The organism is Paenarthrobacter sp. NPDC089988, assembly GCF_044748465.1.
In the GTDB taxonomy this organism is placed as follows: domain Bacteria; phylum Actinomycetota; class Actinomycetes; order Actinomycetales; family Micrococcaceae; genus Arthrobacter.
This window is the reverse complement of the sequence record NZ_JBIVGD010000003.1, coordinates 1-57,384: the sequence shown is the minus strand read 5'-3', so window position 1 is coordinate 57,384 and position 57,384 is coordinate 1. Positions and strand designations below refer to the sequence as shown.

The following is a 57,384-nucleotide window of genomic DNA, read 5'->3' as shown; positions in this document are numbered from 1 at the left end:
GATCAGGCTCGCGGTCAGCACGCCGGAGGAGAGCACCAGTGCCACGGCCATGGTTTCGCCGAGCGCACGGCCCAGGCCCAGCATGATCGCGCTGATGATGCCCGGACGGCCGAAGGGCAGCACGGCCATCTTGATCATTTCCCAGCGGGTGGCTCCCAGTGCCAAGGCGGCTTCCTCGTGCAGCTTGGGGGTCTGCAGGAAGATTTCGCGGGAGAGGGAGGTGATGATCGGCAGGACCATGACGGACAGGACGATGCCTGCGGTCAGGATTGTCTTGCCCGTAGCGGAGGCGGGGCCCTGGAAGAGCGGGATCCAGCCCAGGTTGTTGGCCAGCCAGTCGTAGGCCGGGGAGATTTCCTTGGCCAGGAACGCCGCACCCCACGCGCCGTAGACAACGGAGGGGATCGCCGCGAGGAGGTCCACTACGTAGCCGAGCCCCGAAGCGAGGCGGCGGGGGGCGTAGTGGGAGATGAACAGGGCCACGCCGATTGCTACGGGGGTGGCGATGACGAGGGCGATGACGGCGGCAATCAGAGTGCCGACGACGATCGGGGCGATGTAGGCAAAGAAGCCGTTCCCGCCTTGGATGTCCTCCGCCGGAGCGACGAGCGCAGGGATGGCCTGAACCACAAGGAACAGCGCGACTCCGAAGAGGACCGCGAGAATCAGGCACCCTGCGGCCAAGGCGGCCCCGGAGAAAACCTTGTCCCCGGCGCGTCCGGCGCCTTGGGAGGTTGTCAGGGAGTTGGTGGTCACTTCACGATCCTTCAGGTCTCAGTGAACTGGTCTTACATGGCTAAGTTCCCTGCCCCGCCCCAGCGGCGCTTCGGCCACCGGCACGCGGGACAGGAAACTTCGATGTTCAGCCGGGTTCGGTCAAAACCCGCCGGGAAACCTTAGGACTTGGCCTTGATGGTCTCGATGGCGGACTTGGCCTTGTCCTGCAGCGTCTTGGAGAGCGGCGCGGACTTTGCGGCGTCAGCAGCGGTCTTCTGGCCCTCGTCGGAAACGACGTAGGATTCGAAGGCCTTGACCAGATCGGCAACTTCCTTGGTCTCGTAGGTGGTGCAGACCACGTGGTAGGAGACGAGGACAACCGGGTAGGCACCGGCAGCGGTGGTCTTGCGGTCCAGCTTGATGGCGACGTCGTTGGCGGCGCGGCCTTCAACAGCGGCGCCGGCCTCGACGGCCTTGGCAGCAGCTTCAGCAGAGATCTTTACGAACTCTTCGCCGACCTTGATGGAGGCGGTGCCCAGCTTGCCGGAGACAGCGGAGTCGTCTGCGTAGGTCACGGCACCGGGGGTGTCGGTGACGGTCTTGACCACGCCGGAGGTGCCCTTGGCGTTCTCGCCCTGGAGGCTGGCCGGCCAGACGCCTGCAGCCTTGTCCGTCCAGACCTCGGGAGCAGCGGCTGCGAGGTAGTCGGTGAAGTTGGTGGTGGTGCCGGAATCGTCGGAGCGGTTGACCGGGGTGACCTTGAGGTCCGGCAGGGTGACGCCGGCGTTCAGGGCTGCGATGGCGGGATCGTTCCAGTTGGTGATCTGGCCGCGGAAGATCTTGGCAACCGTGGTGGCGTCCAGCTTCAGGTCGGTGATGCCCGGAACGTTGAAGGCAACGGCGATCGGGGAGATGTAGACCGGGATGTTGATGGCACCCTCAGGACCGCACTTGGCCTTGGAAGCCTCAAGCTCGTCGTCCTTGAGGTAGGCGTCGGAACCGGCGAACTGTGCCGAGCCGTCGATGATGGCCTTGCGGCCTGCGCCGGAACCATCCGGGGAGTACTGAACGGTGGCGCCCTGGTTGGCGGTAGCGAAGCCGGCCTTCCAGGAATCCATTGCAGCGCCGGTGGAGGAGGCGCCGATGCCGGTGAGCGTGCCGGTGACCTTGGTGCCGGAGGCACCGGTCTGGGTGCTGGCCGGCGTGTTGGTTGCGTTGTCCGAACCACAAGCGGTGAGCGCCAGGGCCCCAGCTGCGATGACCGCGATTGCCGCGTTGCGGCCGAAGTGAGTTACCTTCACTTGAATGTGCCCCTTCCAGGGATTTTCAGATGCTGCCGAACGGAGTTTCCGGCGTGAGTGATCTATCGGACCTTTTGTGCCTTTACTGACGGTAAGGAGCGCAGGTAACGGGACCTGTGGTGAAAAGTGAACGGGAAGTGAACGACGGCGGACCATTGGGTTATGTGGCGCGCGCCACCTTGAGCGGTGCTTGCCTTCCCGTCCGGCGTTCGTGGCGACTGTGCGCCTGTCAGGTTCGAGGGCTGGTGCGGTCCGGCAAATAGACTGGAAGGCATGGCCGCCACGAAGGGACTTTCCGCAAGCAAGAGGTTTGTCCGCACCCGCCTGCGGACGGGCCTGGTCCGGAGCCGGACCTCCTTGGTGCCGGCCATCCAGATGACGGTCTGCGCGGTGGGTGCCTACGCTTTCGCCGAGTACGTCCTGGGACATCAGGGCCCCCTGTTCGCTGCCACTTCGTCCTTGATTGCCTTGGGGTTCTCCCGCGATCCCCGCTTGCGCCGCGTGATCGAGGTGGGACTGGGCTGCACCCTGGGCATCGTGGTTGGCGACCTCCTGCTTCACTGGCTGGGAGCCGGAATCTGGCAGGCCGCCGTCGTCCTTCTTTTCTCCATCCTGCTGGCCAGGTTCCTGGACAGCGGCACGATTTTCACCACGCAGCTGGGGTTGCAGTCGTTGCTGGTGGTGCTGCTGCCGGCACCTGCCGGCGGACCGTTCACGCGCAGCCTGGACGCCGTGGTGGGTGGGGTTTTCGCGCTCCTGGTGACCATCCTGGTGCCGAAAGATCCGCGCCAGGAGCCCCGCAAGGACATCCAGAAGATCATGCATGAACTGGCCGAGATCCTGCGGGAATGTGCCAAGGCCATGCTGGACAGCGATTCGACCGCTGCGTGGCACGCCCTGATCCGCGGCCGCAATTGCCAGCCGTTGGTGGATCGCATGCGGCAGACCCTGCGGGCTTCCGGCGAAGTGGCCACGCTCGCCCCTGCCCACCGCCGGCACCGCGACGAACTCGCCAGCCTGGAACATTCGCTGGAGTACATCGACCTCGCACTGCGTAACAGCCGCGTCTTCGCCCGCCGGCTGACCAGCGCCATCAACCACGCCGCGTTGTCCGACGAAGCGACCGACAGCATCTCCGAAGTCCTCATGGAAACCGCCGCGGCCGTGGACGAGCTGACCATAGGACTCTCCGAGCAGAGCGAAGGAACCCGCCGGGCCCACTTGCGCCGTGCCCGGTCCGACCTCACCATGATCGCCTCACGGCTCCACCCCAAGATGCTTGACGTGCACCGGCTCGAAGGCGAAACCGTGGTGATGCTGTTCCGGCCGCTCATGGTGGACCTGCTGGAAGCGAGCGGATTGGAACCCGAGGAAGCCCGCGCGGTTCTCCCGCCGTTGTAGGAAGCCCGCCGAGATGGCATTTAATGCCAATCCGGCACCCAAACATTGGCATTAAATGCCATCTCGCGGGTCCTCACAGCGAAGGCCCAGACGGTCCGGGGATAATGGGCCGATGCTTCCTGCTACCCCAGTGCGCCCCTCCCTGCGCTTCAGGCCGGCGCCAGCCTTGCGGTTGCGCCAGCGGCTGCTGTTCCTGTGGGCCGGATCGCTGTTCGTTGCCGGGGACGTGGTGTTCTGGCTGATGTTCGCCGCCGTCCTGTCCTCCAGTGGCCTGGCAACCCTTGACGGGGCCGTCCACACGTTCGTGGTGGACTCCCGCAGCCCCCTTTCCACCGCCTTCCTTGGCGCGGTTTCCGGGGTCACCTCGCCCACCGTGATGTCGGTTGTTGGCGGCATGGTTGCCATCGCGTGGGCCGTCTGGAAGCGCGAACTCTGGCGCCCCGCGGTGCTGATGGGAGCCATGGTCCTCTCGGTGGTGTTGGCCACTGTCATCAAGTTGGACGTCTCGCGCTCCCGCCCGCCGTCGTCGGACTTCCTCCTGGGTCCCGACGACGCCCTGTCCTTCCCCTCCGGCCACACGCTCGGGGCCGCGGTTTTCGCGTCGGTCCTCGCCTATTTGCTCGTCTCGCGTTCCGGTACGCGTACGACGGCGGTGCTCGCCTACGCCGGCGCCGCCCTCCTCACGCTGGTGGTCGCCTACAGCCGGCTCTACCTGGGGTACCACTGGCTCACGGACGTGGTGGCGTCGCTTGGGGTGGCGTTGGGCGTGCTGGGCCTGGCGGTTTTCGTGGACTCGGCGAGGCACGGAAGGTCCGCCTAGCATTGGCCGCTGGGCCGCCTAAATTCCTCTCCCATTCTTATTGTTGCGAGGGCAACTACTCGGTAGCCTATGCATCATCGTGAGCACAATCACGGGTTCGCATGTAATCATCTGGGGAGACATACATGAAACGTTCCTTGCTTGCTTTAACGGGTGCTTTGGCTGTTGCACTTGCCGGGCCCATAGCGCCGGCCGCAGCCGCCACAACACCAGCACAAGTAGCCACCGGGTTCTCCGGTTCGGCTTACGGTTCCTACATTTTCAACGCAGACAAAACGCTGACTTCGGGTCCAACAGCGAATTCGGGCGTCAGCTGCACGGGTGCTACCGGAAGGACTTCCACCGCCACAGCCGCAGGATTGAACCTTCCCGCCGTGGGAACTGTCGGCGCCGCGTCCACGAGCGTGAAAACCCTGTTGACCGCCACAGGAAAACGCATCGAAGCGCAGTCAACTGTCGCCGGCACCAACCTGCTTGGCGGACTCATCACCGCGGGGACAATCACCTCGGCCAGCTCCGCTGACAAGAACACCAGTGGTGCTTTCACTGGCACCAATGCCACAACCATCGCCAACCTCAAGGTCCTGGGCCTTCCGGTCAGCGCCAATCCGGCACCCAACACGGTCCTCGACCTGAACGTTCCGCTGGTGGGATCGGTGGGCAAGGTGACCCTCAACGGCCAGGAGAAACGAGCCGTCACCGGCGGCTACATCGTCACGACTACGGCGCTGCGGGTTGAAATCCTCAAGACAGGACTCGCCGGGATCAAGGTGGGAACGGACATCCGCGTCGGCGTCAGCACCGCGGGCCTGGGTCCGGCACAGACCGGTTACCTGGCCGGAACGGGCTTCAGCACGCGGGCTGTCCTGGCCAATGGTTTGCTGGGGTCCAACCCCACGGCCCTGGCCTACGCCAAGTGCGGTGGCGGAACGAACAATGCCAACCTGGCTTCCACCAACATCCTTGGGCTGGCAACTGCCGGGGCTTCTTCAACGGCAACCACCGGGGTCCTGACACCACAGCCAAAGGTCACGGTCACCAATACGATTGCGGGGCTCAACCTCCTCAATGGGGCAATCCAGGCCGACGGCATCAAGGCGGAGACCAGCGCAACCAGGACGGCGACGGGTACAACGGTGACGTTGACTGATACGTCCACGTTCACCAACCTGAGGGTTGCGGGCTTGCCGGCCATCAATGCATCGGTTGCACCGAACACGGTGGTCAATGTGGCAGGTTTGGGCACGGTCACCCTGCACAAGGTCAGCAAGTCGTCCACCAGCATCATCGTCACCATGATTGATGTAGTCATCAGCCAGCCGATTGGCTCGCTGCCAACGGGCTCGAGGATCCAGATTGGTTACTCGAGCACGGGCGTCGTCCAGTAAGCATTCCAGGCTGGAACAGGACGGCCCGTCAGCCCTTCGGGGTTGGCGGGCCGTCCTATTCTGTCAGTGCTCCGCACTAACCTTGGATCCATGGCTTCAAAGACCTCCCGCGCTTCCAAGACCCCTGCGTACAAATGTGCCGAATGCGGCTGGACCGCCATCAAATGGGTGGGTCGTTGCGGCGAGTGCCAGGCGTGGGGAACCGTTGAGGAGTACGGTGCCACGGTTGCCCGGACGACGGCGGCTGCCACCGTTTTGGAGCCTGCCCGCCGCATAGCCGAAGTGGATGGGACGACGGCGGCCTTCCTGCCCACCGGGGTGGACGAACTGGACCGGGTCCTGGGTGGCGGGCTCGTCCCGGGTGCCGTGATCCTTCTTGCCGGGGAACCCGGTGTCGGGAAGTCCACGCTCCTGCTGGATGTAGCCGCGAAGTTCGCCCGCACCGGGCAGGACGTCCTGTACGTCACGGGCGAGGAGTCGGCGGCGCAGGTGAAGCTGCGCGCTGAGCGGATCGACGCCGTCGCCCACACCCTGTATCTGTCGGCCGAAACAGACCTCGGCCAGGCACTGGGGCAGGTGGAGAAACTCGAACCGAAGCTCCTGATCGTGGACTCCGTGCAAACACTTAGCAGTGCGGACGTCGAGGGCAGCGCCGGCGGAGTATCGCAGGTCCGCGAGGTGGCGGCTTCCATCATTGCTGCTGCCAAACGGCGCAACATGACCACGCTGCTGGTGGGCCACGTGACCAAGGAGGGGACCATCGCCGGTCCGCGCCTGCTGGAGCACTTGGTTGATGTGGTGTGCCAATTCGAAGGCGAGCGCCATTCCCGGTTGAGGCTGCTCCGCGCCGTCAAGAACCGCTACGGCGCCACGGACGACGTCGGATGCTTCGACCTGAACGAGGCCGGCATCGAAGGCCTTGCCGATCCCAGCGGGCTCTTCGTGTCGCGGACGCGCGAACCCGTCTCGGGCACCTGCATCACGGTGACCATGGAGGGCCGCCGGCCGCTGCTGGCCGAGGTGCAGTCCCTCCTGGCAGAAAGCGCGAATGCGCAGCCTCGGCGTGCCACCAGTGGCCTTGAGAGTTCCAGAGTGGCCATGCTCCTCGCCGTCCTGCAACAACGGGCCGGCTGCATGCTCCATAAGGACGACTCCTACGTTGCCACCGTTGGCGGCGTTAAGCTCACTGAACCGGCCACGGACCTTGCCGTAGCGTTGGCCGTCGCTTCCGCCAAGTCCCGGAAGGCACTCCCCCAGCGGCTCATTGCTTTTGGCGAGGTTGGCCTGGCCGGCGAGGTGCGTCCTGTCCCGGGGATCAACCAACGGATCCAGGAGGCCCACCGCCTGGGCTTCACCCACGCGATTGTTCCGGCTAGTCCGGCGGGTGCCGGGGTGATCCCTGATGGCTTCTCGGTCCGCGAAGTAGGGCATCTGGCGGAAGCATTGGAGCTGCTCATCACGTAGCCGATGCGGGGTGTCGAATCCCCGTCGGCACCGGCGTGGGCAAGGATGAGACCCATGACCAAGAGAACTGTGCTTATCGGGGGACGCTTTTTCTTTGGCCTTCTGACCCTGGTTGCCGTGGCGACGCAACTGGTGGTCCACATAGGGCTGGGTTACGACGTCGGAAACTTTTTCAGCTATTTCACCAACCTGTCCAACATCTTCGCTGCCGTCGTCCTGCTGATCAGCGGTTACCGGGTGCTGATCCGGAAACGGCCCAGTGAGGCGGACGACGTCAGCCGCGGAACGGCGACGATCGCCATGGCCGTGGTCGGTATTGTCTTCGGCGCCCTGCTGGCCGGCGAGGACCTGGGCTCCATGGTGCCGTGGGTCAACTTCGTGGTGCACTACCTGATGCCCGTGGTGATGGTGGCCGACTGGCTCTTCCAGCCGCCCCGGGCAAAGCTGGAACTCCGGCACATCCCGTACTGGCTGATCTATCCCATTGCGTACCTGGTCTACAGCCTTGTCCGGGGATCGATCGTGAACTGGTATCCGTACTGGTTCATCAACCCGGACCGCGCCGGTGGATGGGGTGGCGTGGTGGTCTATGCGATTGCCATCGCCGTGGGCTTCCTCATTGTGAGCCTCGCGATGCTGTGGCTGGGGAACAAGCTGAAGCGCCAAGTGGATTACTAGGCCGAAAGCCGCCAGCACACCATGCTGTCCAAGAGCATTTCCTGGGCCACTCTGAACATAACAAAATGGCCCACTTTGGGGCTTGCTGGTGCGGTTAACGGTGCTCGGAAGCCATATCATGGTGCTTGTCGTCATCAGGGCATTTTCACGGGTGCCTCCCGATGCCGGATTCAGCTTGTCTGTGAGCCGAGGCTTGCACCTTCGAAGGGAAACCCCATGGCCCGGAGCCCGGAAGAATCGCTCAAGGCGACTCTGGCCAGAGTCGCGCCCGGAACTCCGTTGCGTGACGGACTGGAACGGATCCTTCGTGGCCGCACCGGCGCACTGATCGTGCTGGGCTCGGACCGCACCATCGACTCCATCTGTTCGGGTGGTTTCGAGATCGGCATCGAGTTCTCCCCCACGCGCCTTCGCGAGCTGGCCAAGATGGACGGCGCCATCGTCTGCGACAAGGACGCCAGCAACATCATCAAGGCCGCGGTCCAGCTGGTTCCGGATTCAAGCATCGAAACCCAGGAATCCGGCACCCGTCACCGCACGGCCGAACGGGTGGCCATCCAGACCGGTGTTCCGGTGATCTCGGTGAGCCAGTCCATGCAGATCATCGCCCTTTACGTGAACGGCCTCCGCCATGTGCTGGAAGGCTCCGAGAAGGTGCTGGCCCGCGCAAACCAGGCCCTCGCAACCCTGGAACGGTACAGTGCAAGGCTGGACCAAGTCACCAGCTCGCTCTCGGCTCTGGAAATCGAGGCGCTGGTCACCGTCAGGGATGTTGCCGTGACCTTGCAGCGGCAGGAAATGGTCCGCCGCATCTCGGAGGAAATCGCCCAGTACGTCCTGGAACTTGGCGAGGATGGCCGCCTGCTGTCGCTGCAGCTTGAGGAACTCACCACGGGACGCGGTCCGGGCAGCGACGTCATCATCCGCGACTACTCGGACCCGGACGCCACACCTGAGGAGATCGAAGAGGCCGTCCAGGCCCTGCTGAACCTGGGTCCCACAGAGCTGATCGACCTCAGCAAGATTGCCCACATCATCGGCTTTGCCGGTGGCGTGGAACAACTGGACGCAGTAGTCCAGCCGCGCGGTTACCGCCTCTTGTCCGGGCTCAAATCCGTCCCGAAGGCAGTGTCCGACCGTCTGGTGGACTACTTCGGCGGACTCCAGAACCTCATGGCGGCAACCATCGACGATCTCATGACGGTGGACGGCATCGGCGACCAGCGCGCCCGTACGGTCCGCGAGGGGCTCAGCCGGATGGCAGAAGCCAGCCTCCTGGACCGCTTCCTCTAAGGCAACTGCCGCTGTTAAGGCGATTGCCGCCGTCGTACGTCACGCTCAAGCCGCGCTAGTTCAGCTGGAAGACGGCCTTCGGGCTCGCCTTGTTACCCAGCCGCGCCTCGAACGTGTAATACGCGCCGCCGGCACCCGGCTTGGCAGTGATGGCGCCGCAGCCTTCCAAAGTGCGGTTGCGCTGCCACGGGAAGTTGGCGGTCTCGCTCTTTCCGGGCTGGATGGTCTGGATGAGGTCCACGCCACCGGTCTGGCAGTCCTTGGAGGAGAAAATCCGGTCCGCGCCGCTCATGATCAGGTACTCCATTTGTGAAGTGCCCACGTTCACCTCGCACGGCGCCGATCCGCCGTTGGTGATGGTCATGGTGAGCATCGGAAGCTCTTCGGCGGCGTAAGCGGGTTTGTCCGTTTTGGCCGCGACGGTCATGAGGTTGAAGTCGCACACCGGAGTGGGCGAGGCCGATGGCGTTGCTGCCCCTGCGGAGGGGGTGCTTGCCTGTGTTGGAGCGGTGGTTGCAACCGGGGTATTCACGGGCTCCGGCTCGGTACCGCCCGCGAGCGCCCGGCTGATCGCGGAGATACCGGCCACCATGAGGGCGATCACTACCAGCAAGCCGATGAGCACCACCAGGCGACGACGGCGGTACACGGCAGGGCTCGGGCGTCGCTTTCGCGTCGGCGCGGCTGAGCGCGCGGACGTCTGCTGCTTACCCTGGGTGGCCATGTTTCTAGGCTAGGTGGCGCGCCCTCCATGCACCCCACCACCACGCCGCCAGCCGGCAATGTGACGTCCACCATGGGCACGTGCAAAGCCTGGGCGCGCCTCGGATTCCACTAGAGTAGAGGCAGCATGGCACTCCCAGACACCGATGAACTGACGCAGCTCCACGAGGCTTTGGACCTGTGGTTTGCCCGGACCGCCCGCGACCTTCCGTGGCGCGAACCGGACTGCAGCCCGTGGGGGATCCTGGTCAGCGAAGTCATGCTCCAACAAACGCCCGTGGTCCGGGTCCTTCCCGTGTGGCTCGATTGGATGGAGCGCTGGCCCACACCGTCGCATCTGGCCCGAGAGCCCTCGGGCGAAGCCGTCCGGCATTGGGGCAGGCTGGGATACCCGCGCCGGGCCCTCAGGCTGCACGCGGCCGCTGTCGCCATCCGGGATGACCACGGCGGCGAGGTGCCGGACAACTATCCCAAGTTGTTGGACCTGCCGGGCGTCGGCAATTACACGGCCGCCGCCGTCGCCGCTTTTGCTTTTGGCCGACGCGAGACCGTGGTGGATACCAACATCCGGCGCGTGCACGCCCGGCTCATTTCCGGCCACGCCCTGCCGGCCCCCACGCTCACGGCCGCCGAAATGCGCATGGCCGACGCCCTCCTCCCCGAGGACCGCAAGCTCTCGGTTCGCTGGAACGCCTCCGTCATGGAACTCGGTGCCATGGTTTGCACGGCACGCAGCCCCAAGTGCGCTGACTGTCCCGTCCGCGAAAGCTGCGCCTGGCTCGCCGCGGGTGAGCCGCCGCCGTCGTACGTTCCCAAGGGCCAGGCATGGCACGGCACCGACAGGCAGGTGCGCGGGGCCGTGATGGCGGTGCTGCGCGAAGCGGCCTCGCCGGTGCCCCGGGACATGTTCGAGCAGGCGCCCGCGGACCTCGGGTTCGCGCCGTCGGGTGTCGGGATACCGCTGGCTGCGCTTCACCGCCTCAATTCGGCGCCGGAACAGCTGGAGCGGGCCTTGGACGGACTGCTGCGGGACGGCTTGGCGGAAATGCACGACGGCGGCCTCCGGCTTCCCGCGTAGGGCGGCCGGGGCCGATTGCGGTTCCGCATCGGACGCCTCCCCAGTGTAACGATGCAGGGCCATTGGAGCGGCCTGAACTGCCCCAGACTCCCCCTGGACCTAGGCTGAAGCCATGGGGAAAATTGGGGTTGCCTTGGCCATTGCCGGCGGAGCTGTGTTGCTTGGCGGCTGCTCTCTTGGGCCCGTCGCGTGTCCGGCGGTGGGACAGGTGACGGGGGTATCTGTGACGGTGGCGGGCTCGTATTCATCGTCCGTCGGCACCCTGCATCTCAAGGTGTGCCAGGACAGTGCGTGCCATGAGGGCGACCTGGCGTTGTACCCGGGTACGGTGGCGGTCGACCAGGGATGCAACGAGGCAGGGGTGTGCTCGGCGACGCCCACTTTTGACGGGACAGTCCGTGGGCTCCTGGAATTGCCCGCACTGTCCGAGACTCCCATGGACGCCACCATGACCGGGACTTCGCCATCGGGCACTGCTCTGCCCGTACGGACCCTGACCTTCACGCCCAAGGGCAGTTATCCGTTCGACGAGCAATGCCAGAGGTTCATCACGGCCAGCCTGGTTTTGGACGCGGAAGGTTTGCGCCAGGAATAGTTGCATTGCTATGGCTAATTAATCTTCCTGCGGGTAATCTCACGTGTGCCCGGGTGATGAACGTAGGGGAGGCGTCGTGCACGTTTCGGAGAGTTCTGTCGATGTGCACTCCAAACAACGGGTGGCGGCAATGGAGTTGACCGCCAGAATCCAACGAACCCACGGCCCGGAGCTGCGGGGCTTCCTGGCCATGTTGACCTCCGGGTCGGGTCAGTTGAATCCCGGGCGAAGGCAACACCGGATGGGTCCCACACCAGCCATGGAAGACCACACCATCAAACTGACCCTGGTGGCCGAGTCTGCCGAGTTTGGGTGGTTTACCGCCGGACCGGCACCAAAGGGCAGTTGTATTACTTTGTCCCTCGCAGCCCACCACGAAGAGAGCGGCTTGCCGGCAACACTCCCGCGGGCTGAGTGCGAGGCGTGGATGCGCGCCCTCTTCGGAAATACCTGGATGCCCTACGTCTACATTTGTGAATGCTCCACGGGGTCCCGCGTTGTGTCCTACCGTGTGCATCTCGATGCCTTGCAGAAGCCGGTGGCCAAGCCAGTGGAAGTGCTGGCGGAGGGGTGCAGGCCGTTGGGCAACTCGTAGTTTTTCGGTGTCTTGAGGACCCCGGTGGAACGGGCGGCCCTGTGCCCCATGGCCGCCCGTTCCGGCTCAGTCGATCCGCTGGCGGCCCAGGCGGGCGTAGATGTCGGGGCGCTTGGTCCGCAGGAAGAAGGCATAGACGATGCCGCCGAAGAAAAGCGCGAAGGTGAACGTCATGAAGATGAGGGTCAGGACTGCCGAACCGCCGATCAGTTCGGGGTAGTTGGCGATGGCCAGGTACGTGATGGCTCCAAGGAACAAAACACTGATGATGGGTGCGACGATGGTCTTCCACACCGATTCCGGCGCGAAGCCACGGTGGCGGATGAAGTAGACCAGGACGGCGAAGCTCGTGATGAACATCAGGAGCAGCACAGCGAAGGTTCCGCTGCCGCTGGCGATCGGATAGAGCACCTCAGGGGCAACGCCGAGGACCGTGAACACCACGATTGCGGCCGCCCACACGAGGCCCACGGCCAATGCCGAGACGTACGGCGACTTGTGCTTCGGGTGGACCCGGCCCAGTAACCGGGGAAGAGCGTGGTCCGAGGCAAGCGCAAAGCTGTACCTGACGGCGATGTTCTGGATGGACAGCATGCAGGCCAGGACTGACGTGATGAGCAGGATGACGGCGACGTCCGCGAAGATTCGTCCCACGAGGCCCACGAGCGCGTCATTGAAGAGGTTCACGGTGTTACTCGAGGCCTCGGCCTGGATTTTGTCCGCACCAAAGAATGCGATGAAGGCCCACGCTGCCACTGCGTAGAAGATGCCGATGCCCACGACGGCCAGATAGGTGGCCCGGGAGATGGTCTTGTCCGGGTTCTTGACCTCGTCCCGGTAGATCACGGTTGCCTCGAAACCGAAGAAGTTGCCTACTGCGAAAAGGAGTGCCAGGCCCAGCGTTGCGTCGGTAATCGACGGCAGCGCAAGTCCTGCGCCCTGCACTGCTTCCAGTCCGTTGGTGGCGAAGGACACCACATCGAACACAACGATCACCGCCACTTCCAGCAGCATGACAATGGTCAGCAGCTTGGCCGAAAGATCAATGCGGTTGTAGGCCAGCAGCGTAGTGACAGCCGTAATGGCCAGCGCGTACCAATACCAGGGGATGTCAGGCCCGCCCAGGGTGTTGACCACGAAGCCCTGGAGCGTCACACCAAAGAAGGACGGCGCGAAGAAGCCGATGAAAATATAGCCGAACAGCGCAAGGAAGGCAATATAGCCGAACAGCGCAAGGAAGGCACCTCCCAGTCCGGCGGGCTTGCCGAGCCCTGCGGTGACAAAGGAGTAGAAGCCACCAGGGCCTTGGACGCTGCGGCTCATCTTGACGAATCCCACGGAGAAGATCAGCAGCATGAGCGTGACCAGCAGGTAGATGGCCGGCGCTGTCTGCCCACTGAACATCAGCAGGACCGGAAGGGTTCCCGCTACCGTTGCCAAGGGTGAGGAGAAGGCGAGCACGTTCATCACGAGCTCTCCGACTCCCATGTTGCCGCTAAGCCGGTTCTCCTGGGTGCGACGCGACACCTTTGGTGCGTCAAGGGTGGTGTTATTCATGTAATCCTCATCACTGAATATTGAGTTCCACATCACAGTAGCGACGGGTTGGGGAGGGGCTGTGTGCCATGTTGGGACAGCGCCATGTTGGGACAGCGCCGGCTACGTACCGACGCGGCTTCCGGTACTGACTTCGAGCAGGGAACGGGACAAGGCCACCCCGTGGTCCGCCAGGCTTTCCAGCTGGGCAGCCGTGCCGTCCCAGGCGGACCAGTGGGCAGCGCCGTCAAGCAGCGTGAAAATGGCCTGGATGGTTTGGTGGGATACCGCCAGCCCCGTCTCCTCCGCCGCGGCCGCATACATCTGCTCGTGCAGGCTCTGCCAAAGGGACAACTCATGACGCAGGCCTTCCCCCAGGAAACCCGCCACCCTGTCCGAGGCAACCAGCAGGTTCCAGAGCTCCGCCTCGGGCCTGCTCACCTGCTGGACCACATGGAAGCGGACAAGGGCCGCCCAAGCGTCACCCGCGCAGGGAATGTGCTGAACGGCTTCCAGAAGCTCGCGGGCGAATCCATGGGTAAACCAAAGGAGCGACTCCGCCACAATCTGGTCCTTGCCCTGGGGAAAAGTCGAGTAGAGGCTCGGCGCTTTGAGTCCCAACTCGCGGCCGAGCGTACGCATGCTCACCGAGTTGTAACCGTTCGTGGCAGCCAGCCGAAGGAAAGCCAGAAGAATCCGTTTCCGGGCGGGCGTCTGCGACGACCAGTCACGTTTCGACAGGAACTCCTGGACAGCAGCGTTCGCCTGCTCACGCGGAGATGGACTCATTTCATCCTCAAAGGGTGGTAACAGAATGAGTCTAACTAACAGTCGTTAGCTTGAGAAGACCGCAGCCACACCGAGTCGCCCCGCCCAATGAGGCAGTCGGCAAAACGCTTCCCTACCCGGCCCACTACGAGCTCGTCCGTGTATCCATCGCAGCTTGTGAGGGTGACGCCAAGGGCCGAGAGCGTGAGGGAACCCTGGGGCACTGTCTTGACGCGCCTCCCCGCATAGCCCATCTGGTGCCAGTCGCTCCCCCACGGCACTTCGATCAGGGCGGAGGCCGCAGGGGCCGAAAACCACCTGACCGTGTGCTTGGAACGGCAAAGGCGCCTGATCAACGTTCGCGGTGGCATGTCCAGAAGCAGGCACGCCGTCGCCAGGTCCGGCCCCGCCGAACCGCCGAAGTCGACGGGAATGACGAGGGTTGAAGGCGGGTCATCCCCCGGCGCCAAGCCTGCCGGGGACGCGGCTGCCATCCCTCCGGATTCATGCCTGGCCATCTCTGCCTCCTGGAATGAAGAAGCGGCCGCAGCGCCTGAACACAGTGCCAGGGAACAAGCGCTACGGACCGCAGATTATGGGTGTCAGGACCCAGGCGTTGGCCAGGGCGAGGCGTCGCTGGTGTCGCGGCCTTCTGCCATGTCCTGAAGGAGACGGTGAACGAGTTTCCCGGAGCGCTTCAGTTGAAGGTCGGTCCGTTCGCCGAGATCGGTTTCGTTGAAGTGTGCCGATGCCCGCAGCCACTCGACGTGCCGTCCGTGTGCGAGCTTCTTGTTCATCATCGAGATCAACTCTCAAAATAGGTGGGTTATTGGGCTACTTCCAGCATCCGTCCCGGCGTCCCGGCCCAACCGTGTCAGTTTGGGACACGGTTGGGACACCCTCCAAACGCGGTCTGCATCGGCCGAATTCAGCCAAGGCTGATGCCCGCAGCGACGATGAAAACACCGCTCGCAGCAACCAGGAAGGCCGCGGCTCCCAGGGGAACCGCATGGACGCCCCGAAAGCTGGCCGTGGCCCGGGCTTCACGGGACGATCCCGCGAAATGCCCGCCCGCCAAGCGCAATCCGGCCGCTACGAGGATGAGAAAAATGCCGACGTACACCACTTAGTCCTCCGTCCATCGGGCACTCAGCGGGTCCAAGGCAATCGCCATGTGCTTGCTGGAGCGATCGGGGTCAATCTGCGAGACCTGCATGGCACAGCTGAACCCGTCGGTGAGCACGAGCCCGTCACCGCTGTCCAGCGCCGGCACCATGGAATGCTCGGCCACCTTCATGGACATGTCGAAGTGCTCCGCCTCAAAGCCAAAGTTTCCGGCCACTCCACAGCACGACGACGATTCCACGACGTTCGGCACTCCCCACGCCTCCAGGACCCGTTTCTGGGCACCTGACCCGAAGATTGCGTGTTCGTGGCAGTGGGTTTGCAGGACAGCGGTTTCGGGCGGAACCGCGGACGGCTTCCAGCCACGCTTGATCGCTTCGTCGATGGCCACGGAGAACGAGCGGACCCGGGAGGCCACGCGCGCGGCAGCCGCTCCGCCCACCATCTTGGGCCCCTCGTCGCGGATGGCCGCCGCGCAGCTGGGCTCCAGCACCACAATGTCCCGGTTCGTGCCGTCGTCGAGCCTGCTGATCAACCTGGCCAAGCGGCGCCGGGCACCGTCGCGCTGACCGGTGGAAATCCACGTCAGTCCGCAGCAGGCGTCCGGCGTGCACCCTACAGAACGACCAGAGTCGCGCAGCACCCGGGCTGCGGCGGGGACCACCTCGGGACGGAAGGCTCGGGTGAAGCTGTCAATGAACAGGAGAATGTCCGCGTTGTCCGCGAACTGGGCTTCCCGGACCCGCCGCCGTATGCGAGCCGACGGCGCGAAATCCGGGAGCCGCCGTCGTGCGCTGACGCCCAACTTTTCGCCCACCCAACGGAAGGGACCGAAGCCGGTCCCCGCGTTGGCGACGGGTGCGATACGCGTCAACAGCGGCAGCCACCGCGGCAGCCAACCGATCGAATAGTGGGTGAAGGGCCGGATCTTGCCGCGGTAGTGCTCGTCCACCAGCTCCGACTTGGCCTCCGCGATATCCACCCCCGTGGGGCAGTCAGCCGAGCAGGCCTTGCAGGAAAGGCAGAGATCCAGTGCTTCCCTGACCTCCGGACTGGACCAGCCGCCGTGGCTTGTGCCTTTGGTCCGGGTAAGTTCCTGCAGGACCCTCGCCCGGCCCCGCGTCGAGTCCTTCTCGTCCTTCGTGGCGCGGTAGCTGGGACACATGAAACCACCAGTCGTTGCCCTGCAGCGCCCAACACCGATGCACGCGTGGGTGTTGCCGACGAACGGGCTCGCCACCGGGAGCAGGCTCCGGTTTCCGGAGGAAGGCGCGACGGCGGCACCCGCCACCGGGAGCAGGCTGCGGTTTCCGGAGGAAGGCACGACGGCGGCACCCGCCACCGCGACCGGCTCACCGTGCGCCGGGCCCGGCAGGGGCACGCCCTCAAGAGCCAGGGAGGCAGCGAAGGGCTCGGGATCCACGATGATTCCCGGGTTCAGGATTCCGGCAGGATCCCAGAGGTGTTTGAACGCCCTGAAGATGCCCACCATGGCGGGCGAATACATCACGTCCAGCAGTTCGCTGCGTGCCCGGCCGTCCCCGTGTTCCCCCGAAAGCGAGCCGCCGTGGGCCACCACGAGGGCCGCTGCTTCGCGGGTGAAGTTCTCAAAGGACTCCCGGCCAGTACCGCTTCGGAGGTCGTAGTCCAGGCGCATGTGCACGCAGCCCGCACCAAAATGCCCGTACATGAAGGCGGTGTAGCCGTACTTCTCCACGAGGGGCAGCAGTTCCGCGAGGTAGTCCGCCAAGCGCTCGGGAGCGACAGCGGAATCCTCCCAGCCGGGCCATGTCTGGACACCGTCGATCCTGCGTGAGGAAAGCCCCGCGCCGTCTTCGCGGACCCGCCACAGTTTGGCCCGTTCTGCCGGCTCGGTGACGATCGCGTGGTCCACCACGCGGCCGTCAGCTTTGAGTTTCTCCAGCAGCTGGTCACAGTCGGCGGCGGCTTGTTCCATGGTGTCCGCCGGGAACTCGACCATCAGGAACGCCTTGCCCTGCGGGAGGGAGTCCACGCTGGCGGCACCCCGGCGGTGGCGCATGATGTCCACAATCGAGGCGTCCAGGCCCTCGATGGCGCTTGGCTTGGCCGCAAGGATGGTCATCACATCACGGGCCGAATCGACTGTGTTCGCGTAGCCGAGGCACAGGAGCGCCGTGGTCCGGGGCTTGGGCACCAATCCCACTTTGGCCCGGACCACCAGGGCGCACGTTCCTTCGCTGCCTGCCAGGGCAGCCGCCACATCCAGGCCGTTCTCGGGCAGGAGGTGTCCCAAGTGGTACCCGGAGACCTGCCGGGGAATATTTCCCAGCTCAACCCGGAGCGGGGCCAGGTTGGCTTGGGCCAACTCCTTCAGGGCCGCCAACAGTTCCGCGGCCCGGGCAACGGAGTGCTGGTCACCCGCGTCCACGGCCCGGAGGAAGTCGCGTCCCGCATGCAGGTGGGCTCCGTCTGCCGTAACCAGTTCTACTTCCTGCACATGCTGGGTCATTCGCCCGTAGGCCACCGAGTGGTTTCCGCAGGCGTCGTTGCCGATGGAGCCGCCAATGGTGGCCCGGGTCATGGACGAAGGATCCGGGGCGAAGGTCAACTCCCCGCCGCTCGCCTTCTCGACGTAGGAGCGCAGTTCGCCGAGGACGACGCCGGCGTCCGCCCAGACCGCCGCCGCACCGCCGTCGAGAGTTTCAATGCTGGTCAAGCGGCGCGAAAGGTCGATCACCAAGGACTGGCCGATTGCGTTGCCCGCCATGGACGTTCCGCCGCCACGCGCGGTAACCGGGACGCCTAGCGTGGAACAGGCACGCAACACCTTCCTGACGTCCTTGACGCTCGCGGGGAAGGCGACGGCGGCGGGCCGGACACGGTAGTTGGAAGCATCGTAGGAGTACTCGGAGAGCCGTCGCGGGGAGTCATCCACCTCGATGCCTTGCCCGCGCAGGGCGGCAAGCAACTGCTCTACTTTCGTGTCTCCGTCGTCACTATGGGGCATGTTGGCCGTCTCCAATTCGTAGTGGTCCGCTGGAAGTTTAGGCAGGCCCGCACCCTGCTGGAATGTGCCAAAACAGAACGGGCACAGCGGAGGGATCCGCTGTGCCCGTGCTTTTATTCGAAAGAGGCTACTTCAGGAACTCGGACAGGTTGTCCTTGGTGATGAGCGTGAACGGCAGCGTGTAGCGGTTGTCCACGTTTCCACCGTTCAGGAAGTCGGTGACCACCTCAACTGCCTTGACGCCCTGGCCCGCTGAGTCCTGGCGGACGGTAGCGGACATGGTGCCACCCTTGATGTCCTGCAGCGCCGGCTCGGTGCCGTCGACGCCCACCACGGCCTTGAACTCGGCAGTGCGGCCAGCGTCGGCAATGGCGGAGGCCGCACCAATGGCCATCTCGTCATTGTTGGCGACAACGGCGTCGATCTGGCCGGACGGGAAGCGCTGCAGGGTGTCCTCCATGTTGCGCTTGGCGTCATCGCGGCTGCCCTTGGCCTGGAACTCGGCCACGATCTTGAAGTTCTTGTTGATGGTCTTGTCGAAGCCGTTCTTACGGCGATCGGTCCACGAGGCGCCGTAGATGCCGGCTGCGAACACGAGGTTGCCGCCGTTGGGCATCAGCTTGTTGAGGTATTCGGCCTGCATCTGGCCGGCCACAGTGTCATCCACGCCGATGTAGCTCTTGTAGCCAACATCCGAGCCCTCGGCGAACTCGGTGGACAGGATGAACAGGGGGATGTTGGCTGCTATGACCCGCTTGGCCGCGTTCTGGCTGGCATCGCCATCCAGGGGCTGCATGATCACGGCATCCACTTGGCGGGTCAGGAGGTCCTCAACCTGGTTCAGTTCGCTGCCAACGTCCTTCTTGGAGTCGGTGATGTTGAGCTTTACGCCCTTTTCATCAGCCGTCTTCTTCATGGCGTCGGTCATGTGGGCCAGGTCCGGGTCCTGCAGGTCAAGGACCACAACGCCGATGTTGTAGGTCTTGGCCGCTCCGCCGCTGCTGGTCGCGTTGCTGCTTCCCGCGCAGCCGGTGAGGGTGAGTGCCCCCGCTGCCATCATGGCGACCGCCGCGGCGATCTTACGTCGCATACCCATGGTTGTTCCTTTCAGTGGTTTTTTGTCTGTGCGTTGGGAGATTGTTGTTGCCTATGTTTTGGTTAGTCCGACTTCCAGCGGTTCAGCAGGACGGCGAGCACCAGGATCACGCCCTGGACGCCTTGCTGGAAGTAGGAGGAAACGCCCATCAGGTTCATGCCGTTCATCACCACGCCCAGGAGGAGTACGCCGATGACGGTTCCGCGGATGGTGCCGACGCCGCCGAAGAGGCTCGTTCCGCCAATCACGACGGCGGCAATCACCTGGAGTTCGTAACCGGTACCTGCCACCGGTGCGGCGCCGTCGAGACGGGCAGTGAGTACCAGGCCACCGAGTGCGGCAGTGACGCCGCCGATGAGGTAGACCATGAAGAGCACCCGGCCTGTTGAGATGCCGACCTTCTTGGCTGATTCCTCGTTGCCGCCCACGGCGTAGACGTGGGAACCGAACTTGGTGCGGCTCAGCACGAACTCGCAGATGATGGCAGCCACCAGGAAGATGATCACGGGAACCGGGATGGGGCCCAGGAAGCCGGATCCGAGCCACTCGGCCGGACCGCTGAGACCGGAGACAACCTGGCCGTCGGTGATCACGAGCGCCGCCGTGCGGGCTATGGCCATGGTGGCCAACGTTGCCAGGAAGGGAAGGATGGCTCCCCAAACCACCATCGCTGCGCTGAGGAAGCCCACCAGGAGGCCGACGCCCAGGCCGGCGATCAGCGGCAGCCAGAAGGCGCCACCACTGGCGGGGGCAAGCAGGGCGAAGGTCATGCCGGCCAGGCCCACCACCGATCCCACGGACAGGTCGATTCCTGCCGTGATCATGATGAAGGTCATTCCCAGCGCTATCAGCCCGATGATGGAGGACTGCCTGACCACGTTCACGATGTTGTTCAGGGTGAGGAAGTTCGGGGCCGCTGCGGCGAGGAAGACCAGGATCACCACGAACAGGATGATGATTCCGTAGTCCCCAATGAACCGCTTGACCTTGGTGGCGGTGAGGCCTTCCTTAAGGTCGGCGGGACCCAGCTTGGTCTTGAGGTTGTCCATGGTGATGCTCATGAGTCGCTCCCGTTGGTGGTACCGCGTGCGGAGAAGGCATCAACGGTTTCCATGGATGAAGTGCTTCCGATCTTGCGGCGGTCCTCGGGAATGCCGCTGCCGTGGTCGACGTAGTCGTCCAAGGTGCCGTGGGAAATCAGGTGGGCCACCTGGGCCTCGGAGACCTCGCCCACGCGGAAGCGTCCCACTACCTGCCCTTGACGCATGACGGCGAAGCGGTCCGCCACTGCGAAGGCTTCGTCGAGGCGGTGCGTAATGATGATGACCGCGATGCCCAGGTCCTTGAGCCGCTGGGTGACCTCGATGAGCTTGTCCACCTTGGCCACCGACAGGTTCGCGGTGGGCTCGTCCATGATGATCAAGCGGGCGTCGAAGGCCAGTGCGCGTCCGATCGCCACAGCCTGCCGCTGGCCGCCGGAGAGTCGCTTCACCTTGAGCCGCGGGTTGATGGGAATGTCCAGGCGCTCCAGCACGCGCTTGGTCTCGGATTCCATCTTCTTCCTGTCGATGATCCTCAACAGCGGACCCAGGATGTTCTTCTGGGGCTCGCGGCCCAGGAAGATGTTGGTCCGGACATCCAGGTTGTCGGCCAGGGCGAAGTCCTGGTAGACCATCTCGACGCCCTGGTCCCGGGATGCCGATGGGGTGGGGAACGCAGCGGCCTTCCCGTCCAGCTCGATCGAGCCCCGATCGGGCTGGTAGACGCCCGTCAGAACTTTCATGAGCGTTGATTTGCCGGCGGCGTTGTCTCCAAGAAGAGCGAAGGTTTCGCCGGGCATGACATCGATGCTGACTCCGCGCAGAGCGGACACCGCCCCGAATGTCTTGTGTATGTCCTTTAGGGCGACCAATGGAGTTGTCGCCGGTGGTGCGTCGGTCATCTCATCCTCGTTTGATAGGGCCATGCAAATGAACCGGTGAAACACCTTTGGCGATGGACCATCAAACAACGTTGTTCGACTTTGCAGGTTCCGGGGTAATTCAAGAAAGCCCCATAACTGCGTGACCTTCGCCACACTGTTTCACTTACTTGAACTTTGACGGATTGGATAACCGGGCATGTGTGCCACTTTGGAACACGGACCTGCCGGAATTGTTGCTGCGGGAAACAATTCTTGGCTGTTGAGTCTTTAAAAGGACAAAGCCCGGCCCAGGCACGGATTGTTGCGAAAGAATCCGTGCCCGAACCGGGCAGTCAAGGGGCTACGCTGACAGCTCCACGGCTATGGCGGCGCCTGTCCGGGCGGACTTCTCCGCCGCGTCGGCCAGGATCAAGGCAGCACGGCCGTCCTCGAAGCCGGGGCTCCGGGAAGGAAGGCCACGGACCGCGCGGAGGAACTCGGCGACCTCAAGCCGGTACGCCTCCGCGTAGCGCTCCAGGAAGAAGTTCTGGTACGGGCCCATGCCCTCGACGGACCGGGCACCCCAGTGCCGCACCAGGCTGTCGTTCTTGTTGGCCACATGGAGCAAGCCGGTGGATCCAAAGGCCTCAATGCGCTGGTCGTAGCCATACGCGGAATGCCTGGAGTTGAAGATGGTCACGAGTTCATCCTTGGAACCCCGGAGGGTGACCACGGTGGAATCGAAGTCGCCCGCCTGCCGGATGCCGTCGCTGAAGACGTTGGCACCCCGGGCCGAGACCTCCACGATGTCAGGGAGGAAGTAGCGGGCCATATCCAGGTCATGGATGGTCATGTCCCGGAAGATTCCGCCGGACTGGGGCAGGTAGGCCGCCGGGGGCTCCCCTGGATCCCGGCTGGTGATGATCAGCTGCTCCAGGGCACCGATCTCACCCGCCCCCACACGCCGCCTGAGCTCCACGAAGTGCCTGTCGAAGCGTTTGTTGAAGCCCAGGGCGATCGGTACATCCGTGGCTGCCGCCTTGGCCCGGAGGGCGTCGACCCGTCCGATCTCCAGGTCGATGGGCTTCTCGCACAGCACCGGGATGCCGGCGTCGATCGATTGTCCGATCAAGTCCACGTGGGTGGCCGTTGGCGAGGCGACAATAACGGCATCGACTTCCCCGGAGGCAAACACTTCCTCCGGATCGTCGCTTACGCGGCCTCCGAACTCGGCGGCCGTGCGCTTGGCGCCCTCAATGAAGGGGTCGCACACCCAGGCCAACGTTGCTTCTTCGAGTGTCGCAAGGCTCATGGCGTGCACTTGACCGATCCTGCCGGTCCCGAACAGGCCAACCCTGATCTGTTGCGTCATTGCAGGTCTCCAGATATTGAGGTGGTTTATTGCTCGATCTTTTGCCGGCCCAGGCGCGCATAAACATCCGGACGCTTCGAGCGCAGGAAATAGGCGTAGATTATTCCGCCAACGAACAAGGCGAAAGTGAAGGTCATGAAAATGGCCGTCATGACCATGGAGCCGCCGATCAGCTCAGGGTAATTCGCGATTGCCAGGTAGGTGATCAGGCCAAGGAAGATCACGCTGACTATCGGCGCCACAATGGTCTTCCATACGGATTTCGGAGCGAAACTGCGGCGGCGGACAAAATACACCAGCACGGCAAAGCTCGTGATGAACATCAGGAGCAGGACGGAGAACGTGCCACTGCCGCTCGCGATCGGGTAAAGGGCTTCAGGAGCCACCCCTACCAAGGTGAACACCACCGTGGCCACGGCCCAGAGCAAACCAACGCCTACGGCTGAAACGTAGGGGGACTTGTGCCGGGGATGCACCCGGCCCAGGGCCTTCGGAAGCGCACCGTCGGCAGCCAGCGAGAAGCTGTACCGCGCAGCGATGTTCTGGATGGACAGCATGGAAGCCAGGATGGAAGTGATAAGCAGGACCACCCCGATGTCCGCAAAGATCTTGCCTACCAACGCAATGGCGCCGTCGTTGAACAGGTTCACAGTGTTGGCCTTGGCTTCTTCCTGGACGTTGTCCGCTCCCAGGAAGGCCGTGTACGCCCAGGCAGCAACCGCGTAGAACAGACCGATTCCCACTACCGCCAGATAAGTTGCGCGGGGAATGGTCCGGTCCGGGTTCTTGACCTCGTCACGGTAGATGACCGTTGCCTCGAAACCGAAGAAGTTGCCAACTGCGAAGAGCAGCGCCAGGCCCAAACCGGCGTCGGTAATCCACGGCATGGAGAACCCGACGCCCTGTGACACGTCACCGGAAGCGAACGCCGCGACGTCGAAAATGATGACCACGGCAGACTCCAGCAGCATGACCACCGTAAGCACCTTCGCGGACAGATCGATGCGGTTGTAGGCCAGCAAAGTAGTTATGACAATGATGCCAAGCCCGTACCAGTACCAGGGAATGTCCGGACCGCCGAGGGTATTCACCACGAAGCTCTGCAGCGTGAGGGCGAACAGGGACGGCGCAAAGAAGCCGATAAAGATGTAGCCCACCAGCGCCAGGAGTGCACCACCCAGGCCAGCCGGCTTTCCAAGACCCGCTGTGACGAAGGAGTAGAAGCCGCCCGGCGCCTCAACGCTCCGGCTCATCTTGACGAAACCTACCGAGAAGATCAGCAGCATCAACGTCACCAGGAGGTAGATTCCGGGAGCGGTGTGGCCGCTGAAGAGGAGCATCACGGGCAAGGTGCCGGCAACGGTGGTCAGCGGGGAGGAGAACGCGAGCACGTTCATCACGAGCTCGCCCACCCCCATGTTGCCGCTGAGCTTGTGTTCCTGGGTCTGGGTAGGCGTTATCGGCTTCCCTTTTGTTGAGCTAGACATGTAATCCTCGTCACGAAATTAGAGTGCTGAATCACACTACCGACGCGGATTGTGGGAGCACTGTACCAGCTTGGGACACCGGATTTGGAGCGGTTCCGCCGAGCTTTTTCAGGTCCACCACGTCATTGAGAGGCTGGCCCGATTTCCACTGCTGGAGGTTCTTCGCGAAGCAGTCCACAACCTTCCCGCGCCATCCGATCAGGTCCCCTGAAGCATGGGGTGACACCAGGATGTTGTTGCGGCTCCACAGCGGGTTTTCGGCCGCCAAGGGCTCGTTCTCGAAGACATCCAATGCCGCAGCGCCCAGGTGCCCCGCATCGATCGCATCAAGCAGGTCCTGCTCCACCACCACGGCTCCACGGCCCACGTTGACCAGGCGGGCACCCGGACGCATCTTGTCGAAGCGGGCCGCGTTGAACAGCCCGCGGGTCTCCTCGGTGAGCGGGACCGTGAGCACCACGTCCTGGGCCTCGCCGAGGAGCACATCCAGCTCGTCGAAAGAAGCAATCGCTCCGAGCTGGGCGTCGTCCCGGGCAGACCGCCCTACGACGGTCACATCCATTCCCGCGGCACGCAGCAGCAGCACAGTTTCGCGTCCCACCGGACCCGGTCCTACCACCAGCACCTTGCGGTCCAGCAGCGGCTCGGTTTCGCGGTGCTGCCAGGTCCGCGCCTGCTGCAGCTCGATGGTACGGCGCAGGTCCTTGGTGAACATCAACAGAACGCCCAGGACCCACTCAGCGATGGGGCGTTCACAGACGCCCCGCGAGTTGCTGACCACGATGTCGCTGTGGATGATCTCCTGGGTCATGAGGCTGTCCACGCCAATACTGGACGTATGTATCCAGCGGAGGCCACCCGGACCCACTTCGCGCAGCAGCTTGGTCCGGAAGTCGTTGAGGAACAGGATCTCCGTTCCAGGCAGCGCGGCACGGAACTCGTCGGCCGTCCGGACCACCACCACGTCGGCTTCGTCCTTCAAACGCTCCACGGGAGGCACCGGACGGCCTTCCTGGACGATGACAATCACTTTAGGTCGTGACACATTTTCTCCTTTCAAGGGGCGCTCCCGCAGAAGCGCCCCTAAGACTCGTGCTTAGTACGGGCCGCGGCCTACCAGCCGCCCTGCCATCCACTCATCAGGCCGTACGGCAACCGCTGGGGCTCCTCATCCGGCAGGCCCTTGAGGAAGTCGAAGTCGCAACCTTCATGCGCCTGGTTGACGTGGTCGATAAAGAGACGCCCGTAGCCGCGGCGGTACTTCGGCTCAGGCAGTTTGAGTTCCGCAAGCCTGGCTTCGATCTCTTCCTCAGGGAGGTCCAGGTCCAGCCGCTGGTTCTCGACATCCAGCACGATCGGGTCCCCATCGCGGACAATCGCCAACGGACCACCCACCGCAGCTTCGGGCGAGACATGTAGCACGGTTGTGCCAAATGCGGTGCCGCTCATGCGGGCGTCGGAGATGCGCACAATGTCCCGGATGCCGCGGCGCAGCAACTTCTGCGGGATGGGCAGCATGCCCCACTCCGGCATGCCGGGCGCGCCGACGGGACCGCTGTTGCGCAGCACCAGGACCGAGTCCTCGGTGATGTCCAGGTCAGGATCGTCGATCCGCCGTCCGAGATCGTAAATGTCGTCAAAGACAATCGCCGAGCCTTTGTGCTGCAGCAGGTCCTTGGAGGCGGCGCTGCGCTTGATCACGGCACCGTTGGGGGCCAGGGAACCACGCACGACGGCGATGCCTCCTGAGGCGTCAAAGGGCGTCTCGAGTGTGCTCACGACGACCCCGTCCGGCTCGGGTGCGTTGATGTAGCCCTTTTCGAGGGACTCGCCCGTGACGGTCAGGGCGTCCCGGTTCAGCAGCGGGTCCAGCGCCTTCAGCACGGTGGAGATGCCGCCCACCTGGAACAATTGCTGCACCAGGTACTCACCGGACGGGCGGACATTGACGATCCGAGGGGTCCGCTGGGAAATCTCGTGGAAGCGGTCCAACTGCAGTTCGTAGCCGACCCTGCGGGCCAGGGCCAAAAGGTGAACCACTGCGTTGGTGGAGCCGCCCACGGCCATGAGCAAGGTGATGGCGTTGTCGAACGCTTCCTTGGTCAGGATCTCGCTGGGCTTCGGGCCCGACAAGGCCATTTCCACCGCCCGGCGGCCTGTGGCTTCCGCTGCCTGCCCGCGGCGTGAATCGACGGCGGGAATGGACGCAGTGCCGGGAAGGCACATGCCCAGCGCTTCAACGAGCGACGTCATGGTGGAGGCCGTGCCCATTTCGCTGCAGTGACCGGCGGAGGGCTTGGCAGAGGACTCGAGTTCATCGAAGTCCGCCTCGGTGATCTTGCCCGCGCGCAGTTCGTCCGCGTACTTCCACGTGTCCGTGCCAACGCCCAGCTGCTTGCCGCGGAAGTACGCCGGTTCCTGCGGGCCGCCCGTCAGCATGATCGTGGGAATGTCCGCGCTGGCCGCTCCCATGAGCTGTGCCGGAACCGTCTTGTCACAACCACCCAGCAGCACGATGGCATCCAGCGGGTAGGCACGGATGGATTCCTCAACGTCCATGGCCATCAGGTTGCGGAACTGCATGGCCGAGGGCTTCATCAGGCTTTCGCCCAAGGAGATGGTGGGGAACTCCAGTGGCAAACCGCCGGCCATGAGAACACCACGTTTTACGGCATCGGCAAGCAGCTTGAAGTGGATGTTGCAGTTGACCAGCTCCGACCAGGAGTTTGCGATGCCAATGACCGGCCGGTCCTTGATGGCGAAGCGCGAGAAGCCTTCGGCCTGGATGGCAGTACGGTGCACGAATCCCGTGAGGTCGTGCGGCGCGAACCAGTGCGCACTGCGGAGATCGTTGTAGTTCGACTCAGGCATATCTTTCGGAACTCCTTGGTTTGTTCGTGTTGTGAAGTCTTGGGTGAGGCTGCTACGCGGCGGACGTGCCGCCGTCGAACGCCATGCTGGTGCCAGTGGCGAAGGTGCCGTCCACCGCCAGGAAGTAGATGGCCGCCGCTACTTCTTCCGGGGCAGCGAGGCGGTTCAGCGGCACGGTGCTTTCCTTCTCCTGCAGGGCCAGGACGGGGTCCGCCTCGGATTCCAGACCTGACCGCAACATGGGGGTATCGATGGGCCCCGGGCACACGGCGTTGACCCGGACATGGGGCGCCAGTTCCAAGGCGAGCGCTTTGGTGAGGCCTACGACGCCGGCCTTGGCTGCGCAGTAGTGGGCCAGCCCGGCCACGCCCATCGTTGCGAGGTCCGAGGCGACGTTGACGATTGCCCCTCCCCCGGACCTGCGCAGGTGGAGGCCCGCCTCCCGGGCGACGTAGAAGGTACCGGAGAGGTTGGTGTCCAGCACTTCACGCCAGCGGTGCTCGCCCAGGTCTTCGAGTGCCGCGTAGCCGGCAACCCCCGCGGCGTTGACTGCAACGTCGAGCCCACCCAGGGCGTGGATGGCTCCCCTGACTCCGTTCCGGACCGATTCGGCGTCGGCGACATCCGTGACCACCTGGTGCGCACCGCCGTCGATCTCCTCCGCGACGCGCTGCAGTTCGCCCGCGCGGCGCCCCAAAAGGGCCACCCGCGCACCCCGCGCTGCGAAGAGTTTTGCGGTCGCTTCGCCGACGCCGGACGTCGCGCCTGTGACGAGCACCCGCAAGGGTTCCGTCCGATTCCACGTGCTGCGCTCCATCATCGTCGACGGGCTCCTCTTTCTTGGCGTTACTGGACTAGTACGTTCTACTCAAACAGCCGGAGGCCTTCGCCGGATGTCTCAGATTGAGACACAGCGCACACTCCTGGCGTTCATAGGCTGATCCGCAGATGCCGCCTTTCGGCGCGGCACAGCACCGCCGGAGAGCGGCACAAATTAAGGAGTCCACTTTGGAAGACCAGAACCGCATTGGCGTTGGCCTCATCTCGGTGGGGTGGATGGGGCGCCTGCATTCCCGCGCCTACCTCGCCACCAAGCAGTTCTTCCCGGAACTGCCGCGGCACCCCGAGCTGGTGATCGCCGCAGACCCGGACGACGCCGGCCGTCACCACGCCGAGGACGCGCTCGGCTACAAGGAAACGGCTACCGACTACCGGAAGGTGCTGGAGAACCCGGACGTCGAAGTCGTCTCGATCTGTTCCCCTAACTTCCTGCACCACGAGATCGCGCTGGCCACCATCGAGGCAGGCAAGCATTTCTGGATCGAGAAGCCCATGGGCCGCAGTGCCCAGGAATCCCGGGAGATCGCCCAGGGCGCCGAGGCCGCCGGGCTGATTACCTCGGTGGGCTTCAACTACCGGCACACCCCAGCCATCGCCGAGGCCCGACGGTTGATCCGTTCCGGGGCGCTGGGCAAGGTGACCAACGTGCAGATCCGCCTGCTGACCAGCTATGCCTCGGACCCGACGCAGGTGTTCACGTGGCGCTACGAGCAGGCGCGCGCTGGTTCCGGCGTCCTGGGCGACATCCTGAGCCACGGTTTCGACCTGGCACAGTTCCTGGTAGGCCGCATCACCTCGGTCAACGCGGTGACGGAAACCTTCATCAAGGAACGTCCGCTGCCAGCCGGAACGTCGTCGAATTCCTTCAACAAGGGTGAGGCCTCGGATGTGACCCGCGAGGTGGAGAACGAGGACTACACGGCCATGCTTGCCCGGTTCGAGGGCGGTGCAGTGGGCATGTTCGAGACAACCCGCGTCGCGATTGGCCCGCACGCCGAATACATCGTGGAGGTTTACGGCACCGAAGGATCCATCCGCTGGAACTTCGAGCGCATGAACCAGCTGGAAGTCGCAACGGACCGCAGTGGATACCGGACCATCATGACCCCGCCCTCCTTCGGCGAATTCGGGCGCTTCCAGCCCAACGCCGGCCCCGGCATCGGCTTCAACGACCTCAAGACCATCGAGGCCGCGCTGTTCCTGCGTTCGGTGGCCGAAGGCAAGCAGCTTGGACCCTCTGTGGCCGACGGTTGGTCGGCATCGGAACTGGTGGATGCCTCCCTGCGCAGCGCAGAGTCTTCCGCATGGGTGGAGGTCCCGGAAGTCACAGCGAAGACGACGTACGGAGCCTAGTCTTCCAGGGCAAAGAAGGAGGCCGGATCAGCGTGATCCGGCCTCCTTCTCGTATCAGGACTTACTTCGCGAAGCGGAACAGCTTCTTGTTGGCGAATTCCAGCATGCCCACCTTGCCCAGTTCGCGGCCGTAACCGGACTTCTTGACGCCGCCGAACGGCACGTCCGCACCGCTGAGGTCGTAGGCACCCACGAAGACCATGCCGACGTCGAGCTGGTTGCCGACGCGCTCGGCGCGTTCAACATCGTCGCAAATCACCACGGAGCCCAGGCCGTACGGCGAGGAATTGGCGAGCTTGATGGCTTCCTCGTCGCTGCTGACCTTGTACAGCTGCGCAACAGGGCCGAAGAGTTCCTCGCTGTAGACGTCCATGGCCGGCGTGATGTTGGTGATCACTGTCGGGGTGAACACGTTGCCCTGAGGCTCGTTGTTGCCCACCAGGATCTCGGCGCCCTGGTCCAGCGCGCCCTGCACCTGGGAAGCCAGGAACTTGGTCGCCGAGTCCGAGGACATCGGTCCGAAATCGCCGTTCTCGTAGGACTGTCCGGCGATGGCAGCGTTGAACTTCTCCGAGAACTCGTCGAAGTACTTGTCCAACACCACGATCCTCTTGGAACCGTTGCAGGACTGGCCCGTGTTGCCCATGCGGCCCATCACGGCTTTCTTCACAGCGAGGTCTACGTCATTGGTATCGAGCACCAGGAACACGTCGGCGCCACCAAGCTCCAGCACGCACTTCTTCAGGGCACGTCCGGCCTGCTCCGCAACAATCGCACCCACCTGCTCGGAGCCGGTGAGCGAGACACCCTGGACGCGGTCGTCCGCGATCATGGTGGAGATCTGCTGGTGGGTGGCGAACATGTTGACGTAGGCGCCCTCCGGGAAGCCTGCATCGCGGAAGAGTTCCTCCAACGCCAGCGCCGACTCCGGGCACTGGCTCGCGTGCCGGACGATCACCGTGTTGCCCAGAATGATGTTGGGAATCGCGAACCGAGCCACCTGGTAATACGGGTAGTTCCACGGCATGATGCCCAGGATCACGCCGAGGCCCTGGTAGCGGAAGAAGCTCCGCAAACCATCGGCCACCTCCAGTTGCTCATCGGCAAGCCATTCTTCGGCGTGCTCAGCGAAGGCGGCAGCGATGGAGCCGGAGAACTCGGCCTCGCCAGCGGCCTGCTGCAGCGGCTTGCCCATCTCGCGGTTGATGATGGCGGCCAGCTTGTCCTTGCGCTCAACAAAGAGATCCGCAAGGCGTTTGGCCAAGGCAGCGCGCTCGGCCACCGTGGTGGTGCGGGACCACTCCTGGTAGGTCTGCTGGGCGGCGCTGAGCCCGGCTTCCACCTCTGCGTCAGTGGCGGCGGGGTACTCGGCGTGGATGGTTCCGGTAGCCGGATCAGTAACGGCAAATGCGCTCATAATGATTGCTCCTTGGTCAGTAAATCCCGTAAAAGAAACGGGCGGGACCGCTGGATGGAGCGGTCCCGCCCGGTGCGCCTAGCGTGCGTCAGGTGCGGTGGTGGCAGCGTAGAAACGTTGCCGCTCACGGCCCTTGAGGTGCTTGGCAGCACCCTCCAGGGTGGCGGGCCGCTCCGAGGTCATCGGAGCTCCAACGTCCCAGAAGGCGCCGTTGCCGGAGAGGTAGCGCCACGGCTCCACGCGGGCGACGATCACCGCAGGCCCCTCGGCTTGCTGCGCCTCGGTGAGGGCGGCAGAGAACTCCTCGACCGTCGTCGTCGACCATGCCGCACAGCCCATGCTGGCCGCGTTGGCGGCGATGTCGAACTCGAGTACCGCCCCGTCCAAACGGCCGGACTCCTTGCTGCGTTCCCGGTACTGTGTGCCGAATTCGCGGCCCGGACCGCCCTTGGCAACCTGCAGCGGCCAAATGCACTGGTGGCCGCGGTTGTCGATGACGATCGTGATGATCTTCTTGCGTTCCTGGACGGCCGTGACCAGTTCCGTGGGCTGCATGAAGTAGGTGCCGTCTCCGATCAGGACATACACCTCGCCGGGTGCCTCGGGACGGGCCAGACGGTAGCCCAGGCCTGCAGGGATCTCGTGGCCCATGCAGGAGTTGGCGTATTCGAAGTGGATCTCGGTGCCGTTGGACGGATCCCAGGCCTTATGGATGCCCTCAACCACGCCGCCGGAACCAAGGATCAGGGCGTCATCGCTGGTGGTGCGCTTGTTTAGGACGTCGATCACTTGGGCCTGGCTCATGATTTCGCCGGGGAAGGCCTGGAGGTCGTGCTTGCGCACTTCCAGCGTGGCCTTGCGTGCGTCCGCGATGTCGCTGCGGAACTCGTCCGACGTCGAGTACCCGACGGCGGTGAGCCGCTCCCGCAGGCCGGCCAGGTTGAGCCTGGCGTCGCCGATGACGGGGAACGAGCCCATCTTGTGGGCGTCGAACGAACCCACGTTGAGGTTCACGAACTTCACGTCCGGGTTCTGGAACAGCGAATGCGAGGCGGTGATGAAGTCCTGCAGGCGCGAGCCCACGGTAATGACGCAGTCCGCGCCGTCGGCGATCTCATTGGCACCCACGGTTCCGGTCACGCCCAGCGCACCGAGGTTGAGGTCGGTGATGGGTCCGCTTCCCTTGCCGGCATAGGTCTCGGAGACCGGGATGCCGAACTCGGAACTGAAGCGTGCCAGTTCTTCCTGCGCCTTGGAGTAGCGGACGCCGCCACCGGCGATCAGCAGCGGACGCTTAGCGTTGCGGATGATTTCCGCGGCGTCGCGAAGCTCGTCCCCAACAGCCGGACGACGGCGGATGTGCCAGACGCGCGGGGTGAAGAAGGACTCCGGGAAGTCGAACTCCGCACCCTGGATGTCCTGCGGCAGGCAAACCACCACGGCACCGGTTTCCACGGGATCGGTGAGGACGCGCATTGCCTCCGGGAGCGTGGACAGCAACTGGGCGGGGTGCGTGATCCGGTCGAAGTAGCGGCTGACCGGACGGAAGCAGTCGTTGGCGGACACGTCGCGTTCCACCGGGTGCTCGATCTGCTGCAGCACGGGATCGCCGAAGCGGTTGTTGATGATGTCCGCGGGGAACAGCAACACGGGCAGGCGGTTGGTGGTGGCTGTGGCGGCGCCGGAAACCATATTGGTGGATCCCGGACCGGCGGAAGCGGTGCAGGCCAGGGTGGCGGCACGGTTGGACGCCTTCGCGAAGCCGATGGCCGCATGGACCATCGACTGTTCGTTCTTGCCCTGGAAGTGCGGGAAGTCCACACCGTACTCGTCGATGCCCTGGGCCAGGCCCACGGAGTTGCCATGCCCGAAGATGCCGTACATGCCGGCGATCAGGCGGCGCTGTTCGCCATCGAGTTCGCTGTACTGGACCTGCAAATACTCGATGATCGCTTGTGCGACAGTGCGGCGGCGGACGGCCTTTTTATCGGCTGCGATATTGACCTCGGTGCCGATATCAGCAGCGGCTGTGCTAGTCATGCGTTCTCCTAAATTCGTAGGTGCGTCGGCATTTGCAAACCGATTCGCCCGAACATCAGGTTTTCACCGTGGGGAAGCAAAGTTGTGTCCCAGTTTGGGACGCGGACCACCTGCCGGGACACGCAAAAACAGCAGCCGACGGCGGTACGTGCGTACCGCCGTCGGCTGCTGTTTGTTTTCGCTTGTCTTAGTCGAAGCGGTAAGGCTCCTGCGGTCCCACGGAGGGCAGCGGCCGGGGCCGCTCGCAGGTGCTTTCGATCGCGATGTGCTTGCCCTGCTCCGAGGAGGCCTCGAAGGCGAGGAGGACTTCCAGCACGTGGTAGGCGAAGTCGCCGCCGGTCCGGGGTTCCAGGCCGTTGCGGATGGCGTAGCCGAACTCGGCCAGGCCGATGCCGCGGTAGGCGTCGTCGCGGTGGGTGATGGGCGTTTCGCGCCAGTCCCCGCCGCCGGGAGGCGTCATGTCCAGCGCGAGGTCACCGGGCTCACCGCGCCGCAGCACGGGAGCGCCGGAGAAGTGGTCCGGGTTCGGTGCTGCCAACGATCCACCCGTGCCGTAGATCTCCAGATGCGGCAGGTTGTGGTTCCAGATATCCCAGCTGACGATCACGGTGGCAGAAGCGCCGGACTCGAAGTCGAGGGTGCCCGTGACATGCGTGGGGGTCTGGATCTGGATGACTTCGCCGTCCTTGCCGGGGCGGGGACGGGTCTCGGACGAACGCGGCGTGGTTGCGGAGACGCGGGAAACGGGGCCGAAGAAGTTCACCAGGTTGGTGATGAGGTACGGTCCGATGTCCAGCATGGGGCCTGCGCCGGGGCTGTAGAACGGGTCCACGTTCGGGTGCCAGTGCTCGTAGCCCCTGCACGCGAAGGAAGCGAAAGCTGCAACGGGCTCACCGATCCAGCCGTCGTCGATGAGCTTGCGGCTGGTCTGCATGCCGGAACCCAGGAAGGTGGTGGGCGCGGAGCCAACCTTGACGCCGGCTTCCCGCGCCGCGTCCAGGATCTGCTTCGCTTCCTCAAGGGACGTGGCGAAGGGCTTCTCCGAAAGGACGTGCTTGCCGGCCGCGATCGCCTGCAGCGTGACCGGCGCGTGGAGCTTGGGCGGTGTGAGGTTCAGGACCAGCTCCACGTCCTCGTCCGCCAACAACTCGTCCGGGGTGAGTGCTTTGGGAACGTCGTACTCGGCGGCGCGCTTCCGCACGGCCTCGGGGTTCACATCCGCGAGCGCCACGATGTCGACGTCGGGGTGGACGCCGATCTTGTCCAGGTATTGGTTGAGGACGTTTCCGACGCCGATAATGCCGACTCGAATGGGTTCCATGTGAATCTCCGTTTAATGATTGTTGGAACATCCCGGGGCGAGGACTATACCCCGCCCCGGGATGGGTTGCGATAGCTGCGGTTTAGCCGGCCAGGCGTTCCTCGCGGGTCTTCGCCGTGGCTGCCTCGTCGATGGCACCGTCGGTGATGACCACGCCGTAGTGTGCGGCCGCGGCTTTGAGGGTCACGCGGGACTCGCGGTAGTCGTCGAGTACAGCCAGGACGTCGCGTTCCAGCGGGTCGCCGTAGCCGCCACCGCCGGGGGTGATGGAGACAACCTTCTCGCCCGACTGCAAGTCGTAACGGCCCACCACGGGAATTTCGCGGCGTTCGCCGGTCTTGAGGTCTTCCACCCAGGCGGACGGTTCCGCACCGTCGTGGCCGCCGCGGACACCCTTCGGCGAGTTGATCTTGCCTTCGATGCCGTAGGTAAGGGTGACGCTCTCGCCGCGGGGCTCCATGGTGACGCGTGTTGCGAGTCCGCCGCGCTGGCGGCCGGCTCCGCCGGAGTCGGCAACCAAGGTGCGCTCGTGGACCAGGATCGGGTAGCGCTGCTCGTCCACTTCCACGCTGTCGTGGTACAGCAGGGCGCCGCACACGGGACGTTGGTAGGTGGGCCAGCCGTCAACGTACGGTGTTGCCGGACCGCCGACGCCACCTATCAGGATCTGGTTGACGTAGGGGTTGCCGTTGCGTTCGTCCGTCCCGGAGATGACCGACTTGGCAGGTGCCTGGCCGGCTGCGCCCTCGGCCGTTCCGTAGCCGTCGTCGATCTGGGAGAAAGCGGCCTGCACGATGTTGACCACGCGGTCAGCAAGGTTGGTGGTGCCGGACGAGCAAGAGTACGGGTGCTTGGGAACACCGACGGCGCAGCCGTCCCGCAGCAGCACCTCGACGCGGCGGAAGGTTCCGGCGTTGCTCGGCAGGTTCTCCGGGATACCGGAGAGGATGCCGGCCAATGCTGCGCCGGTAGCCGTTGCCTTGGTGAGGTTCAGGCCGTTGGGCAGGTTGTCCGGGTTGTCGCGCAGATCGATCACCACCTTGCCCTGCTTGGGCTTCACCTCGAGGGTTGCCTGCAGCTGCACGCCCTCCGGGCCGGTTCCGGGGAACGGATCGTGGGCGGAGGTGCCGTGGAGGACGTACTCCGGCAGCTTCTCGATCGCGCTGGCGGTGAGGCGCTCGGAGTAGTCGAACCAGGCGTCCACGAAGTCCACCAGGTCATCCACGCCGAACTTCTCGGCGAGTTCGTGGATGCGGCGCTCGGCGATGCGCGAGGCGCCGACGGAGGCCAGGTAGTCGCCGTACCACTGGTCCGGAACACGGATACGGGACCGGCACATGCGGATAATGTCGTCGATGTCCGTGTAGTCGCGCTGGATCCGCACGCAGGGGAAGATCAATGCGCCTTCCTCGTACACGTCCCGCGCGGTGGCGAAGAACGTGGTGGGAAGCGAGTTGCCGCAGTCGGCCTGGTGGGCCTTGGTCACGGCGGTGAAGAGGTGGCGGCCCTGGATGAAGATGGGCACCAGGATCACGTGGTCCGCTGCGTGTGAATTACCCATGTAAGGGTCGTTGTGCAGGAACGCGTCGCCTTCGCGGATGTCCTTGTGGAGTTCCACCATGTCCTCGCCCAGCGGGCCGGCACCGAAGACGTGCACCGGAACACCTTCAGCCGCGGCAAGCAACTGGTTGTCCGCGGTCAGCACGGCGCAGGAGAAGTCGCGGGCCGTGTTGATCACGGAAGAGCGGGCGGAGCGGAGCAGGCCGCTGGTCATCTCGCGGACAATGCCGTCGAATGCGTTGGCGAGGACCGAGAGCTTTACGGGATCGAATTCGCGGGTCACGGTTACGCCTCCTTACGGGTGAGGTAGATGTTGGATCGTTCATCGAGCGTCGCGTCCCATTCCGGCGGTACGACGATGGTGGTGGTGGGCTGGTCGATGACGGCCGGGCCCACGATCTTGTCGCGCGGAGCGAGCGTCACGCCGCGGTAGCGCTGGGTGCTGAAGGGTTCGCCGCCAAAGACGATGCTGTCCGTGCGGTGGATTTCCGCGGTGCGGCTGAGTTCGCTTTCGGACTTGGTGTGCTCCGGACGCGGGATTTCCACGCGGACGCCCCAGGTGATGATCTCCACGCGGCTGTCCGGATCGTGGGTGCCGTTGCGGCGGTCGTGCTCTTCGTGGAAGGCGCGTTCGATGATGCCTGCCGCATCACCGGAGGTGTCCGGGGCGGCGTCGAGGTAGACGCGGAGGTCCCAGGCCTGGCCGGGGTACCGGGCATCCACGAAGGAGGTGACCTTGGGCGCTTCGCCTACGCCGTCGAAGCGCTTCACGAAGAGCTCAGCCTTGGCTGTCAGGTCCTCCACAGCGCGGGAGGCCGAACCGGCGTCGAAACTGCGGGTGTCGTTGTGCAGCGGGGAGAGGAACTCGGTTGCGATCGGGGCGCGGTGGGCGCCGTAGGCGGCCAGGACGCCGGCGGTCGCCGGGATCAGGACGGTGTCGGCTTCCAAGAGCTTGCCAATGATCGCTGCGACCATAGCGCCTGCGCCACCGCCGGCAACAATGAGCGCACCCCGCGGGTCAACGCCCTGTTCCAGGGCAGACTGGCGGATGGCGGTGGCCATGTGGTTGGCGGAGACATCCAGGATGGCCTGGGCAGCCTGCAGGGTGTCCATCTTCAACGGCCCGGCAATGCGGGTGTCAATGGCCTTGATGGCGGCCTCGCGGTTCAAGGTAAACCCGCCTTCGAAGCCCTCCGTGTCGAGGTAGCCAAGCGCCACGCAGGCGTCGGTGACGGTTGGTTCTTCGCCGCCGCGGCCGTACGCTGCCGGACCGGGAGTGCTGCGCGCACTCTGCGGGCCCACGCGAAGGAGGCCACCGCCGTCGATCCATGCGATGCTGCCGCCACCGGCGCCGATGCTGGAAACCGCAACGGAAGACAAGCCGGTGAGGTGACCGACGAACGGCTCCCCCAGCCAGGCTTCGCGGGTGTGGCGGACCACGCCGTTCTCCACCAGGGACACGTCGAAGGTGGTGCCGCCCATGTCGCAGACAACCACGGTCTCGTGGTCCGGAGCCGCAGCCGCACCCACCAGCGGTGCCATGGACGGGCCGGAGTTCAGCAGCAGGACGGGACGGTCAAGGACATCGGCGACGTCGAGCACGGCACCTTCGGAGGTGACCACCAGAAGGTCGCCGGCGAAGCCGTACTCCTGGAGGTCCGAGCGGAGCTTGCCCAGGTGGTCGGCCATGAGCGGCTTCAGGGAAGCGTCGATCGAGGCTGCCGAGGAGCGTCGGTATTCGCGGATGGTGGGGTTGGCCGCGTTGGAGAGCGTGTACGGAACGCCGGGGAGGATTTCCTTGATCAGCTCGGCAACCCGCTTCTCGTGGGCGTCGTTGATGATGGACCACAGGAAGGACACGGCAACGGCTTCGATGCCCTGTTCCTTGAAGGAACCGAGGACTTCGCGGACCTGCTCTTCGTCCAGTTCCACCAGGATGTCGCCCTCGGCCGAGATGCGCTCGGTGATTTCGAAGGTCAGCTGGCGGGGAATGTACGGCGGCGGGTAGGCAGCCTTGGAATCGAAGGCGTCGCGGCGGCCACCTTCGCGGAGCAGCAGGGTGTCGGCAAAACCGTCCGTGGTCAGCAGCGCTGTTTTAGCGACCTTGCCGGTGAGCACTGCGTTGGTGGCGTGGGTGGTGCCGTAGACAATGACGTCAGCGTTGCGCAGGACGTCGTCGCCGCTCCAGCCAACGGACTCGGCCGCGCGGCGAACCGAGGCTTCGAAGCCGGTGAACACGCGGTCGTAGGTGGTCAGCGCCTTGCCGACTGCCATGTCACCGCTGTTGGAACCGACCACGACGTCGGTAAAGGTACCGCCGGTGTCGACGGCGATGCGGTACCGGGCCTCGCCTGGTTGTGTTTGTACATCACTCATGGTCTTCATTACTTTCGTAGAGCTTGCAGGGGGTTAGAGCTGGGGCTTGCCCACGGTGTTGCGGAGCAGGCCTACCTTGTCGATTTCGATTTCCACGGTGTCTCCCGGTTCCAGCCAGACAGGCGGGTTCCGCTTGGCACCGATGCCCTGCGGGGTTCCTGTGGCAATGACGTCGCCGGGTTCCAGGGTGAGGAAGCTTGAGAGGTAGGAGACGATCCGCGCGATCGGGAAGATCTGGTAGCTGGTGTTGGAGCGCTGCACTTCGATGCCGTTCACGCGGGTTGCGAGGTCCAGGTTCTGGGGATCGCCCACTTCGTCCAGGGTGACCAGGGCAGGGCCCCACGGGGTTGACCCGTCCACGGCCTTGCCTGCCAACCACTGGGTACCGCGGTACTGCAGGTCGCGGGCGGTGACATCGTTCAGCGGGGCAAGTGCCGCCACATAGGTCAGTGCTTCTTCTTCCGTGACTTCACTGGCCTTGCGCCCGATGACTACTGCCAGTTCGCCCTCGAAGTCGAGGTTTTCGCTGACCTTCGCACCGCCGATTTCGTCCTCGGGCCCAACCATGGTGGAGGCGAACTTGGCGAAGACGTCAGGGTATTCCGGGAACGCGCGGCCGGTCTCGGCAACATGGTCCTTGTAGTTCAGGCCAATGCAGAGCACCTTGGAGGGGTTGGGCACCGGAGTGGTCAGGCGGACATCGGCCCGGGCACCAACGTGCGCTTCCGGATCCTGGCCGGCCAGGGAGCTGACCTCGGCGGAAATGCCCTCCAGCCTGTCGCCGTAGAGTTCCAGGAATTCCCGGACGGACGTGGTGGCTCCGTGCACTGCCACTTTTGAGCTTTGAAGGAGCAGTTCCAGGTCATAGACGGTGTCCTCGATCAGGACGCCGCCGCGGATCCCGGATTCGTGTTCGTAGGAAACGATCTTCATGGTTACTTGTCACCTTCCGTAGTGGGAGCCTCCGAGGCGACTGCCAGGACAGCGTCGGCCAGGCGGTCGGTAATGTCGGCCACCACCTTTTCGTCCATGGGCGTGGACAGGGAGAGCAGGTTGGCCGGGGAGCCGAGCAGTCCGCGCTCGTAGGAGGCCCACCACAGCTTGTGCTGGGTGTGCTCGTCCACTTTCTCCGCACCGGCAGGAACCGCACGGAGGAGCGAGCCGTGGCCCCGGATCTCCCAGCCGGCGTCGGCAATCCTTGCGTTGACCGTTTCGCGGGCGGTGTCGCCCAACTGGTTCAAGCGCGTGACCTCTGCTTCGGTGTAGAGACGCAGGGCCACGGAACCGGCGGCCATGCTCACCGGGTTGCCGGAGAACGTGCCGCCATGCGGCAGGCTTCCCGGGCGGGTGGGGTCCACTTCGGCCATGAGCTCGGCCTTGCCGCAGACCGCCCCGACGGGGAAGCCACCGCCGATGAGCTTGCCCGTGGTCAGCAGGTCCGGGGAAACCCCGTACTCACCGCTGAAGCCGCTGTAGCCAAGACGGAGGCTGATGACCTCGTCGATGATCAGCACAATGCCGTATCGCGTTGCCAGCTCGCGGGCGGTCCGGACGAATTCCTCGTTGATGGTGAGCAGGCCGGCACGGTTGGGCAGCAGGTCCAGGATGATGGCGGCGTACGCGTCCGGAGCCGCTTCGACCGCCTGGCGCAGGAATTCGACGTCGTTCAGCGGCACCGCTGTGACGTCGTCGATCACGCCGCGGGTGACGCCGCGCTGGTAGGACGGTCCGCCCGGGACCAGGGCAACCTCGGACGTTCCGTGGTAACCGCCCTTGGTGACAATGACGCGCTCCCGCCCCGTCGACGCACGGGCGATGCGGATCGCGGACATGACGGCCTCAGTGCCGGAGTTCGCGAAGCGGACCTGGTCCAACTCCGGGAGGCGGCCCAGCAGGAGTTCGGCCAATTCCCATTCGTAAAGATTCGGGATGCCCCAGCTCGCCCCGGTGGTGAGCGCCTTGGTGGCCGCTTCGGTGATTTCCGGGTGGGCGTTTCCGTGGATCAGGGAGGTGAAGTTGTTGTTCGCGTCGATCAGTTCACGGCCGCGGTCATCCCACACCCGGTAGCCCTCGCCCTTGATGGCGTAGGGGCTCGGAGCTCCGGTGTAGTACGTCGACCGGCCGTAGCCGCCCGGCAGCAGCGGGAAACCACGTGGTCCACGGCGCAGGTGCGGATCTTCCACGGGGTTCTGCAAAGCAGCGAGGTCTTCAAGATGATTGGTGGTTGCCAAGTCGGGTTTCTCCAGTCTCTTCAATTCACAAGTCGTTTCAGTTCACGAGGTCGATGAGTGGCTGGCCGGTCAGCGCGAGGCGGACCCGCTCCACAGCGCCGTCCTGCAGGGCGCCCGTCGACCGGTTGGAACGCCAGGCAATGTGCGGGGTGAGGATGGCGTTCGGCGCCGTGCGCAGGGGGTGGTCAGCGGCGAGAGGTTCCTGTGCGAAGGTGTCGATGCCGGCGCCTGCGATGTGACCTGAGGTCAGGGCCTCGGCGAGCGCGGCCTCGTCGATGAGCCCGCCGCGGGATACGTTGACGATCACGGTGCCCTTGCGCATCCTGGCGAGGACATCGGTGGAGATGAGGTTCGCCGTCTCGTCGTTCAGCGGCAGGTGGAGGGAAACGACGTCGGAATTCTCCAGGATGTCTTCCAGCCCGGCCATCTCCACGAAGCTGTCCGTCACGAAGGGATCGTAGGCGCGGACCCGGGCGCCGACGGCCGAGTACATGCGGGCTACGTGCTGGCCGATGCGTCCCATGCCCAGGACGCCGACTTCCAATTCGGAGAGGACTGGGGTGTCGTAGCCGATGGTTCCGGCCCAGCCGAGGTTGTTGATCGCTGCGTTGCCGGCGGGCAGGCGGCGGGCCAGCGCCAGGCCCATCGCGAAGGCGTGGGAGGCGACTTCCTCCGATGCCGTGCCGGGAACGATCGAGACCGGGATGCCCGCGTCGGTGGCCGCGGCGACGTCGATGTTGTCGTAGCCGATTCCGTACCGGATGACTGCACGGCACTTGGCCATCAGCGGGAAGTCCGCGGCAGTGAGCTTGGCGTAGGGGGTGATCATCACAATGTCGGCTTCGGCCAGCCCGTCGCGGAAGGCGTCAGTGTCCGCCGCGGGGTTGAGTGTGTAACCGAACTCCTCCGCGAGCGCGTGCTCACGGTCCAGGTCCGGGAAATGGTGAGGGGCCACAAGAATGGTTCCCTGGGCATCGCGGGTCATAGTCAGTCGTCCTGTTCGTGTTGGTACCCTCGGTCCTGCCGGACACTCCTTGGGACGGGTGCCGGTATCGGGTGATTTCCAGTACAACGCGATATCGGGGCGGCCATCCGTGCCAGATCGAGACACCTCGGTGGGACACTGTCCCACCGCCTGGGTGTCGGGGCCCCGGACGCGCGAAGCGGCCACCCGCCGTCGGGCCTTCCGACGCCGGAGGGCAGCCTGGCAGCGCAAGCGGCCACCCGCCGTCGGGCCTTTTCGATGGGCAGCGCGCAGCAGCCGCCCCCCTTGGGAGGTCGGCTGCTGCTGCGTGGAATCAGAGGTCGAAGCCGCGGCTGCGGAAGTAGTCCATACGCCGGTACAGGGTGGAGCGCCCGATCTGCAGGGTTTCGGCCGCAAGGCTGCGGTTGCCGCCCGCTTCCTGGAGCGCCGTACGCAGTTCGCTGAGTTCCGCGTCCTCCAGGCGGGACAGCCTGCCCTTGGTCAGGACGCGGTGGAAACCCTGCGGCAGGTCGTCCAGGGTGACCTCCGCACCTTCTGCACGTTCGACGGCGTTGGAGACCACCGCGCGCAACTGGTCGATGTTTCGGGGCCAGTCGGCGTGGGTCAGGGTGGTGATGAGCCGCCGGGACAGCTTCCGCTCCCCCAACTCTTCCGCGATGGCGTTGGCCAGTTGGGGGATATCCTCGCGCCTGTTGCGCAAGGGCGCCACGGAAACTTCAAGGACATCGAAGGCCTCCGAAAGCAGGAGGGTGGCATCCGTGGGGCGCGTGATGGTGAAGATCAGCCTGGTGGCGGCGTTGCCCCGAAGGTTGCGGGCGATCTCACTGGCTTCATTCTGGGAGAGCTCATCGGCGTGCTCCACGATCAATGTTGGGGGAAGCTCGATGGCCACCCTGTGCAGGACGTCCCGGAGCGAGGCGTTCCTGAGGTCTCCGTTGCGGGCGTCCACCACCATCTGCCCACCCCGCAGGGCGGCGATGGCACCGGCCAACCGCAGCTTTCCGCTGCCGACTTCACCGATCATCACCACGGACCTGTCCTGGTCAACGGCTTTCCTGGCCAGGTTGAGGGTGCGCTTGAACTCCGTACTGGTGCCGTCAACATGCTTGAGCAGCCGTTCTGCCGTCCCTTGCGGAGCCGAGGCCAACTGGAGCGGCGCGCTTGTGGGGGTGACGGCCCGGTCCTTGGCCGGCGCATGGGGCCGGACCACGACGATCGCCCCGACGTTTGCCGCGGACAGCGTCACAGGGGAAATTTCCAACGTGGACAAGCCTGGCCCTTGGAGCATGACTTCGCAGTTCATCTCTCGACCGGAGGACATTACTGCCTTGGCGTAGCCGGAGACGATCGAGAAATCGCTGTCCACCAGCGTGGCTGTCGCCGAGGCGTTCTGGAGCGAGTTCTTGCCGTCGACGGCGATCACGGCCCGGTTGCCCCGGCGGCGCGAAATCCTGAGGTACTCGCTGAGGAGTGCCCGCTCCTTGGATGACGTACGGACCTCGATGTCCCGCTCGATCCGCGAAGCAACGCCTTCCAGCATGAGCAGGGTGGACGAAGGTTCCAGCGTGCTGACCCGGTTGGCCGGAAGAGTCAGCCCGATGACGGCACGTACCCGGTTATGGAACGGATCCCGCACCAAGGAAGCGAAGCACCAGTTGCCGCGCATGTCTTCACGGAAGTGTTCCTCGGGGGCCAGCCACACTCCCCGCCCCTCTTCCAGGGCGAGGCCTTCGCCGTTGCTCCCACAGCTTTCCTCCAGCAAGGAGTACCCAGCGGGGAACCCGTCATCCCGCAGGAAGTTGGCCTTGACCAACACTCCGTTCGGGGCGGTGATGTTAACGTAGCCACCCAGGTCTGCGGCTACTTCGTCCAGCTTCTGCAGGTGTGGGCCTGCTGCCGCGATGGTGTAGTCGTCTACCCGTCCTTCGTCGTAGAACCCCCTGTCGGCGAAGGCATCCACACCGGCCGCGCGGCTCCTGTACCAGGAACGGGCCACCATGGGACGGATGCCGCTGAGGTCGGCATGGGGTTGCATCAGGAAGAGCTCGCGGACGCGGTTGGTTTCGCGCGGGGTCTCATTCGGCCACGGAGACAGTACTTCTGCTGACATTGGAGTTCTCTCTGGGTTGGCGGTTCAGGATGCCAAGGCCGGGCCAGGTCCGCCCGAGGTGGTCTTTCTGTGGCGCAGCCGCCGGGAGGGCTTGGGATGGAACGCGTGCTGCGCTTGCCAGGCCTCATCCTGCGCGGCGTTGTCTTCCAGCGCCCTCGCGCCGATGTAGGCGGCCACCATGCCGGAAAGGCCGCTTCCCATGATGGTGTTGCTGTTCCGAGTGGCCCCCAGGCTCGTTTTTTCGGTGACCATTGCTTTTCTCTTCCCGCTCAAACGCTTTGAGATGCACCGGCAGCGGTACTGCCTGATGCCATTTCCAGAGTACCTAACTAACAGACGTTAGGGAAGAGTTTTCGTGCTTCCAAGCGGACAAAAGCTAACGACTGTTACGATGGCCCATTATGAGCGACAGGTCCTACGAATCCGCCTCCCGCGCCTTCGAATCGCAACTTAAGGAATGGAACTGGACGGGCCAAAGGGCGGGCCGGCAGAACATCCTGGAAGCCTTCCTGGAACTCGCAATAGCCAACGGCTTCAACTCCGTTTCCATGCGGACCATCGCCAACGCCGTCAACATCAAGCCGCCCAGCCTCTACTCGCACTTCCCGGACGGCCGGGACGAAATTGTTGCCGAATCCCTGCGCTGGCACTTCCACCGCTTTGGTGTCGCCCTGCTCGAGGCCGTTGCTCCGGCGGGAAATGCGGAAGAGTTCTGGGATGCCATGGTGAAACTCCACTTCACCCGGCAGGTAAGGCTCCCGGAGAGCAATCTCTGGGATCTCCTGGTCGCCACGGACAGGATGGCCGGAGTCCTACCCAAGGACCTCCGGGCCCAGGTTGATGACTGGGTCACCCTGCACGAGGAGATGTACATTGCTGCGGCGCGGGACATGGGCTGCCCCGACGCCGAGGAACACGTCCGGGTGGTCATGACCCTGCTGGAGGGCGCCACACGGTGGGCTCCAGCCGATTGCGACGATGCCGAACTGGAGGTGGTGGCGGACCGCGCCGTCACGCTTTCGCGGGCCATCCTGGCGGTGGATTTCCAGCGCGCAAGTAAGTAGGCGTCGGCGGGCAACCGTATGCATCGGCGGGCCACGGTAGGCGTCGGCGGGCCACCGCCGCGGGGCCTAGCTTTCTTTTTCCCGCGCCTTCCGGGTGGCCCGTTCGTTGGCCTTCTGCAGTGCCTGAACCAGTTGCTCTTTGTCCATGGTGGAGCGGCCTTTGATGTCCAGTTCCTTGGCCCGCTGGTACAGGTGCGCTTTGCTTGCATTCGCATCCACCCCACCGGCTGTGGGCGCCTGGGTGTCAGGCCCGCCCTCCGCCCGGGCGTCCGAGGGGCCTCGCTCCTCTTTCGGTTCCCAGTGGTCCCCCACCTTTTCATAGCTGTGCTTCAACGACGAGAAGGCCGTCTGCGCCGCCCGGCGTTCGTCGCCGTCGTAAGTTTCCATCGCAGCGTCGTACGTCTTCGCGAAGGTGTCTTGGGCTTTCTGGTCCGAGCGACGGATCGTTGATGGCAACTCACCCTTGAGCGCGTGCCCGGCCTTACCGGTCTTTGGCATCGGACTCCCCTCCTTGTTTCGGGTATGTGCGCCAGTCTAGGCGCGCCCTCCGAAACGCACGAGCCTCCGGTTCTTCAGTCGGAAGAACCACGACGGCGGCAGGCGCGTTCGCGCGACGCCGTCAGGTGAGCGCGGCCTTGATTTTCACAGCTACTCGACGGTGACCATGACAGAAGGCCAGCCGGAGGCTCCGTCGGGTACGGGATCGGCGCGTTCGTCGGTCTGCACCTCGCCGGTGCCGTCCGTCGCGCGGGCCTTGACGTAATGGATGCCCGGTGTGGCGTCCCACTCGTAGGACCACTGCCGCCAGGTGATGGTGGACGCTTCGGCGGACAGCGTCGCTTCCACCCAGTCGCCGTCGTCGATCTGTACTTCGACCTTGGTGATGCCCCGGGTCTGGGCCCAAGCGGAACCGCCAACAGCAACCTTTCCTGCCGGTAGTTTCGCGAAGGATGCCGGGACATCCACCCGTGCCATGGTCTTGATGGGTCCACGCTCGGACCATCCCCGCTCGGTCCAGTACGCTTTGCTGTCCGCGAAGCGGGTTACCTCCAGGTCAACCACCCACTTGGTTGCTGAGACAAAGCCGTACAGTCCGGGAACCACCATGCGTACGGGATAGCCGTGCTCCACCGGCAGGGGTTCACCATTCATGCCGATGGCCAGCATGGCATCCCGGTCATCTTCCTGGAGGACGTCCAAGGGAGTGGAGGCACTGAAGCCGTCGATCGAGCGGGAGAGGACCATGTCTGCGCCATCCTTCGGTCGCGCTTTGGCCAGGACGTCGCGCAGGGGCATGCCCAGCCATTTCGCGTTGCCTACCAGCTTTCCGCCCACCGGGTTGGAGACACAGGTGAGGGTGACATGGGATTCGATCAGATCGGCGTCGAGCAGATCCTGGAAAGTCAGCGTGATTTCTTCTTCGACCATTCCATGGACCCGTAGTGCCCAGTCTTCGATGTTGACCTCGGGAACACTCAACGCCGTGTCGATCCGGTAGAAATCCTTGTTTGGCGTCAGCCACGGATAGACGCCCTTCACCGGGGACTGCACGTCCGCGGGTACCGTGGCCGCAGCCCTGCGAGGGGCCGGAAGCTTGAGTGCGTCCCGGGCCTGGGCGATGTTGTTCCGGGCTGCGCTCAGCAACCGGCCACCGGTGGCGGCGATACCAGCCGTAACAGCGGCTACCCCGGCAGCGGCGAAGAAACGACGGCGGCTGGTGACGGCCGAACGATCCGTCCCGTCGGTGTCGGCCGCCATGTCCGCAGGGACCTCCGGCCAGGCCTTCAACCGCCACAACGGCCGGAGAAGCAGGCGCAGCGCCACCAGCCCGGCCGCGGTTCCCGCCACCGACGGGATGGCGTCCACGGGTTGCACGCCGGCCCGGGTCAGGACACAGGCAACAATCACCGCACCCATGAACAGCACACCCAGGACGCCGAGGGCCCACTTCCGGTAAGCGACAACGCCGAGGACGCAGGCAAGGACCGCGATGGTCAGGCCCATGCCGACAAAGAGGGCAGCCTTGTCATTGGTGCCGAACGTCGCGATGGCGAAGTCCTTCAACCACGACGGCGTGAAATCAATGAACGTAGACCCGAGCGCAAAGAAGGGCGTTGCCCTGGCGGTGAAGAACGCGCCCACCAACTCTGCGACGGCGAGTACGACGGCGGCCGAGACCACCCCTGCCAGCGCTGCCATACCCCTGGCGCCCCTGATCCTGCGGCTGTGCTTCGTCATGCAGGGTATTCGGAGCCACTCGGTGGGGGGATCGGTCAGACTTGGTTCAAGCCCTCATCAATGCGCTGCCTTCTTCTTTCCGAACGGCAGCACGCGCGACACTGCCTGAACTACAACCATGACGCCCGAACCCCAAATGATGCCGAGCACAGCCGAGCACAGCGTATTGACCAACCACGCCAGCGCGCCGCCCACTGCCGGGATTCCGGCCAGGGGCGATTCCAGCGCATGGACCAAGTCATAAGGCAGGTGCCAGCCGAGGTCGTGGGCGGCCTGCAGCAGGATATGGCCACCCACCCAGAGCATCGCGATCGTGCCGACGACAGTGATCACGGCGAGCACTTTCGGCATGGCGGCGACCAGCAGTCGTCCAGTCCTCTGCGTTGCCGGAGAGTTTTTGGTGGTCAAATGCAGCCCAATATCGTCCATCTTGACGATCAGTGCCACAGCCCCGTACACGGCCGCGGTGATAATGATGGCGACGACCACCAGGATGAACGCCCGGACCCACAAGGACTCGCTGGCAACTTCATTCAACGCGATGACCATGATCTCGCAGGAGAGGATGAAGTCGGTGGTGATTGCGCCTCGCGTGACCTTGGCTTCCGCTTCGGGTCCTCGGTCCACGGCCGGGCCATGACCCTCCTCGGAGTGTCCCCGGAGCTTGTGCCAGACCTTCTCGGCTCCCTCATAACAAAGGTAGGTGCCACCCAACAGGAGGATTACCGGAATGATCCCTGGGACGAAAGCGCTCACCAACAGCAGCGCTGGCAGGATGACCAGCAGTTTGTTCCTCAGCGACCCCCAAAAGATCCGCCGGATCATCGGCAGTTCCCGGGACGGGTCCACTCCGGACACATACTGCGGGGTCACCGCGGCGTCATCGATCACGACGCCGGCAGCCTTGGCACCCGCTTTCGCGGCACCGGCCGCCACATCATCGACAGACGCGGCCGCCAGTCGAGCCAGGGCAGCGACATCATCCAACAACGCAACGAGGCCTCCGCTCACAGTTCACCTCCATCCCGCACGGGTGTGTGCAGGTGGGCGTGATTGTCCGGGGCGGGGAGCACGATTGGCATGCTGAAAGTCTACGGTCTCCTGGCCGGAGGGGGCAGATGCGGTTCGCCGAGATGACGAAGCCTCGGTGCATGGTGGAGTCCCGGGCTACACTGACGTCTTCTAGTTTCGTCGGCGGTAGTGTCCGCGGATGCGTTTGCCGTCGCGTGTGTGTTCGGGGACCCATACGTCTCCGTGGGATTGGAGAGGGGGCGGGGTGGCCGTTCCGCCCATGTCCACCACTGTCGGTGAGGGTGTCAGGGAGGCGGCCCGTTTGGTGTTTTCCCCTTCGAAGGCTTTGGCCATGGAGTGGAGTGAGTCAGGTTCGGCTCCGAGGCTGAGGGCGTCGTCGCGCCAGTGGGATACGGCAGCGGCAACGTGTTGAAGCCGTGTCATGGCCGCGTCTCTGGTCAGCCGGAAAGCGTCGGCGAAGTCCAGCAGGTCCCGTACGTCCCTGTCGAAGAGCCCGCCGTGCGGTGTGAGCGGCGTTTCTGATGTCCCTGTTGGCATCGGGTTCACGTCGAAGGACGGCGACAGGCGCCAGCCGTGACGGGTGCGGAGGAGCCCGTGGTTTCTCATGTGGTCGTCGGTGTTGTTGACCATGGCGATGAAAGCGGCACGGATGAACATTTCGTTGGCGTCCTGTACAGGTGCTGCGGAGATGTGGGCGACTTCGGAGGCGATTTTCACATAGTCGGGGTGTGCATAGGTGTCCAGCTGCAATGCGGTGCGCACGCTCATGTACGGCACACGCCGGTCACCGTCACGGTCGAACCGGCGTGTGAGAAAGATATGGGAAAACTCCCCCAGTGTCATCAGTCTGGACTCGGCGACCCTGATGCCCGCACGCTGCTGCAGGCGGATTGCGACCATTTCCCATAACTGCAGGTTACGGATATCCGATGTCTTGGGGAATTTCGCCAGCAGCATGGAACCGTCTTCAGCGCGAACCCAGGCTTTGGGTTGGGCCCCGCCCGGGGAGGAGCCGGCGCCCATCAGCAGGGAGTTTTCCTCAGTGACTTCACCGGTCTCAGCGAAGAGCCTGGCTTCTTCGGCGAGGACGCCGAGGTCGCGGACACTCGCGCCTCGTCCCCAGGAGGAGAGAAACATCCCGTTCTCCCTGAAGCGGAGGGCGCCTTGCCTGGTCTCATCGTTGACCAGCAACAGGTAGCCGGCTTCCCCCGTGGGCGGTATACGGCTGGCACCTTGGGCGCGGGCTGTTTGGCGCAGTTCTTCGAAGAGCAGCTTCTTGCCCCAGTCATCCGGTGCGGCGTCCTGAAAGGCCCCGAACAGGTCACGGCCCTGCGTGGGGTTCTGTGGCCCACTCCGCAACGGAAGCTCCGGGGAGAGCTCAAATGCCTCTGGATCAGACATCCAACTGTCGGCGTAGGTGAAGGAGACATGTTCACGGGACGAAAGGCCGTCCGTTTCAATGTCCATCACCCCGGCAAAGGTCTCATCGACGAGTACCTCCACACGCCGGATGTTCCGGGCCGCCATCAACGCTTCCTCGGGGCGCGCTGTCGGCCGAGCAGATGCGCCCGCGCCCTGCCAAGATCAGTATTCAAGGGATCGACAGCGCCAATGAGGTCTTCGGCGACGCCGAGCACCGACGCCACCGTCATAAGGTGCTCGACCTTGCCGCCCTCACCGGCCTCCAGGCGCATCAGCGTCGATCGGGAGACATCGGCCCGTTCGGCCACAAGCTCCTGCGACAAGCCGAGAATAATCCGCCGGCTTCGCAGGTTCTCCCCCAACCGCCGCATCGCCTCACTACTCTCACTCACCTAGCTAGTTTCCGACATTAACGCCTCTAATGCAATAAACTAGCTACATTAAAAGGTCCCAGACGCGAGTGTATGCGGTATCCGCAGGACTGCTATGAAGGCCTGTACCTCGACGGCCTCAAAAGTGAGGAAAGAGTCGGCAATTAGAGCTTCTGCCAACGGCTTTCGTGTAAGGCGCTTTCTTCCACGGCGGCCAGGACCTGCTGCACCTGCAGCGCATCGGCGAACGACGGCGCGGGCTGCTGCCCGTGGGCGATGGCGGTCACGAGGTCCACGGCTTGGTGCGTGAAACCGTGCTCGTAGCCGAGGCCATGTCCGGTGGGCCACCAGTTTCCGACGTATGGATGGGCCGGCTCCGTGACCATAATCCGGCGGAACCCGGCGTCGGACCCGTGGGAGGCGTCATAGACGGACAGCACGTTCATGTCTTCGAAATCGAACGCCAGGGAACCCAGCGTGCCGTTCACCTCAAGGCGCATGGCGTTCTTCCGCCCCAAGGCGAACCGGGTTGCCTCGAAGACACCCAGTGCGCCATCGTCAAAGCGGGCAGTGAAGATGGCTGCGTCGTCCACCGTGACCGGACCGCGCGGGCCTTCGGTTCCACCGTGACCGCCGAGGCCCACGAACTCCCCGCCGATTGGACGCTCTTTCACGAACGTCTCCATTACGGCTGATACTCCGTTGATCCGCGACCCCGTGATCCACTGGGCGGCATCGATGATGTGGGCACCGATATCACCGAGGGAACCGGAACCCGACTTCGATTTGTCCAAGCGCCACGTGAGCGGCGCGTCCGGATCGGAGAGCCAGTCCTGGAGGTATTGGGCACGGACATGCCGGAGTTCGCCCAAACGTCCCTCCTCCACCATGCGCTTGGCCAGGGCAAGAGCCGGGGTCCGCCGGTACGTGAAGCCGCACATCGAGTAAACGCCTCGTTCGGCTGCGGCGGAGGCCACCGCCGTCATCTGTTCAGCTTCCGCCACGGTGTTGGCCAGCGGCTTCTCGCACAGTACGTGCTTCCCGGATTCCAGCGCAGCGATGGCGATTTCCGCGTGGGTGTTGCCGGGGGAACAGATATCGATCAGGTCGATGTCGTCCCGCTCCAGCAACGTTCGCCAGTCGGTCTCCACGGAATCCCAGCCGAACTTCGCCGCTGCGGCCTGCACACCCGACGGATTCCGGCCGGCCAAGGCGGTCAGTTCGGGAACCAGCGGAAGGTCGAAGAATCGTGGTGCGGTCCGCCAAGCGTGGGAGTGGGCTGCTCCCATGAAGGAATAGCCCACCATTCCTACCCGGAGGCGCCCGGTCACAGCGTGACGCTTTCGCCGGACAGCGAACTCCGGACAGAGGTCCACGATTTCAGGACGTGCAGCACCGCGGGGTCCCGTTCGGTGAGGAGTGCTTGCTGGTAGGAGTCCTCCAGCAAAGCATCGATGGACACGCGGGCACCGGAGGTGGCGCTGAGCATGGCGGCTTCCACCATCGCCAGGCTCATGATGTTCTGGTGAACCCGGCCCATGGGCGTATTTCCCGTGCGGAGCGCGGACACAAAATCGCGGAGCGAACCGGCAATTTCCTGGCCCGGATCGCTGACGGAACCTTCAGGAACCGGAACGGAGGACACGGGTTCGTTGTCCCCATCCCACAGCACCGTGCCGTTCTCGCCGCTGATCCGCCAGGCAGCGTTCCAGGAGGTCTCCATTCCCGGGCTGCACCAGCTTCCGGTGAACACGAAGCGCTCACCGCCGGTCATCTCGAACACCGCTGAAGCACCCGCATCGCCGCGGTACCAACTCCATGCAGGGTTGTACCCCTCGCAGAACACTGAAACGGGATCGGCGTCGAGCAGGAATCTGGCCATGTCGAATTGGTGGATGGCCATGTCCAGCAGGAGGGGGTGGTCCATCGCGTCCCGGAAGCCTCCGAAACGGGGTGCTTTGAAGAACTCGGCCGAAAGGATGCCAATGGACCCCAGGGCTGTAGAGAGACGCTTGGCTTCGAACAAATGACGGTTGTAGCGGCGGGACTGGCTCACCATGAACAACTGTCCGTGCAGTTCGGCCGCAGCAGCCAGGGACAGGCCCTGTGCCACCGACGAAGCTACCGGCTTTTCGCCGAGGACCGGAAGTCCGGCAGCCAGCGCTTCGGTGGTGACGGGATGGTGGGCGGCAGGGACGGTGACATTGATGACTGCCTGGGCTCCGACGTCGGACGCCAACGCTGCTGTCCCGGCACCCACCGGGAGGTCCGGACGGCCCAAGGCAGCCGCGGCCCCGGCAGCCGCAGCCAGGTCAAGGTCCACGATGCCCGCGAGCTCCACCAAGGGAGACTCTTCCACGGTCCGCAGCCATGCCCGGCCCATTCCTCCGGCGCCCACAACCAGGACGCGAAGGGGAGTGCCGTCGTCGGGAATGGTGGCGAAGGGGGTGCTCACGCGTTGGCTCCCTGGTAGCTCTTGCCGTTGAAGAAATCGTCCGTCTCGTAGCGGAGGAGCTCCGGGACCGCGCGTTCCGGGCGGTCGGTGACGGCCCATTCCACGGCGTTGGCAATAACGCGGCGGACGTCCTTGTGGTGGTACACGGGGTAGTCCTGGTCGCCGGGGCTGAAGAAGAAGATCTTGCCGTGCCCGCGACGGAAAGTGCAACCGGAACGGAAGACTTCGCCGCCGCTGAACGAGCTGATGAACACGAGTTCTTCCGGGGTGGGGATGTCGAAGAACTCCCCGTACATTTCCTGCTGCGGGATCACGATCGGGTGCGGGATGCCCTTGGCGATCGGGTGGGTGGGGTCAACGGTCCACACGAGTTCGCGGTCCTGTTCCGAGCGCCAGCGCAGGGTGCAGGTGGTGCCCATGAGCTTGGTGAAGATTTTGGACCAGTGGCCCGAGTGCAGCACGATCAACCCCATGCCGGAGAGCACGTGCCGGTGGACGCGTTCCACGATCTCGTCGTCAACATCTGCGTGGGACATGTGCCCCCACCAGGTGAGGACGTCGGTGTTGGCGAGGACTTCCTCGGTGAGGCCGTGTTCGAGTTCGTCCAGGGTTGCGGTCCGGACCTCGACGGCGGAGCCCAGGTTCTCCTCGATACCGGACTTCACGGCGCCGTGCATTCCCTCGGGGTAGAGGCGGGCGACCAGTTCGTCGCGTTTCTCGTGCCGGTTTTCACTCCACACGGTGACGCGGATGGGCTTGGCTTCAGTCATGGTTGTTCTCCTTGAATTCAGGGTCGCGGTCTACTTGACCGCGCCGCCGGTGGTTCCGGCAGCGATGTATTTCTGGGCCGCGACCAAAAGGACGATGGCCGGGATGGAGGCGAGTACCGCCGTCGCCATAACCGAACTCCAGTCGTTCACATAGGCGCCGATGTACTGGAAGATGCCCAGCGTCACGGGCCGTACGGCTTCGGTGGTGGTCAGGGTGAGGGCGAACAGGAAGTCGCTCCAGGCAAACAGGAACGTGAACAGGCCGGCGGTGATGAGGGAATTCCGGCTCAGTGGGATCACGATTGACCAGAACGCCCGGATGTGCCCGGCCCCGTCAACCCGCGCCGCCTCGATCACGGAAGCCGGCATGCCGTTCATGAAGGCCCGGATGATGAGGATCGCGAACGGAATCCCGTGGGCCGAGTCTGCCAGGATCAGGCCTGGGATGGAGTTGAGCAGGCCAAGATCGTTGTAGGCCGTGTACAGCGCGTTGGCTACGACGATTCCGGGGATCATCTGGCTGATCAGGATCGCGAACAGCACCACCCCAGCGCCACGGACCTTGAAATACGCCAGGGCGTAGGCCGCCGGTGCCGCGATGGCAAGGCTGAGGGCCACACTGCCGAGTGAGATGATGAGGCTGGTGCCCAGGTTTCCGGCTTGCTCGCTGATGGCAGTGGCGTAGCCGGTGAAGTCGGGCTTGAGCGGAATCCACGAGGTTTCCAAGGTGGTGCCGTTGGGTTGCAGCGATGCGTTGAGCATCCAGTACACCGGGAACAGCATGATGCCCAGGAAGACGATAGCCAGTGCCGTGTAGCCCCAGTTCCTTCGGGTGGGCGTCTGTGCGCGGTTGCGCGTCAGTTGTAGTGTCATGGCTTCCTCACTCGTCCACTGCGCGTCGGCTGGCCCGCAGGTAGAGCACTGCGAAGACCAGGGAAATGATCACCAGGACGTTGCCCAGGGCCGCGCCTTCACCGAACTTGAATTCGTGGAAGGAGAGATCGTAGGACTGGGTGGCGATGGTCTGGGTGGAGTTCGCGGGGCCGCCGTTGGTCAGGCCCAGGATGATGTCCAGTACCTTGAGGGTGTACACGACGCCGAGTACCAGCACCACGCTGACCACCGGCCGCAGCATGGGCCAGGTGATGTGCCGGAAGGCCTTCCACCCAGTGGCCCCATCGAGGGAACCGGCCTCGTAGAGCTCGTCCGGGATTTCTTGCAGTCCGCCGTAGAGGATGGTCAGGTTGAACGGAATGCCGATCCAGATGTTCACACCGATCACCGCAATGAGTGCCAGTGACGTACTGGTCAGCCAGGGAACGCCGGTATCGATAATTCCCAGGTCTCCCAGGAAGCGGTTCAGCGCGCCACTGTCCTTGTCCAGGATCCAGCGCCACACGGCGCTGGAGACGATCAGGGGCAGGAGCCATGGCAACAGCAGCAGGGACCGAAGGATGCCGTTGAGGGGAAACTTGCGCTGGAAGAAGATCGCCAGCGCCAGTCCGATCACGAACTGTCCAAGGATGGATCCCAGCGTGAACAGTGCCGTGTTCAGCAGCGAGGTGGAAAACAACGACGACGACAGGACGGTTGCGTAGTTGGCCAACCCCACCCACGGGGCTTCGCCCGTAAAGAACGTTGCGGTGGTGTAATCCTGGAAGCTCATGATGACGTTCTTGACCACGGGGTAGCCGAAGAACAGCGCCATGTACACCACGGCGGGAACCAGGAACAGCCACTGGAAGATGCGTTCGCGGCGTTGCCGGGTCCCGCGCCGAGGGGTGGGCAGGACGCCTTCTTGAACCGGTGGGCTGCCGTGGCGGCGGGAGGACCTGCCAGTTGCCCGCCCCGCCGGGCTTTGAGATAGATCGGTGGTCAGTGACATGGCTGGCTGCCTACTGGCCCTGTGCTTGCTTGAGGGCGTCCGCGGGAGAGGCCTTGCCGGTGAGGGCATTCTGAATGGCGGTGTAGATCTTGGTTGCCTGGGCGGGCCAGCCTTCACCGAGTTGGCCGGTACGTGCGCGGGCGGTCTTGATCAGTTCGGTGAACGTGGCGAGTTTGGGGTTCTCGCCGGCAAACTTCTCAGCCAGTGTGGTCTTGGAGGGAATGGTGTTCCGGACCTTGGCCATGGCCAGCTGGTTCTCGTCGCTGTTCAGGCAAGCAACAACTTCGGCGGCCTTAGCCTGGCGGGCCTTGTTTCCCGTTTGCGGCACCGTCCATACTTCTCCACCCAGCGGGGCCACTGCGGTCTGGCCGGCTTCGCGGACGGGTATCTTCACCACGCCGTACTTCAAGGAGGTTTGCTTGTCCAAGGCGGGGATCTGCCATGGGCCGTTGACCATCATGGCCGCCTTGCCTGCCAGGAACTGGTCCTTCACGTCGGCCTGGGTCCAGTTCAGGGCAGAGGAGGACACGGAGCCGTCCGTGACCAAATCGGTCCAGAGTTGGAGGGCCTGCTCCGTTTCCTTGGTATCGATGTTCTTCTCGTCGCCACCGTTGGACCACATGACAGGGAGGAACTGCCACGTGCCTTCATAAGTGGGATTGGCGTTGAACGCCAGGCCGTACTGATCGCCGGCAGTCAGCTTGGTGGCCGCGGCCTTCAGTTCCTCCCACGTGGTGGGCGGCGTAACCCCGGCCTTGTCCAGGATGTCCTTGTTGTAGAACAGTGCAATGGTGTTCACGGTGGGAGCCAGTCCGTACACCTTGTCCTTGTAGGTCCCTGCGCTCAGTACGCCTTCGGCAAAGTTGTCGGTGCTGATCTTGAAGTCGGCCAATGGTGCGAGCGCCCCGGTGGCCGCGATCTGCTGCAGGTCCGGGTTGTCCAGCATGAGGACGTCCGGCAGCGTCTTGGAGGACGACTGCTGGAGAACCTTGGAGATCAATGACTTGCCCGGAACGGTTTCACGCTTGATCGTGACACCTGCTTTGGTACCGCACGCTGTGAGGGCATCGCCGATGAACGACTTGTCCGGCTCGTTGTTGTAGTAGTCCATGACGGAGATTTCCGAGACGGCCTCAGATGATGAGGACGCCGGTGATGTCCCACAACCGGCGACGGCCAGTGGAACGCCCACCAGGGTGGCAAGGGCCAGTGCGACTGGACGGAGTGTCCTTGGTGCTGACTTCATTGTCTGTTTCCTTTTGTTTGGGAATCGATCATCGATGCGTATCGATGATGCATATCGATAAAGGGCGGAATGCTGGAGGCTGATCGAGGGGAGTTAGCTTCCGTGGGGTGGACGGAGCGTGCTGGCACGGTGCGTAATGACCGTGGGTACCAATTCCAGAGATTCGGTTGGTCCCTGGGAATCGGATTCGAGGAGATCGCAAATAATCTTCACCGCGCGGCGGGAGACTTCTGCCGGGCGGAGATCGATGGTGGACAGGGGAATGGGCTGCAGTTCGGCCAGTGTGGGCGAAGCGCTGCCGATCACGGAAACATCAGCGCCCGGAGTCAATCCACGGCTGGCCAGGACTCTCCGCAGGACGTCCTGGACCGTGCCGTCGGGAGCGATGAACGCCGGCACTCCTGTGGTGGCGGCCAAGGCCTTATCCACGGAATCGGCGATCACCTCCCGGTCGGTTCCGCCTGGGAAGTGGAGCACATCCACTCCCAGGTTTCGAGCGGCCTTGTCCGTGCCGGACATGAACCGCTCAACGTAGTTCACGTGGCGATCAACAACCTCCGGCTGCCAGTCGAGCACCGAGATCACCGAGTGGCCGGCGGCTGCGAGGTCCTGCACGCATTGGTCGCCGGCCATCTCGAAATCGGCGTCGATGCAGACCAGGCCCGATGGGTCGTGCGGGATGCCGATCAACACTACGGGTACGTTGAGGCTTCGGACCACGGGGATCCGCTCGTCGTCGCCCTCGACCTGCATAAGGATCAGGCCGTCGCAGATCTGCTGGCCCACTACGCGCTGCAGACCGGGAGCTCCTTCGTCCTCCGTGACCAGGAGGATGTCGTGATCGTAGAGGCGGGCCGTGTTGGCGATCACCGAGACGAACTCCATGATCGATGCCATGTGCAGTTCCGGAATGAACGGGATCACCAGGCCTATGACGCGGGTCTTGCGGCTGGCCAGCGCCCGTGCACCCGCATTGGGCTGATAGGTGAGCTGCTGGATGGCATCCTCCACCTTTTTCCGGGTCTTCTCGGAGATGGGCCGCTTACCGCTCAGGACGTAGGAAACCGTGCTTTGGGCAACGCCGGCAGCCTGGGCTACGTCTTTGCTGGTGGGCATGCCCGATCTCCTTTTGCTCGCTGCTGAACAGTGGTAAAAGTACCGTCGATGCGTATCGTCGATACGCATCGAGAAAGAGTATGACATGGATCACTCGGTGTGGGCAAGGGGTATTTTCCGGCGGCGATGGCGCCGGGATGCGTGCTTTCGACAAAGCTGCGTTGATCGCGGGAAACGTCGGAATAGTCAATGGGCGGGAGTTCTCGCAGCTACTTCCATTCCCGTTGTTTAGACACCGATAATGGACCTTATGTCAGGTAGAACAGTGATTATTGCATCTGATGCATGATCGCCCCTCCTCTGCCCGCCACTCGCCTCTAGGCAGTCCGGAATCATCAGAAAGCGCTTCTGA

50 protein-coding genes (1 of these 50 only partly in view) are annotated in these 57,384 nt (G+C 64.2%); 11 read left to right on the top strand and 39 right to left on the bottom strand.

The window, feature by feature from the left end:
* Positions 1-756, bottom strand: the 5' portion of a protein-coding gene (gene pstC / locus ACIPV6_RS05580; RefSeq protein ID WP_400269918.1) for a phosphate ABC transporter permease subunit PstC. The gene continues 177 nt to the left of window position 1, outside the view; 756 of the gene's 933 nt are visible here — the first part of the coding sequence; the start codon lies at positions 754-756; the stop codon falls past the left edge of the window.
* Between the two features lie 140 nt (positions 757-896).
* Entirely contained in the window at positions 897-2,018 is a 1,122-nt protein-coding gene (gene pstS / locus ACIPV6_RS05575; RefSeq protein ID WP_400269917.1) for a phosphate ABC transporter substrate-binding protein PstS, read from the bottom strand.
* A 273-nt stretch (positions 2,019-2,291) separates the two neighbouring features.
* Between pstS and ACIPV6_RS05570 the strand changes: the two genes are divergently transcribed.
* The 6 genes from ACIPV6_RS05570 to disA all read left to right on the top strand — a co-directional run bounded on the left by ACIPV6_RS05570 (position 2,292) and on the right by disA (position 9,062).
* Complete coding sequence (locus ACIPV6_RS05570) at positions 2,292-3,419, top strand: aromatic acid exporter family protein (RefSeq protein ID WP_400269916.1); 1,128 nt, start codon at positions 2,292-2,294, stop codon at positions 3,417-3,419.
* A gap of 112 nt (positions 3,420-3,531) precedes the next feature.
* Positions 3,532-4,239: a phosphatase PAP2 family protein gene (locus ACIPV6_RS05565; RefSeq protein ID WP_400269915.1), complete on the top strand. Its 708-nt coding sequence runs from the start codon at positions 3,532-3,534 to the stop codon at positions 4,237-4,239.
* Between the two features lie 125 nt (positions 4,240-4,364).
* Complete coding sequence (locus ACIPV6_RS05560) at positions 4,365-5,627, top strand: choice-of-anchor P family protein (RefSeq protein WP_400269914.1); 1,263 nt, start codon at positions 4,365-4,367, stop codon at positions 5,625-5,627.
* 90 nt (positions 5,628-5,717) lie between these two features.
* On the top strand, positions 5,718-7,091 hold the full coding sequence (radA, locus tag ACIPV6_RS05555; RefSeq protein WP_400269913.1) for a DNA repair protein RadA: 1,374 nt from the start codon (positions 5,718-5,720) through the stop codon (positions 7,089-7,091).
* Positions 7,092-7,145: 54 nt separating this feature from the next.
* A complete protein-coding gene (locus tag ACIPV6_RS05550; protein WP_400269912.1) occupies positions 7,146-7,769 on the top strand; it encodes a Pr6Pr family membrane protein in 624 nt (207 codons plus the stop codon).
* A 216-nt stretch (positions 7,770-7,985) separates the two neighbouring features.
* Positions 7,986-9,062: a DNA integrity scanning diadenylate cyclase DisA gene (gene disA, locus ACIPV6_RS05545; RefSeq protein ID WP_400269911.1), complete on the top strand. Its 1,077-nt coding sequence runs from the start codon at positions 7,986-7,988 to the stop codon at positions 9,060-9,062.
* 55 nt (positions 9,063-9,117) lie between these two features.
* Here disA and ACIPV6_RS05540 read toward each other — a convergent pair whose 3' ends face one another.
* Positions 9,118-9,786: a hypothetical protein gene (locus ACIPV6_RS05540; RefSeq protein ID WP_400269910.1), complete on the bottom strand. Its 669-nt coding sequence runs from the start codon at positions 9,784-9,786 to the stop codon at positions 9,118-9,120.
* A gap of 126 nt (positions 9,787-9,912) precedes the next feature.
* Between ACIPV6_RS05540 and ACIPV6_RS05535 the strand changes: the two genes are divergently transcribed.
* From ACIPV6_RS05535 to ACIPV6_RS05525, 3 genes are all read left to right on the top strand, one after another.
* Positions 9,913-10,863 carry an A/G-specific adenine glycosylase gene (locus ACIPV6_RS05535; protein WP_400269909.1) on the top strand — a complete coding sequence of 317 codons (951 nt, stop codon included), beginning with the start codon at positions 9,913-9,915 and terminating at the stop codon, positions 10,861-10,863.
* Positions 10,864-10,975: 112 nt separating this feature from the next.
* The gene (locus ACIPV6_RS05530) at positions 10,976-11,458 is read left to right on the top strand and encodes a hypothetical protein (RefSeq protein WP_400269908.1); all 483 of its coding nucleotides are present in this window, start codon (positions 10,976-10,978) and stop codon (positions 11,456-11,458) included.
* A 241-nt stretch (positions 11,459-11,699) separates the two neighbouring features.
* Entirely contained in the window at positions 11,700-12,053 is a 354-nt protein-coding gene (locus ACIPV6_RS05525; RefSeq protein WP_400269907.1) for a hypothetical protein, read from the top strand.
* Positions 12,054-12,119: 66 nt separating this feature from the next.
* Here ACIPV6_RS05525 and ACIPV6_RS05520 read toward each other — a convergent pair whose 3' ends face one another.
* The 14 genes from ACIPV6_RS05520 to ACIPV6_RS05455 form a co-directional block, all read right to left on the bottom strand.
* Positions 12,120-13,610 (bottom strand): APC family permease, encoded by a 1,491-nt coding sequence (locus tag ACIPV6_RS05520; RefSeq protein WP_400269906.1) that lies wholly within the window; start codon positions 13,608-13,610, stop codon positions 12,120-12,122.
* A gap of 102 nt (positions 13,611-13,712) precedes the next feature.
* Entirely contained in the window at positions 13,713-14,378 is a 666-nt protein-coding gene (locus tag ACIPV6_RS05515; RefSeq protein ID WP_400269905.1) for a TetR/AcrR family transcriptional regulator, read from the bottom strand.
* Between the two features lie 35 nt (positions 14,379-14,413).
* Positions 14,414-14,875, bottom strand: coding sequence for a hypothetical protein (locus ACIPV6_RS05510; protein ID WP_400269904.1), 462 nt, complete (start codon positions 14,873-14,875; stop codon positions 14,414-14,416).
* An 84-nt stretch (positions 14,876-14,959) separates the two neighbouring features.
* Complete coding sequence (locus ACIPV6_RS05505; protein ID WP_144663148.1) at positions 14,960-15,157, bottom strand: hypothetical protein; 198 nt, start codon at positions 15,155-15,157, stop codon at positions 14,960-14,962.
* Positions 15,158-15,285: 128 nt separating this feature from the next.
* Positions 15,286-15,480, bottom strand: a complete 195-nt coding sequence (locus ACIPV6_RS05500; protein ID WP_400269903.1) for a hypothetical protein — start codon at positions 15,478-15,480, stop codon at positions 15,286-15,288.
* Positions 15,481-15,483: 3 nt separating this feature from the next.
* Entirely contained in the window at positions 15,484-18,471 is a 2,988-nt protein-coding gene (locus tag ACIPV6_RS05495) for an FAD-binding and (Fe-S)-binding domain-containing protein (protein ID WP_400269902.1), read from the bottom strand.
* A gap of 127 nt (positions 18,472-18,598) precedes the next feature.
* Complete coding sequence (locus tag ACIPV6_RS05490; protein WP_144663151.1) at positions 18,599-19,567, bottom strand: sugar ABC transporter substrate-binding protein; 969 nt, start codon at positions 19,565-19,567, stop codon at positions 18,599-18,601.
* A gap of 62 nt (positions 19,568-19,629) precedes the next feature.
* Positions 19,630-20,628: an ABC transporter permease gene (locus tag ACIPV6_RS05485; RefSeq protein WP_400269901.1), complete on the bottom strand. Its 999-nt coding sequence runs from the start codon at positions 20,626-20,628 to the stop codon at positions 19,630-19,632.
* A complete protein-coding gene (locus ACIPV6_RS05480; protein ID WP_400269900.1) occupies positions 20,625-21,440 on the bottom strand; it encodes an ATP-binding cassette domain-containing protein in 816 nt (271 codons plus the stop codon). The genes ACIPV6_RS05485 and ACIPV6_RS05480 overlap by 4 nt, the downstream gene beginning before the upstream one ends.
* A 391-nt stretch (positions 21,441-21,831) precedes the next feature.
* Positions 21,832-22,842 carry an inositol 2-dehydrogenase gene (gene iolG, locus ACIPV6_RS05475; RefSeq protein WP_400269899.1) on the bottom strand — a complete coding sequence of 337 codons (1,011 nt, stop codon included), beginning with the start codon at positions 22,840-22,842 and terminating at the stop codon, positions 21,832-21,834.
* A 26-nt stretch (positions 22,843-22,868) separates the two neighbouring features.
* Complete coding sequence (locus tag ACIPV6_RS05470) at positions 22,869-24,329, bottom strand: APC family permease (protein WP_400269898.1); 1,461 nt, start codon at positions 24,327-24,329, stop codon at positions 22,869-22,871.
* Positions 24,330-24,360: 31 nt separating this feature from the next.
* Positions 24,361-25,374 carry a D-2-hydroxyacid dehydrogenase gene (locus ACIPV6_RS05465; protein ID WP_400269897.1) on the bottom strand — a complete coding sequence of 338 codons (1,014 nt, stop codon included), beginning with the start codon at positions 25,372-25,374 and terminating at the stop codon, positions 24,361-24,363.
* 68 nt (positions 25,375-25,442) lie between these two features.
* Positions 25,443-27,200 carry an IlvD/Edd family dehydratase gene (locus ACIPV6_RS05460; RefSeq protein WP_400269896.1) on the bottom strand — a complete coding sequence of 586 codons (1,758 nt, stop codon included), beginning with the start codon at positions 27,198-27,200 and terminating at the stop codon, positions 25,443-25,445.
* A 52-nt stretch (positions 27,201-27,252) separates the two neighbouring features.
* Positions 27,253-28,020: an SDR family NAD(P)-dependent oxidoreductase gene (locus ACIPV6_RS05455; RefSeq protein WP_400269895.1), complete on the bottom strand. Its 768-nt coding sequence runs from the start codon at positions 28,018-28,020 to the stop codon at positions 27,253-27,255.
* A gap of 188 nt (positions 28,021-28,208) precedes the next feature.
* Between ACIPV6_RS05455 and ACIPV6_RS05450 the strand changes: the two genes are divergently transcribed.
* A complete protein-coding gene (locus ACIPV6_RS05450) occupies positions 28,209-29,393 on the top strand; it encodes a Gfo/Idh/MocA family protein (RefSeq protein WP_400269894.1) in 1,185 nt (394 codons plus the stop codon).
* Positions 29,394-29,454: 61 nt separating this feature from the next.
* Here the strand turns inward: ACIPV6_RS05450 and ACIPV6_RS05445 are convergent, their stop codons facing one another.
* The 10 genes from ACIPV6_RS05445 to ACIPV6_RS05400 all read right to left on the bottom strand — a co-directional run bounded on the left by ACIPV6_RS05445 (position 29,455) and on the right by ACIPV6_RS05400 (position 43,685).
* Positions 29,455-30,810, bottom strand: a complete 1,356-nt coding sequence (locus ACIPV6_RS05445; protein ID WP_400269893.1) for an aldehyde dehydrogenase family protein — start codon at positions 30,808-30,810, stop codon at positions 29,455-29,457.
* Positions 30,811-30,888: 78 nt separating this feature from the next.
* Positions 30,889-32,850, bottom strand: a complete 1,962-nt coding sequence (gene iolD / locus ACIPV6_RS05440) for a 3D-(3,5/4)-trihydroxycyclohexane-1,2-dione acylhydrolase (decyclizing) (protein ID WP_400269892.1) — start codon at positions 32,848-32,850, stop codon at positions 30,889-30,891.
* Positions 32,851-33,037: 187 nt separating this feature from the next.
* A complete protein-coding gene (locus ACIPV6_RS05435; RefSeq protein WP_400269891.1) occupies positions 33,038-34,171 on the bottom strand; it encodes a Gfo/Idh/MocA family protein in 1,134 nt (377 codons plus the stop codon).
* Between the two features lie 82 nt (positions 34,172-34,253).
* The gene (locus tag ACIPV6_RS05430; protein WP_400269890.1) at positions 34,254-36,014 is read right to left on the bottom strand and encodes a hydantoinase B/oxoprolinase family protein; all 1,761 of its coding nucleotides are present in this window, start codon (positions 36,012-36,014) and stop codon (positions 34,254-34,256) included.
* A 2-nt stretch (positions 36,015-36,016) separates the two neighbouring features.
* Positions 36,017-38,107 carry a hydantoinase/oxoprolinase family protein gene (locus ACIPV6_RS05425; RefSeq protein WP_400269889.1) on the bottom strand — a complete coding sequence of 697 codons (2,091 nt, stop codon included), beginning with the start codon at positions 38,105-38,107 and terminating at the stop codon, positions 36,017-36,019.
* Between the two features lie 33 nt (positions 38,108-38,140).
* The gene (locus ACIPV6_RS05420) at positions 38,141-39,040 is read right to left on the bottom strand and encodes a fumarylacetoacetate hydrolase family protein (RefSeq protein ID WP_400269888.1); all 900 of its coding nucleotides are present in this window, start codon (positions 39,038-39,040) and stop codon (positions 38,141-38,143) included.
* A gap of 2 nt (positions 39,041-39,042) precedes the next feature.
* Positions 39,043-40,338, bottom strand: a complete 1,296-nt coding sequence (locus ACIPV6_RS05415) for an aspartate aminotransferase family protein (protein WP_400269887.1) — start codon at positions 40,336-40,338, stop codon at positions 39,043-39,045.
* A 37-nt stretch (positions 40,339-40,375) separates the two neighbouring features.
* A complete protein-coding gene (locus tag ACIPV6_RS05410; RefSeq protein WP_400269886.1) occupies positions 40,376-41,323 on the bottom strand; it encodes a C-terminal binding protein in 948 nt (315 codons plus the stop codon).
* A 313-nt stretch (positions 41,324-41,636) separates the two neighbouring features.
* The gene (locus tag ACIPV6_RS05405) at positions 41,637-43,433 is read right to left on the bottom strand and encodes a sigma-54-dependent Fis family transcriptional regulator (RefSeq protein WP_400269885.1); all 1,797 of its coding nucleotides are present in this window, start codon (positions 43,431-43,433) and stop codon (positions 41,637-41,639) included.
* 24 nt (positions 43,434-43,457) lie between these two features.
* Positions 43,458-43,685, bottom strand: coding sequence for a hypothetical protein (locus ACIPV6_RS05400; protein ID WP_400269884.1), 228 nt, complete (start codon positions 43,683-43,685; stop codon positions 43,458-43,460).
* Between the two features lie 149 nt (positions 43,686-43,834).
* On the opposite strand from ACIPV6_RS05400, the gene ACIPV6_RS05395 reads away from it, so the two are divergent.
* Entirely contained in the window at positions 43,835-44,497 is a 663-nt protein-coding gene (locus tag ACIPV6_RS05395; RefSeq protein WP_400269883.1) for a TetR/AcrR family transcriptional regulator, read from the top strand.
* A 66-nt stretch (positions 44,498-44,563) separates the two neighbouring features.
* On the opposite strand, the gene ACIPV6_RS05390 is transcribed toward ACIPV6_RS05395, so the two are convergent.
* From ACIPV6_RS05390 to ACIPV6_RS05335, 12 genes are all read right to left on the bottom strand, one after another.
* Positions 44,564-44,995, bottom strand: coding sequence for a ChaB family protein (locus tag ACIPV6_RS05390; protein ID WP_400269882.1), 432 nt, complete (start codon positions 44,993-44,995; stop codon positions 44,564-44,566).
* Between the two features lie 150 nt (positions 44,996-45,145).
* On the bottom strand, positions 45,146-46,735 hold the full coding sequence (locus tag ACIPV6_RS05385) for a molybdopterin-dependent oxidoreductase (RefSeq protein WP_400269881.1): 1,590 nt from the start codon (positions 46,733-46,735) through the stop codon (positions 45,146-45,148).
* A 57-nt stretch (positions 46,736-46,792) separates the two neighbouring features.
* Complete coding sequence (locus ACIPV6_RS05380) at positions 46,793-47,746, bottom strand: DUF808 domain-containing protein (RefSeq protein WP_400269880.1); 954 nt, start codon at positions 47,744-47,746, stop codon at positions 46,793-46,795.
* 171 nt (positions 47,747-47,917) lie between these two features.
* Entirely contained in the window at positions 47,918-49,294 is a 1,377-nt protein-coding gene (locus ACIPV6_RS05375) for a type II toxin-antitoxin system HipA family toxin (protein ID WP_400269879.1), read from the bottom strand.
* The gene (locus ACIPV6_RS05370) at positions 49,294-49,581 is read right to left on the bottom strand and encodes a helix-turn-helix domain-containing protein (RefSeq protein WP_400269878.1); all 288 of its coding nucleotides are present in this window, start codon (positions 49,579-49,581) and stop codon (positions 49,294-49,296) included. The genes ACIPV6_RS05375 and ACIPV6_RS05370 overlap by 1 nt, the downstream gene beginning before the upstream one ends.
* A gap of 143 nt (positions 49,582-49,724) precedes the next feature.
* Positions 49,725-50,867, bottom strand: coding sequence for a Gfo/Idh/MocA family protein (locus ACIPV6_RS05365; protein WP_400270154.1), 1,143 nt, complete (start codon positions 50,865-50,867; stop codon positions 49,725-49,727).
* Between the two features lie 20 nt (positions 50,868-50,887).
* Positions 50,888-52,015 carry a Gfo/Idh/MocA family protein gene (locus ACIPV6_RS05360; RefSeq protein WP_400269877.1) on the bottom strand — a complete coding sequence of 376 codons (1,128 nt, stop codon included), beginning with the start codon at positions 52,013-52,015 and terminating at the stop codon, positions 50,888-50,890.
* Complete coding sequence (locus tag ACIPV6_RS05355) at positions 52,012-52,785, bottom strand: ThuA domain-containing protein (RefSeq protein ID WP_400269876.1); 774 nt, start codon at positions 52,783-52,785, stop codon at positions 52,012-52,014. Before ACIPV6_RS05355 ends, ACIPV6_RS05360 begins: the two co-directional genes overlap by 4 nt.
* Positions 52,786-52,815: 30 nt before the next feature.
* A complete protein-coding gene (locus ACIPV6_RS05350; protein WP_400269875.1) occupies positions 52,816-53,658 on the bottom strand; it encodes a carbohydrate ABC transporter permease in 843 nt (280 codons plus the stop codon).
* 7 nt (positions 53,659-53,665) lie between these two features.
* A complete protein-coding gene (locus tag ACIPV6_RS05345; RefSeq protein ID WP_400269874.1) occupies positions 53,666-54,670 on the bottom strand; it encodes a carbohydrate ABC transporter permease in 1,005 nt (334 codons plus the stop codon).
* A 10-nt stretch (positions 54,671-54,680) separates the two neighbouring features.
* A complete protein-coding gene (locus ACIPV6_RS05340) occupies positions 54,681-55,916 on the bottom strand; it encodes an extracellular solute-binding protein (protein ID WP_400269873.1) in 1,236 nt (411 codons plus the stop codon).
* Positions 55,917-56,009: 93 nt separating this feature from the next.
* On the bottom strand, positions 56,010-57,032 hold the full coding sequence (locus tag ACIPV6_RS05335) for a LacI family DNA-binding transcriptional regulator (protein WP_400269872.1): 1,023 nt from the start codon (positions 57,030-57,032) through the stop codon (positions 56,010-56,012).
* Positions 57,033-57,384: the final 352 nt, after the last annotated feature.

Excerpts from the sequence above, each read along its gene's own strand:
- ACIPV6_RS05570 (WP_400269916.1), top strand. The coding sequence starts at position 2,292 with ATGGCCGCCACGAAGGGACTTTCCGCAAGCAAGAGGTTTGTCCGCACC.
- ACIPV6_RS05565 (WP_400269915.1), top strand. The coding sequence starts at position 3,532 with ATGCTTCCTGCTACCCCAGTGCGCCCCTCCCTGCGCTTCAGGCCGGCG.
- ACIPV6_RS05560 (WP_400269914.1), top strand. The coding sequence starts at position 4,365 with ATGAAACGTTCCTTGCTTGCTTTAACGGGTGCTTTGGCTGTTGCACTT.
- radA (WP_400269913.1), top strand. The coding sequence starts at position 5,718 with ATGGCTTCAAAGACCTCCCGCGCTTCCAAGACCCCTGCGTACAAATGT.
- ACIPV6_RS05550 (WP_400269912.1), top strand. The coding sequence starts at position 7,146 with ATGACCAAGAGAACTGTGCTTATCGGGGGACGCTTTTTCTTTGGCCTT.
- disA (WP_400269911.1), top strand. The coding sequence starts at position 7,986 with ATGGCCCGGAGCCCGGAAGAATCGCTCAAGGCGACTCTGGCCAGAGTC.
- ACIPV6_RS05540 (WP_400269910.1), bottom strand. The coding sequence starts at position 9,786 with ATGGCCACCCAGGGTAAGCAGCAGACGTCCGCGCGCTCAGCCGCGCCG.
- ACIPV6_RS05535 (WP_400269909.1), top strand. The coding sequence starts at position 9,913 with ATGGCACTCCCAGACACCGATGAACTGACGCAGCTCCACGAGGCTTTG.
- ACIPV6_RS05530 (WP_400269908.1), top strand. The coding sequence starts at position 10,976 with ATGGGGAAAATTGGGGTTGCCTTGGCCATTGCCGGCGGAGCTGTGTTG.
- ACIPV6_RS05525 (WP_400269907.1), top strand. The coding sequence starts at position 11,700 with ATGGGTCCCACACCAGCCATGGAAGACCACACCATCAAACTGACCCTG.
- ACIPV6_RS05520 (WP_400269906.1), bottom strand. The coding sequence starts at position 13,610 with ATGAATAACACCACCCTTGACGCACCAAAGGTGTCGCGTCGCACCCAG.
- ACIPV6_RS05515 (WP_400269905.1), bottom strand. The coding sequence starts at position 14,378 with ATGAGTCCATCTCCGCGTGAGCAGGCGAACGCTGCTGTCCAGGAGTTC.
- ACIPV6_RS05510 (WP_400269904.1), bottom strand. The coding sequence starts at position 14,875 with ATGGCCAGGCATGAATCCGGAGGGATGGCAGCCGCGTCCCCGGCAGGC.
- ACIPV6_RS05505 (WP_144663148.1), bottom strand. The coding sequence starts at position 15,157 with ATGATGAACAAGAAGCTCGCACACGGACGGCACGTCGAGTGGCTGCGG.
- ACIPV6_RS05495 (WP_400269902.1), bottom strand. The coding sequence starts at position 18,471 with ATGCCCCATAGTGACGACGGAGACACGAAAGTAGAGCAGTTGCTTGCC.
- ACIPV6_RS05490 (WP_144663151.1), bottom strand. The coding sequence starts at position 19,567 with ATGGGTATGCGACGTAAGATCGCCGCGGCGGTCGCCATGATGGCAGCG.
- ACIPV6_RS05485 (WP_400269901.1), bottom strand. The coding sequence starts at position 20,628 with ATGAGCATCACCATGGACAACCTCAAGACCAAGCTGGGTCCCGCCGAC.
- iolG (WP_400269899.1), bottom strand. The coding sequence starts at position 22,842 with ATGACGCAACAGATCAGGGTTGGCCTGTTCGGGACCGGCAGGATCGGT.
- ACIPV6_RS05470 (WP_400269898.1), bottom strand. The coding sequence starts at position 24,329 with ATGTCTAGCTCAACAAAAGGGAAGCCGATAACGCCTACCCAGACCCAG.
- ACIPV6_RS05460 (WP_400269896.1), bottom strand. The coding sequence starts at position 27,200 with ATGCCTGAGTCGAACTACAACGATCTCCGCAGTGCGCACTGGTTCGCG.
- ACIPV6_RS05455 (WP_400269895.1), bottom strand. The coding sequence starts at position 28,020 with ATGATGGAGCGCAGCACGTGGAATCGGACGGAACCCTTGCGGGTGCTC.
- ACIPV6_RS05445 (WP_400269893.1), bottom strand. The coding sequence starts at position 30,810 with ATGAGCGCATTTGCCGTTACTGATCCGGCTACCGGAACCATCCACGCC.
- iolD (WP_400269892.1), bottom strand. The coding sequence starts at position 32,850 with ATGACTAGCACAGCCGCTGCTGATATCGGCACCGAGGTCAATATCGCA.
- ACIPV6_RS05435 (WP_400269891.1), bottom strand. The coding sequence starts at position 34,171 with ATGGAACCCATTCGAGTCGGCATTATCGGCGTCGGAAACGTCCTCAAC.
- ACIPV6_RS05425 (WP_400269889.1), bottom strand. The coding sequence starts at position 38,107 with ATGAGTGATGTACAAACACAACCAGGCGAGGCCCGGTACCGCATCGCC.
- ACIPV6_RS05420 (WP_400269888.1), bottom strand. The coding sequence starts at position 39,040 with ATGAAGATCGTTTCCTACGAACACGAATCCGGGATCCGCGGCGGCGTC.
- ACIPV6_RS05410 (WP_400269886.1), bottom strand. The coding sequence starts at position 41,323 with ATGACCCGCGATGCCCAGGGAACCATTCTTGTGGCCCCTCACCATTTC.
- ACIPV6_RS05405 (WP_400269885.1), bottom strand. The coding sequence starts at position 43,433 with ATGTCAGCAGAAGTACTGTCTCCGTGGCCGAATGAGACCCCGCGCGAA.
- ACIPV6_RS05400 (WP_400269884.1), bottom strand. The coding sequence starts at position 43,685 with ATGGTCACCGAAAAAACGAGCCTGGGGGCCACTCGGAACAGCAACACC.
- ACIPV6_RS05395 (WP_400269883.1), top strand. The coding sequence starts at position 43,835 with ATGAGCGACAGGTCCTACGAATCCGCCTCCCGCGCCTTCGAATCGCAA.
- ACIPV6_RS05390 (WP_400269882.1), bottom strand. The coding sequence starts at position 44,995 with ATGCCAAAGACCGGTAAGGCCGGGCACGCGCTCAAGGGTGAGTTGCCA.
- ACIPV6_RS05385 (WP_400269881.1), bottom strand. The coding sequence starts at position 46,735 with ATGACGAAGCACAGCCGCAGGATCAGGGGCGCCAGGGGTATGGCAGCG.
- ACIPV6_RS05375 (WP_400269879.1), bottom strand. The coding sequence starts at position 49,294 with ATGGCGGCCCGGAACATCCGGCGTGTGGAGGTACTCGTCGATGAGACC.
- ACIPV6_RS05365 (WP_400270154.1), bottom strand. The coding sequence starts at position 50,867 with ATGGTGGGCTATTCCTTCATGGGAGCAGCCCACTCCCACGCTTGGCGG.
- ACIPV6_RS05355 (WP_400269876.1), bottom strand. The coding sequence starts at position 52,785 with ATGACTGAAGCCAAGCCCATCCGCGTCACCGTGTGGAGTGAAAACCGG.
- ACIPV6_RS05350 (WP_400269875.1), bottom strand. The coding sequence starts at position 53,658 with ATGACACTACAACTGACGCGCAACCGCGCACAGACGCCCACCCGAAGG.
- ACIPV6_RS05345 (WP_400269874.1), bottom strand. The coding sequence starts at position 54,670 with ATGTCACTGACCACCGATCTATCTCAAAGCCCGGCGGGGCGGGCAACT.
- ACIPV6_RS05340 (WP_400269873.1), bottom strand. The coding sequence starts at position 55,916 with ATGAAGTCAGCACCAAGGACACTCCGTCCAGTCGCACTGGCCCTTGCC.
- ACIPV6_RS05335 (WP_400269872.1), bottom strand. The coding sequence starts at position 57,032 with ATGCCCACCAGCAAAGACGTAGCCCAGGCTGCCGGCGTTGCCCAAAGC.